We start from the raw sequence: 57,671 nt of genomic DNA on the forward strand, positions 1-57,671 counted from the left end.
CCTGGGCCATCTCCGGCTTACCGCCGCCGCGTCCGGCGATACTCGGGCCGAAGCTGCCGACCAGATCACCCGCCTTGATGCCGAGTTCCTGCGCGGGCTTGTTCACGGCGACCACGAACGGCACCTTGCCGTCGGCGTTGCCGAGCAGCACCACCACGGCGGGCTCGCTGCCGAACCGGCCGCGGATGTCGGTGGCGAGGGTGCGCAGATCTCCCGCGGGCACGCCCTCCGGCGCAGCCACGGCGACCAGCAGCAGGCGGCCGATCCGCTCGGCTTCCTCGACGAATGTGGCCGCCGACGACAGCACGGCCGCCATCTTCGTGCGCTCGAGTTCTTTCTCGGCCACCTTGAGCCGCTCCACGAGCTGCTCGACGCGACCCGGCACCTCTTCGGAGGGCACCTTCAGCGCGGAGGCGACACCGGCCAGCAGCGCGCGCTCCTTGGCCAGGTACTTGTAGGAGTCCAGGCCGACGAACGCTTCGACGCGCCGCACACCGGAGCCGACCGACGACTCGCCGAGCACGGTGATCGGGCCGATCTGCGAGGAATGCTGCACATGCGTACCGCCGCACAGCTCCATGGAGAACGGGCCGCCGATCTCCACGACGCGGACCTCGTTGCCGTAGTTCTCGCCGAACAGCGCCAGCGCGCCCATCTGCTTGGCCTTCGGCAGATCGGTGAGGAAAGTGTTCACCGGGAAGTCGGCGCCTACCGCGTCGTTGGACACGGCCTCGATGTCGGCCTTCTGCTGCTCGGACAGCTGGCCCTGCCAGTTGAAGTCGAAGCGCAGGTAGCCCGGCTTGTTCAGGGAACCGGCCTGCACGGCGTTCGGGCCGAGCACCTGCCGCAGGGCAGCGTGCACCATGTGCGTGCCGGAATGGCCCTGCGTGGCGCCGCGCCGCCACGCGGGATCGGCCTGGGCGAGCACGATATCGCCCTCGGTGACCTGGCCGTGCTCCACGGTGGTCTTGTGCACCCACAGCTTCTTGGCGATCTTCTGCACGTCGTTGACGCGCAGCTTCAGGCCCGAAGAGGCGGTGATGGAGCCGCGGTCGGCGATCTGGCCGCCGGACTCGGCGTAGAGCGGGCTGCGGTCCAGGATCACCTCGACGTCCTGCCCGACGGTCGCGGCGGGCACCCGGACGCCGTCGGCGATCAGGGCGAGCACGGTGGCCTCGGAGGTGAGCTCGTCGAAGCCGGTGAACTCGGTGGCGCCCCGGTCGACCAACTCCTTGTAGATCGTCAGGTCGGCGTGGGCGTGCTTACGGGACTGCGCGTCCTCCTTGGCGCGCTTGCGCTGCTCGGCCATGAGCGAGCGGAAGCCCTCCTCGTCGACCGACAGCCCGGCCTCGGCGGCCATCTCCAGCGTCAGATCGATCGGGAAACCGTAGGTGTCGTGCAGGGTGAACGCGTCCGACCCGGCGATCGTGCTGCCGCCCCCGGCCTTCACCGCGGCGGCGGTGTTGTCGAACAAGGTGGAGCCGGTGTTCAGCGTCTTCAGGAACGCCGTCTCCTCGCCGACGGCGACGGTTTCGATCCGGCGGAAGTCGGTGGCCAGCTCCGGGTAGGACGGGGCCATCAGGTCGCTGACGACCTTCATGAACTCGCTCATCACCGGCTTCTCGGCGCCGAGCAGGCGCGCCGAGCGCACGATGCGGCGCAGCAGGCGGCGCAGCACGTAGCCACGGCCGTCGTTGCCCGGGTTCACGCCGTCGGCGATGAGCATGGCGGCGGTGCGGGCGTGGTCGGCGATCACGCGGAAGCGGACGTCGTCCTCATGCTGCACGCCGTAGGAACGCCCGGTCAGCTCCTCGGCCTTGTCGATGATGGGGCGCAGCAGGTCGGTCTCGTAGACGTTGTCCACGCCCTGCAGCAGCAGCGCGATCCGCTCGACGCCCATACCGGTGTCGATGTTCTTCTTCGGCAGCGACCCGACCGGCGGATGCCCCAGCTTCGGACTCAGCTCACCGCGGACGTCCTGCATGAACACGAGATTCCAGATCTCGAGGTAGCGGTCCTCGTCGGCGACCGGTCCCCCGTCGCGGCCGTGCTCGGGCCCGCGGTCGTAGTAGATCTCCGAGCAGGGTCCACCGGGGCCGGGCACGCCCATGTCCCAGTAGTTGTCCTTGCCGTCGCGGAACTGGATGCGCTCCTCGGGCATGCCCGCGACCCGCTTCCAGATCTCGGCGGCCTCCGGGTCGTCCTGGTAGACGGTCACCCAGATCCGCTCGGGGTCGAAGCCGTAACCGCCTTCGTCCTGCGGCTTGGAGATCAGTTCCCAGGCGAGCGTGATCGCCCCCTCCTTGAAATAGTCACCGAAGGAGAAGTTCCCCGCCATCTGGAAGAACGTGTTGTGCCGCGTGGTGACGCCGACCTCTTCGATATCGCCGGTCCGCACGCATTTCTGCACGCTGGTCGCCCGCGGGTACGGCGGCGCCTCCTGACCCAGGAAGTACGGCTTGAACTGGACCATGCCTGCGTTGACGAACAGCAGGTTCGGGTCGGCCAGGATCAGCGAGGCACTCGGCACCTCGGTATGGCCGGCACGGAGAAAGTGGTCCAGGAAACGCCGTCGAATCTCGTGGGTCTGCACGAATACCCAGCCTACCGGTGCCACGCACGCGAATTTTCATCGACCGTGCACCCGTCGCGTCCCCGCGACCGCTCAGCGAACCCAGCCCCGCGGCGGCTCGCTGTCCGGCATCGAGTACACCGGAGCGGGCGGCTCGACGGGCTTCCCGGACACCCGTCGGTCGGTCCCGCTGTAGACGCCGTCTTCCGGGTCGCTGAACACGACACTGTGGCCTGGCCGGTGGCGCCGGATGCACCGATACCGGCGCCGTACGCCCGGCACGAGCGGTCAACCTCGGACGATGCGGCGCAGCTTGTCGACCCGGGGACCGATTTCGCGTTCGTGCCCGTGGTCGGTGGGACGGTAGTAGTCGACGCCGACCAGTTCGTCGGGCGGATACTGCTGGGCGAGCACGCCGTCTTTGTCATCGTGGGGGTACCGGTAGCCCTGCGCGTTGCCGAGTGCCGCCGCACCCGCGTAGTGACCATCACGCAGGTGCGGCGGGACCGGGCCCGCCTTACCCGCCGCGACATCGGCCATGGCCGCTCCGATCGCGGCCACCACGGCGCCGGATTTCGGGGCGGTCGCCAGATGAATCGTCGCCTGCGCGAGCGCGAGGCGCCCCTCGGGCAGGCCGACCAGCTGCACCACCTGCGCGGCGGCGGTCGCCGTCTGCAACGCCATCGGATCGGCCATGCCGATGTCCTCGCTGGCGTGGATCATCAGCCTGCGGGCGATGAAGCGAGGGTCCTCGCCCGCGCTGAGCATGCGTGCCAGGTAGTGCAAGGCGGCATCGACGTCCGAGCCGCGGATGGACTTGATGAACGCGCTGATCACGTCGTAGTGCTGGTCGCCGGCGCGGTCGTAGCGGACGGCGGCCTTGTCCACGCTGGCCTCGACCAGGTCCACGTCGACGGTGCCGTCGAGCGAGGATTCGGCCGACGCTTCCAGCGCGGTCAGCGCGCGGCGGGCGTCGCCGCCCGCGATCCGGACGATGTGCTCGAGCGCGGCGTCGGTGACGGTGTACTCGCCCGCGAGCCCACGCGGGTCGGCGATCGCGCGGCCGAGCACCTGACGGATGTCGGCTTCGGTCAGCGACCGCAGTTGCAGCACCAGCGAGCGCGACAGCAGCGGCGACACCACCGAGAACGACGGGTTCTCGGTGGTCGCGCCGACCAGCAGGACGATGCGGTTCTCCACCGCGGCCAGCAGCGCGTCCTGCTGGGTCTTGGAGAAACGGTGCACCTCATCGATGAACAGCACGGTCTGCTCGCCCGCCGACAGCCTGCGCCGCGCCATGTCGATGACCGCGCGCACCTCCTTGACGCCGGCCGAGAGAGCCGACAGCGCCTCGAACCGCCGTCCGGTGGCCTGTGAGATGAGCGAGGCGAGGGTGGTCTTGCCCGTTCCGGGCGGCCCGTACAGCAGCACCGAGGCGGCGCCCGATCCCTCGATCAGCCTGCGCAGCGGCGAGCCGGGGCCGAGCAGATGCTGCTGGCCGACCACTTCCTCCAGCGTGGCCGGACGCATGCGCACGGCCAGCGGCGCGCCCGCGTCCCTGCGCACCACGGTGTCGATCGAATGCTCCGGGGGCACCGCGGCACCGGGCACGTCGAACAAACCATCGCTCACCAGACGAACGTTACCCAGCCGCACCGACAGCGCGACATGCCGTTCCCCCGTCCTCATTGCGCCGCGGACCGGCGCGGCCGCGAACCGAGTTGCGCGCCGCCGGTACTTCGGATGGGATCGGTACCCGTGCCTGAAAACGCATCCGTTTCAGATCCATCGTCCGCCACCCGCTTCGCTCGGCGCGCCCTTCTGAAGGGCAGCGCGGCCGCCGCCACCGCCACCGCCACCGCGGTGGCGGGCGCCGGACGCGCGCAAGCCGCGACACCGGCATTCCGGCACGGCGTCGCCTCGGGCGACCCGCTTCCCGACGGCGTCATCCTCTGGACCCGCGTCACCGTCTCCGACGACGCGACGCCCGGTTCGGGCGTGGGCGACCCGGCGACCGTGCGGTGGGAGATCGCCGCGGACGAGCAATTCCTCTCGATCGCCGCCTCCGGAACCGCGACGGCCGCGGCGGAGTCCGACCACACCGTCAAGGTCGACGTCTCCGGCCTCGCGCCGAACGTCGAGTACTTCTATCGCTTCAGTGCCCTCGGCCAGACCTCCGCCGTCGGCCGCACCAAAACCGCGCCCGCCACGGCGGACACACCGGACCGCCTTCGATTCGGCGTGGTCTCGTGCTCGAACTGGGAGGCGGGCTGGTTCGGCGCCTACCGTCACCTGGCCGGCCGCACCGACCTGGACGCGATCGTGCACCTGGGCGATTACATCTACGAATACGGTCGCGGCAAGTACGGCGGCCGCAACGGCACCGTGCGTGCGCACGAACCGGCGAACGAGATCGTCAGCCTGACCGATTACCGCATCCGCCACGCCCAGTACAAGACCGACCCGGATCTGCTCGGTCTGCACGCCACGCTGCCGTTCATCTGCACCTGGGACGACCACGAATCCGCGGACAACTCCTGGTCCGGCGGCGCGCACAACCACGATCCCGCGACCGAGGGCAGCTGGATCGACCGGCGCGCCGCCTCCGCGCAGGCCTACGTGGAATGGATGCCGGTCCGCGCGTCCGGGTCCGGCACCGACGTGCGGATCTACCGCAGGCTGCGCTTCGGCACCTTGGCCGAACTCAGCATGCTCGATCTGCGCAGCTACCGCGACGAGGAGGCGAAACCGGGAGCGAACTGGCGGGAGGCCGACAACCCGGCGCGCACCATCACCGGTAAGGCGCAGATGGAGTGGCTGACCGCGGGCTTGGCGTCCGCGCCGGTGCGTTGGAAGCTGGTCGGCAACTCGGTGATGATCGCTCCGCTGGTCTTCCCGCCACTGGAGCCTGCCACCACGGCCGCGATCACCAGTACCTTGGGCGTCCCGGAGTCCGGCCCGTCACTGAACGGTGACCAGTGGGACGGTTACACCGCCGACCGCACCCGCCTCTTCCGCGCCATCCTCGACCAGCAGATCTCCGACGTGCTGTTCCTGACCGGGGACATCCACTCCTCGTGGGCCGCGGATCTCCCGGTGGACGCGGCGAGCTACCCGGGCGGGGCGACGGCGGGCGCCGAGTTCGTGGTGCCGTCGGTGACCTCGTCCAGCATCGGCGACCTGCTGCGGACGAATTCCGCGCCGATCGCGGAATCGCTCGGGGCGATCAACCGTCATCTGCGGTACGTGGAGTTGGATTCGCACGGCTACGGCGTGCTGGAGGTCACCGCGGAACAGGCACAGATGGACTGGTACTACCTGTTGAACGTCACCGACCCGAATTCCGGTGTGCGCCATGGCGCTTCGTTCGCCGTTCGTTCCGGGGGCCGGGTCGAGCCGCGGCAGGGGCCGCTCGGCTGATCGCCGGGCGGTAGCTCACTCTCCGCCCCCGCATCCACCACCGCATCCACCACCACCGCTGATGTTGTCCTCCGACTTGCCATGCGGCCGGTTCCGCCATTGATAGGCGCGAATCTCTTTGCTGAGCTGCGCTCCGGCCGCGCGGGCACGGATCGCCGGGTCGCCTTCGACCCGGCTCCGGCTTCTGTTTCTTCGCAGGATCACGACGCCGAGCGGCGCGGCGACGAGCATGATCGCAAGCGATACCAGCAGTAGCTGACCCATTCGGCACTCCCGCTTCCCCGCGCCCGTGCCCCTGAACCGAGCGCTCCCGACCTCTCATCATGCCGGTCCCGCAGACCGATTCGCATCCATACGTTTCGGTTCTGCGATGGCCGCAAGACGGGCAGCGCTATGGGCTTTTCCAGGCCGATCCATCACGGTGGCGATCGACCACCGGTACCGGATCGCGTCGACGCGGTCGCGGGCATCGACGGCGCGGTCGTGGTGGCGGTCAGAACCGCTCGTCGCCCTGGCCGATCGCCTCGCGGCTGCGGGGCGGCACAGTGAGGCGCGCACCGCGTCCAGCAGGTCACATCACAGGGGTGCCACGCAAGCGCAGCCAGTGCTGGAATGCGGCAAAGGCACCGGCGAAGGCGGCAGCCTCTTTCTGCTCATGCCCGCGATGCGGTCAGGGGTAGGCCCGGGATGCGTTAGAAGCTTCACAGCCCGGTAGAAGATCGCCGGACGACAACAGAGCTGGCGGCCGAATTCGCACCGCTGAGGTCCAGCACAGCCCACGCCCGATTGCTCGAACGCGAAGCCCTACTCCGACCAGCGCTCTTCCAGCATCGCCGACACGTCCTCGGCGAAATCACCCACGATGTCGTCCCCTGTGCACCGCGCGTCTTCGGCGAGCGCGGCCCAGCGGTTGATCAGGGCCGCCGAGCGCGGCACCGACAGCCCGTGCTCCCGGGCAGCCGCGATACGCGTGTGGTCGGCGGGCAGGAACCAGTAGGTGGACAGCCACACCCAGATCAGCCGGGCTTCCAAGATGCGTTCGGCCAGCTGGTCGTCGTCGGCCAGCGCGGGCCACACGCCCACGACTTCCGCGCGCCACGCCTCGACCATCTGGTTGGCGCGTTCGCGCGAGAGCTCGAGGTCGCACAGGCAGCCCGGGAAGGACACCAGCGCGTAGGCGATGTCCAGGGTGGCGTCGCGGAATCCGCCCCACTCGTAGTCGAGGAAGCGGGCGCCCTCCTCGTTCAAGATCACATTGTCCGGGCAGAGGTCCGACGGGCTGAACGCCCGGAAGCGCCCCGCGGAGTACAGGCGGTTGCCGCGCACGATCCGCTCGGCGATCTCGCCGGGCACCTCGATCCCCAGTTCGCGCTGGAGCATGCCGGGCACCTCGGCGATCGCCGACTCGGCCTGCTGGGCGATGCCGTCCACCCGGTGCACCACGTCCACCCGGCGCAGCAACGCGACGAAGTCCGCCTCGCGCCCGACGGTGGCGGCGTGCATCCGGCCCAGCGCCTGGGCGAAGGCCATGAGGGCGTTGCGGGTGGCCGGCTCGGCGCCGGAGCGCAGCACGGCGGTGAGCAGTGAATTCTCACCGAGGTCGCTGAGGATCAACAGCCGGTCGGGGAGGCTGTGCGCGATCAGGTACGCACCCGGGCGGTGTTCCCGGCTCAGTGCGGTGGTGAACTGGTAGGACACCGTCTCGCGGAGGAACGCGGAATCGATGCTGGCCACCCCGGGCGCCAGACCGCCGGTCCGGCGATCCTGGGCGGCGCCACGGACCTGCTTGATTATCAGGGTTCGCGGCAACGAGAAAGCGTTCTCCGCTACTCGCACACGTAGGACGGTCGTCCTACCACTACCGCTGAGTTCGATCGGATCGCTCAGCTTTACCGGAGCACCCATTCGCTTTGTGAGCAACTGTTGCGCTGCGGACACGACTTCGGCGGCGCGTTCGGCCAATAGTGCGGTCATCGCCTCTCAAAGTACTCGCATGGGGTCACTTCTAGCGAGCGGTTACACAACCTTTCCGCGTCGCCCGGCGTGTCTCCGGCCAGGCCGGAGGGTGGCCGCCGGTCGCTTGACACCTGTGCACCCGTCGGGTTTTCTCATCGTGAACTGCCGTGCGCCACACCGCAAACCAGTTGAGTGGAAAGGTCTACGCATGACCGAAACACCGCCCCCCGCACCCAAACAATCACCTGGTGGCGCTTCCTCCCCGAACGACGAGGAACGCTTCGCGGCACGGCCGGGGCAGCATGAGAACCCCGATCCGCGAGGCGGCACCCCCGCAACCGGCCAACCCCGTCGGGAGATGGCCGGTTCGTCAGCATACCCGCAGTTCGAAGGTCCCGGCGCGGCGCGCTACGGCAGCGAACCGGTGCAGCCGCCTCCGCCAGTGGGCGCGCCGCACCCCAGCTACGGCCCACAGGGCACCGGCCCAGGGTGGGCGCCACCGCCCGGCCCGGCGCCTGCCCAGGAGCCGGTCTACGGCTACCAGCAGGTCACCACAGGACCGGGCACACTGGACGTGGGCCAGGCGCTCAGCTACGGCTGGGCCCGCTTCCGGGCCAATCCGGGCCCGTGGGTCGGAGTGACCGCGGTGGGCATGGTCATATATCTGGCGTTCGTGCTCGTCGTCCAGCTCACCGACCCGACGACGATGCTGCCGCTGCTGCTCGTCTTCCTGGCGGTCATGGCCGGGATATGGCTGCTGCAGGCGGCGATGGTGCGCGGTGCCCTGTACGAAACCGACGGCACCCCGCCACCTTTCGGCGCCTACTTCCGATTCGTGAACGCGGGCAATGTGCTGCTCACCGCGCTGCTGGCGTTCACGCTGACCTTCCTCGGCTCGGCGATCTGCCTGATCCCCGGGCTGATCGCCGGCTGGCTGTGCATGTTCTCGCTGCATTTCGTCGTCGATCAGGACCAGGGTCCGTTCGAGGCGCTGAAGTCCAGCTTCACCCTGGTTGTCGCCAACGCCGGGCAGGTGCTGCTGCTCGCGCTGGCGGTGCTGGTGGTCACCTTCCTGGGGCTACTGCTGTGTGGTTTCGGCCTGCTGATCGCGGGCCCGGTCGCCGTCATCGCCGTGACCTACGCCTATCGCGCCCTCACCGGCGGTACCGTCGCCGCTGTGTGAAACCCGCCTCACTTCTCGATCGGTGAGCGCATGCCGATCAAGCGTTTGAATCGTTCCACCGGACCGGCCTCGCCGCCCGCGCGAGGCCGGAGCGCGAGCACGATGATCCCGGCCACGACGATGCCCCCCATATTCACCGCGAGCTGGCCCGCGGACAGGAACGCTACCCGCCACTCCCCCAAAGTCGCCGCCACCACGGCGAATCCGGCCGCGGGCACGGTGGTCACCGAGATGAACACGCCCACCAGCGCGGCCGATTTCGCGGTCACCAGCGACAACATGCCCGCCGCGCCCGCGAGCAGCGCGACGACCAGGGAGAACGGGCCGACCTGGTAGATGAAGTCGACCTGTTCGATACTGCCCACCCCGTCGATGGTGATCCAGCCGACCTGCTCCCACACCAGCGTCGCCAGCAGCGTGACCACCATCGCCACCGGAAAACCGACCGCGAGCGCGACGGCCGAGCGGCGGGCGAGCCGGAAATCCCTGCGCACCAACGCCACCGCGAACGCGGCCAACGGACCGAACTCCGGACCGACGACCATCGCGCCGACGATCGTCACCGGCGAATCGGTCGTGACGCCCACGGCGGCGAGCAGGCAGGCGATCGTCAGGAACGCGAGGAACGTCGCGTTGAGGCTCGACTCCTCGTGCGTCTGCGCTACCAGTTCCTCCCACACCACGGCGTCGCTCGGATCGCCGGGCGCCTCGTGCACCGCGCGTTCGCCCGCGTCCGACAAGACCGTCTCGACCGGTGTGAGCGTCAAGCCGCCGGAACGGCAGATCCCCAGCGCCGTGAGGTCCTCGAGCACGGCGTTGGCGGCCTCGCGAGCCACGTCCGCCTGGACGAGGTCGCCCTTCGGCTCCAGCGCCGCACCGCGTGCCAGGGTCACGTGCGTGACCCCGGGATCGGCGGCGAGTACCGCGAGCACCTCGTCGGTGCTCTCCGGCGGGCTGATCATGCGCAAGTGCAGCAACGGGTTTCCTCGTGGTCGGCGTCAGCTGGCACGGACGCGGCTGACCAGAAAATACCGTTCGCGGCAGCGGCCGCTACGAGGCGGGCGCGTCCTTCTTCTGCTCCGGCTTGACGTCCAGTCCCGCCTCTTTGCGCTGCTGCGCGGTGATCGGCGCGGGCGCGTCGGTCAGCGGGTCGACGCCGCCACCGGTCTTCGGGAAGGCGATGACCTCGCGGATCGAGTCCTCCCCCGCCAGCAGCGCGGTGACCCGGTCCCAGCCGAAGGCGATGCCGCCGTGCGGCGGAGCGCCGAAGGCGAAGGCGTCGAGCAGGAAGCCGAACTTCTCCTGGGCCTCCTCGTGTGTGATGCCCATCACCTCGAAGACCCGTTCCTGGACGTCGCGGCGGTGGATACGAATCGACCCGCCACCGATCTCGTTGCCGTTGCAGACGATGTCGTAGGCGTAGGCCAGCGCCGAGCCCGGGTCGGTGTCGAACGTGTCCAGCGACTCCGGCTTCGGCGAGGTGAACGCGTGGTGCACCGCGGTCCAGGCGGAATGGCCCACCGCCACGTCACCGCTCGCGGTCGCCTCGACGGTCGGCTCGAACAGCGGCGCGTCCACGATCCACACGAACGACCAGGCGTCCTCGTCGATGAGGCCGACCTTGCGGGCGATCTCGACGCGCGCCGCACCGAGCAGAGCGCGCTGCGCCTTCGGTGCGCCCGCGGCGAAGAACACACAGTCCCCCGGCACCGCGCCGACGTGCTTGGCCAAGCCCTCGCGCTCGGCTTCGCTGAGGTTCTTGGCGACCGGGCCACCCAGCGTGCCGTCCTCGTTCACCAGGATGTACGCCAGTCCCTTGGCGCCGCGCTGCTTGGCCCACTCCTGCCAGGCGTCCAGCTGGCGCCGCGGCTGGCTCGCCCCGCCCGGCATGACCACCGCACCGACGTAGGGCGCCTGGAACACCCGGAACGGGGTGTCCTTGAAATAGTCGGTGCACTCGGTGATCTCCACGCCGAAGCGCAGATCGGGCTTGTCGCTGCCGAAACGGCGCATGGCCTCGGCGTAGGTCATGTGCGGGATGGGGGTCTGGATCTCGTAGCCCACCAGCTTCCACAGCGCGACCAGGATCTCCTCGGCCAGCAGGATCACGTCCTCCTGGCGCACGAAGCTCATCTCGATGTCGAGCTGGGTGAACTCCGGCTGCCGGTCGGCGCGGAAGTCCTCGTCCCGGTAGCAGCGCGCGATCTGGTAATAGCGTTCGATGCCGCCGACCATGAGCAACTGCTTGAACAGCTGCGGGCTCTGCGGCAGAGCGTAGAAGCTGCCCGGCTGCAAGCGGGCGGGCACCAGGAAGTCGCGAGCGCCCTCTGGCGTGGACCGGGTCAGCGTCGGAGTCTCGACCTCGACGAACTCGTGGTGGGCGAGCACCTCGCGGGCGGCCGCGTTGACCTTGGAGCGCAGCCGGATGGCGTGCGCCGGGCCTTCCCGGCGCAGATCCAGGTAGCGGTGCTTCAGGCGCGCTTCCTCACCGGGCTGCTCGTCCAGCTGGAAGGGCAGCGGCGCGCTCTCGTTCAGCACCTCGAGCTCGGTGACGTTCACCTCGATCGCGCCGGTCGGCAGTTCCGGGTTCTCGTTGCCGCTCGGGCGCGGTTCCACGGTGCCGGTGACGCGCACGCAGTACTCCGCGCGCAGCCGGTGCGCCTGTTCGGCGGGCATGCCCTCGCGGAATACCGCTTGGGCCACGCCGGACGCGTCGCGCAGATCGATGAAGATCACCCCACCGTGGTCACGCCGCCGGGCCACCCAACCGGTGAGAGTGACGGTCTGACCGGCATGCTCGCTTCGCAGCGAACCAGCCAAGTGGGTGCGCAGCACGGGGTTCCTTTCGACGACGCTGACACCGGGCGCGGGGTGACCAGGTGCGAGTCCATCGTAGTGAGACACATTCCCCGAGAGGAAACCGATATCGACGCGCCCATGCCAAGCTGTATCCGAGGGAGAGCGAACCGGGGCCGTACGACCGAGGGCTGTGTGTTCCCCGGGGACGAGCGAGAAAGCGACGACGATGACCTTCAACGAGGGCATGCAGATCGACCCGGACCGGGTTTCCTCCGGCGGTCCCGGCATGGGCGGCAAGCTCGCGCTGGGCGGTGGAGCGGGCGGACTCATCGTGCTGGTGCTGGCGCTGCTGCTGGGCGGCGACCCCGGCTCCATACTCGGCAATTTCACCGGTACGCCGGAGGAGAGCCAGACGCAGCCGGGCACGGAGGGCACGCCGAGCCACTGCAAGACCGGCGCGGACGCCAACAAATACGTCGACTGCCGGGTGGCGCTCACCGCGCAGAGCCTGGACGCCGTGTGGTCGGCCGAACTGCCGAAGCAGGCGGGCAAGCGCTACGCGCAGCCGAAGGTCGTGCTCTTCTCCGGGGCCACCTCCACCGGATGCGGCAACGCCACCAGCGACGTCGGGCCGTTCTACTGCCCGGCCGACCGGACCGCCTACTTCGACACCAGCTTCTTCCAGGAGCTGGTGGATCGCTTCGGTTCCAGCGGCGGCCCGCTCGCGCAGGAATACGTGGTGGCGCACGAGATCGGCCATCACATCCAGAACATGCTCGGTGATCTCGGCCGTGCGCAGCGCGATCCGCGCGGGCCCGAGTCCGGCGCGGTACGCACCGAACTGCAGGCCGACTGCTACGCGGGCATCTGGGCCCACTTCGCGGACAAGCAGCCTGCGCCCGGCAGCGACCAGCCGTTCCTGAAACCGCTGTCGGACAAGGACGTCGACGACGCGCTGTCGGCGGCCGCGGCGGTCGGCGACGACCGTATCCAGCGCGCCGCGCAAGGCCGGGTCAATCCCGAAGCATGGACGCACGGTTCGTCCGAGCAGCGACAGAAGTGGTTCCTCACCGGCTACAAGACCGGTCAGGTCCGGGCTTGCGACACGTATTCGGCGCAAGACCTGAACACTCCGTCCGGCCTGCGATAGACCCGGATCCGACCGATCCAGCGCGCCGGTTCCTCCCGGAAGCCGGCGCGCTGTCATGATCTACGGCAGTTCACCTGTGTTGCGGGTGGACACGGACAGCACCGGAAGATGGGATCGATGCGAGTAACGAAAGCTGTTGTGCTGGTTGTGCTGTTGATCGTCGCGGCGGGCTCGGGCGCCGCCACGGCCGACCCGGCCCTGGATCGCCCCAGCGCCCTACCGCCGATCGCCGCGCCGCTGGCGTTGTTCACGCTGACTACCATTCCGGACGGGTGGCAGGCCCGCACGGACCTGCGTCCGCAGCTGGAGATCTTCGCCGACGGCCGTGCGGTCAGCAGCCCCGACGCCGTGGCCGCCGAGCGCCGGCCGGAGACCCCGCCCAAGCGGATCGACGGCCACATCCCGCCCGACGTGCTGAGCGCGGCGCTGGCGGAGACCAAGGCGCTCGCCACGGTGGACCTCGGCGTGCCGGCCGCCACGGATCAGAGCAGCCGGATCATCGACTTCATGCCGCAGTCGCCGTCGGAGGACGTACATCTCGTGGTGTATTCGCCCGACACCACCGAGGGGCTCGGCGCCGAGCAGCAGGCCGCACGCAAACGCTTCGCCGACCTGTACCGGAAACTGCTCGACGCGTTCGCGCAGGACAACTGACCGTCGCTTGTCATACGGCCCGAACGGCGATGATCTCCGTTCGGGCCGGGTTCCACCGTGCGCGTGGCCTCCCCCGCGACGCGTCAGAACTGGTCTTGCTCGTAGTCCGAACTGATGATCTCGTCCGAGTGCGTGGCACCGATGACGTCCGGCGTGGACTCGCCCAGCGGGCCGGTGAGGTCGTCGTTGCCGGTGGGACTCAGATACGGCTGCACCGAGCGCGAGTGTTCGTCGTCATTGCCGCGCTGCCCCGCCGCACCCGCCGGGCCACCCATGAAACCGTTCGACCCGGCAGGTGTGGTGCTCGCGGGCGAGCCGGTGCCGAAGGACGTGCCCGGGACGCCGGCGACCGAGCGGATCGGGGGAACCGTGGTGCCGGGCAGGCCGGTGGCTTTCGGGACCGATGGCGTGCTCGGACCTCCGGGCCTGCCGGAACTGCTGCCGAGCAGTCCGCTCGGCGTGCCGTGGCTGGTACTCGGGTTGTGCGTGGTGTGCACCGACGACGGTGTTGTCGAGGGGGTCGAGGTCCCGGGCGTGGCGGAGTCCAGGCCTGCCGCCTTGGTCGCGGTATCCGAGGCGGTCGACTGCGCCTGCTCCAGGATCGGCTGGCCGACGTTCTCCGCAAGGGCCTGCGCGACCTCCTGCGGCGCCGGACCGCCGCCCGGCGCGACCAGTTGCTGCACCATGCCGCTGAGTTCGGCGGTCTTGCCCGCCAGATCACCGCGGGTGGCGTTGACCACGCCGACGGCGTTGCCCAGGTGTTCGGTGGCCGAGGCGATCAGCGTCGCCTGGGCCGGCGGGGTGAGGATCACCGGCGCGAGCGCGGTCGCCTGGGTGGCGAACGACGACGCGATGCCGAGCAGTTGCGCGTTGCCCTGCTGTACCACCGTGGCGGCACGCTGGGTGAGTTCGGAGATGTCGATGCCCCGCTGGCCGGTCTGCTGCCCCTCCACGTTCGCCTGCTGACTCGCGGCCTGGGCGTTGCGCGCGGCCTGGCTCTGCCACAACTGCTCGACCGTGCTCATGCTGCCCTTGCCCACCTGCATGGCCATCTCGATGACCTTGGAGGACTGGCTCAGGATCGCGGTCGGATCGAACGCGCCGATGACGCCGGTTCCGAAGCTGCTCAGCAGATCCAGGATCGGCTTCATCAGCAGATCGACGCCGGGGAGCGCGGGCACCGCGACACCCTGCATCAGCGCGGCCACCGGGTCGGCGGGCAACGGGGGCAACGCCGCGGCGGTGGCCGCCGCCTGGTTCACCGTGCCCGCGACCGCGCTCGACGCGTCGGCGAGTGCCCCGTTCAGCACGCCGGGGGCCTGATCGAGCGCGGCTTGGATCGCGGGCGCCGCGACGTGGTCGACCGCCGCGTTCATGTCACCGAGCAGCGCCGACGCCTCGTGCGGCGCGCCGAGTACGTTCTCGGCGCCCGGTGCGCCGTTCAGACCCGGCAGACCGGAGGGCATGGCGCCGACCGACTGCTGATCCTCCGCGATCTTGCGCGACAGCACGAAAGCGGGCGGCTCGATGGGCGGCAGATCGTCGGGCAGCTGCGGCAACGGCAGGTCCAGCACCGCCTGCTCCGGCGCGTTCTGCAGTGCGTCCAGCACGGACTGCTGGCCGATCGCGACGTTCTGCTCGGCCGCGTGCGCGACGGCGTGGTCCTCCGGCGCGATGACGCCACTGTCGAGCGGCCTCATACCGCGCCCCCGATCTGGCCCGCGATCGATCCGAGCGCGCCCGCGTTGGACCAGTCGACCGCGTCGTAGGCCGCGGCGGCGCTGAACGCCGAGTCCGAGAGCTTGGCGTACTTGGCCGACAGATCGTTGATGTCCTTGGCCTGCAACACCTGTGCCGCCGCGAACATCGCCAGGTAGTCGGCCCCGATCAAGCCGAACACAGGAACGAGCGCGGAGACGTTCTTCACCGCGTCGAAATTGCCCGCCCCCGCGAGATCACCGGCGATACCGGCGTTCGTGGCGGCGAACGCCCGGACCGCTTCGGTCTCTACCGAGAGATCACTCATCGAGTTGCCCCCCAAATCGTCGTGCAGATCTGCGTCATGAAGTTGTCGTGATCCGCCGGCTCCCTGCCGAATCGGCAAGGGCCGCTACGGTTGCGCTCAATATAGCCGACCCGACCGGCAAGTTTCGAGCCCGAACGCGCCGCACGGCAGGGCGAACGGGGCAGAATTGGAACGTGTTGCAAATTAGAACAAGTTCTATATTCTCTGTCCCATGAAGGTCGCAGTGACCGGCGCAGCCGGCTACCTTGGCACGAATCTGCTCCGCCTCCTCACCGAGCGCGGCCACCAGATCACGGCCATCGATCGGGCGATTCCCGCCGAGCAGGCCGCGCCCGGTATCACCTGGGTGCGGGGCGATGTGCTCGACCCGGCGTCCATGCGTGCCGCACTGGACGGCGCGGAGGTGGTCTACCACCTGGTCGCGGTGATCACCCTGGCCGAGAAGAACGACCTGGCCTGGCGGGTGAACACCGAGGGCGTGCGCGTGGTCGCCGAGGCGGCGCTGGCCGTCGGCGCGCGCCGGATGGTGCACGCCAGCTCGATCCACGCGTTCGACCAGTACAGCTGCGGTGGCCGGATCGACGAGAACGCGCCGCGGTCGACCGACGCAGGGCTGCCGGTCTACGACCGCTCGAAGTGGGCGGGCGAGGTGGCGCTGCGCAAGGTGATCGACCAGGGCCTGGACGCGGTGCTGTGCAACCCGACCGGCGTCTTCGGCCCGCTGGACTTCGGCAAGCCGCTCTCGCGCATCAACCGGACACTCAGGGACGCGGCGCTCGGGCGCGTGCCCGCCATGATCGGTGGGGGCTTCGACCTCGTGGACGTGCGCGATGTGGCCGAGGGCCTGGTACTGGCCGGAGAGCACGGCCGCACGGGTGAGAACTACCTGCTCGGTGGATCGATGATCTCGATGCTCGAATTGTGCCGCGTCGCCGCGACCCACGGCGGCAAGCGGGGGCCGAGGTTCGCCATCCCCGCCAAGTTCGTGTCCGGGGTCATCCCGGTGCTCGCGCCGATCGGCAAGCTGTTCAACTCCGACATCGTCTCCAAGGCGGCGCTCGGAGCGCTCATCTCCGCGCCCGTCGTCGACCACGGGAAGGCGGAACGCGAGCTCGGCTACCAGCCACGTCCGCTCGACGACACGGTGCGCGATCTGGTCTCCTTCTTCGCCGACCCGGCCCGGCTCGCCCCGCCGGACACCCGGCAGATCGCTTGACAGCTTCTAGAACACATGTTCGACTGAGAGGGTGCGGTGGCAAAGCCAGACCCTGGACGCCGAGGACGGCGCCTTGCCCGGGCTGTCCCGGGCGGGTCTGGTGCGCACCGTGCGGACGCCGGAGTTCGAGGGCATCACCTTCCACGAAGTGCTGTGCAAGAGCGCGCTGAACAGGGTGCCCGAGGGCGCGAACGTGCCGTTCCAGTGGACCGTCAATCCGATGCGCGGTTGTTCGCACGCGTGCCGCTACTGTTTCGCGCGCGGCACGCACGAGTACCTGGATCTGGACGCGGGCCGCGACTTCGACTCGCAGATCGTGGTGAAGACCAATGTCGCCGCGGTGCTGCGCAAGGAACTGGGCAGGCGGTCCTGGCACCGCGAACCGGTCGCGCTCGGCACCAACACCGATCCCTACCAGCGCGCCGAGGGTCGATATCGCCTGATGCCGGGCATCATCCGCGCGCTGGCCGAGTCCGGCACCCCCTTCTCCATCCTCACCAAAGGCACCTTGCTGCGCCGGGATCTACCGCTGCTCACCTCGGCGGCGCGCGAGGTGCGGGTCAGCCTCGCGGTGTCCATCGCGATCCTCGATCAGGAGCTGCACCAGAGCCTGGAGCCCGGCACGCCGTCGCCACGGGCCCGGCTGGACCTGGTTCGCGCGCTCACCGACGCGGGCTTCGCGGTGAACGTGCTGGTCGCCCCGGTCATTCCCTGTCTCACGGACGAACAGGCACATCTGGACGCGATCTTCGGCGCCATCGCCGAGGCCGGGGCGGCATCGGCCGTCGCGTTCCCGATGCATCTGCGCGGCAGCACCAGGGGCTGGTTCCTGTCCTGGCTGGCCGAGCACCATCCGGCGTTGCTGCGCCGGTACCGTCAGCTCTACCGCCACGGCGCCTACGTGACCCCGGAGTACTCCGCCTGGCTGCGCGCGCGGGTCGCTCCCCTGCTGGCCGAGCACGGTTTGACGGCGCGCAGACATGCCGAACCGGAGACACGACCCCAAACCGCGCACACGACCGCCGCGCAACTGGCATTGTTCGCCTGACGCCACCGTCGCCGGATCTCACCGGTCCGCGCGCTTCGGGGGCGCGCACCGCACTCGACGGAGTAGTTTGGCGATGGCACCTCTCAGCGACGAGGAAGTGAAGCAGGCATATGGTTTCACACCAAAAGGATGTCGGCACAGCTAAGTTGGAAAAGGTCGTCATTCGGTTCGCCGGGGACTCCGGCGACGGAATGCAGCTGACCGGCGATCGCTTCACCCACGAGGCCGCCGCGTTCGGCAACGACCTGGCCACCCAGCCCAGTTTCCCCGCCGAGATCCGGGCGCCGCAGGGCACCCTGCCGGGCGTCTCGTCCTTCCAGATCCAGATCGCCGACTACGACATCCTCACCGCGGGTGACCAGCCCGACGTGCTGGTCGCTATGAACCCGGCCGCGCTCGAGGCGAACCTGGAGGATCTCCCGCGCGGCGCCACCGTCATCGTGAACACCGACGAGTTCACCAAACGGGCCCTCGCCAAGGTCGGCTACGCCGCCGATCCACTGGCCGACGAGACGCTGTCGGACTTCGTGGTCCACCGCGTTCCGATGACCTCGCTCACGCTGGGCGCGACCGAATCGACCGGGGTCGGCAAAAAAGACGCGCAGCGCGCGAAGAACATGTTCGCCCTCGGCCTGCTGTCCTGGATGTACGGACGCCCCATCGGCGGCACCGAGCAATTCATGCGGGAGAAGTTCGCCACCAAGCCCGACATCGCCGAGGCCAATATCCTGGCGTTTCGGGCGGGCTGGAACTACGGCGAGACCACCGAGAGCTTCGCCACCACCTACGAGATCGCGCCCGCGAAACTGCCGCCGGGCACCTACCGCCAGATCACCGGCAACACCGCACTCGCCTACGGCCTGATCACCGCGGGCCGGCTCGCGAAGCTGCCGGTCTTCCTGGGCACCTACCCCATCACGCCCGCCTCGGACATCCTGCACGAGCTGAGCAAGCACAAGAACTTCGACGTCACCACCTTCCAGGCCGAGGACGAGATCGCCGGAATCGGTGCCGCGCTGGGCGCTTCGCTCGGCGGCGCACTTGGGGTCACCAGCACTTCCGGCCCCGGACTCGCGCTCAAGAGCGAGACCATCGGCCTGGCGGTGATGACGGAGCTGCCGCTGATCGTGATCGACGTGCAGCGCGGCGGACCGTCGACCGGACTGCCGACCAAGACCGAACAGGCCGACCTGTTGCAGGCGCTCTACGGTCGCAACGGCGAATCACCGGTGGCGGTGCTCGCACCGCGCTCCCCGGCGGACTGCTTCGCCACCGCGGTGGAGGCCGCGCGGATCGCCCTGACCTACCGCACCCCGGTGCTGCTGCTGTCCGACGGCGCGATCGCCAACGGCTCCGAACCGTGGTCCATTCCGCAGGTGACGGACCTGGAGCCGATCGACCCGGGATTCGAACCGGACGGCGACGACGCCGACCCGTTCCAGCCGTACGCGCGCGATCCCGACACGCTGGCCCGACCGCTGGCCGTCCCCGGCACGAAGGGCCGCGCCCACCGCATCGGCGGTCTCGAGAAGGCCGACGGCAGCGGCAACATCTCCTACGATCCGGCCAACCACGAACTCATGGTCCGCCTGCGCCAAGCGAAGATCGACGGCATCGCCGTCCCCGAACTCACGGTCGACGATCCGGACGGCACCGCCGAGCTGCTGCTGATCGGCTGGGGCAGTTCCTACGGCCCGATCGGCGAGGCGTGCCGGCGCGCGCGGCGGCGCGGAGTCCCGGTGGCCCAAGCGCATCTACGCCATCTGAATCCGTTGCCCGCCAATCTCGGTGACGTGCTGCGCCGCTATCGCCTCGTGGTCGCGCCGGAGATGAACGGCGGCCAGCTGGCCACCCTGCTGCGGGCGAAGTACCTGGTCGACGTGCGGCCGTGGACGAAGATCGCCGGCACCGCGTTCTCCGCCCAGGAACTGGTCGGGGTGATCGACGCGGCACTGGACGGGTCGATCGAGGAGATGGAACAGAACAAGGTCTTCGCCGCACGGGCGCGGGCCACTTATCGAGCGCTGCCGGACGAAGTCCGACCACAATCCTGCGCCGGGCCGAGCGCAGGCGAGGCAGCCGCGAATCGCATCGCTGGGGGTAACGTATGACCATCGTGGAGACCTCGCTGGTCGGTAGCGATCTGGGACTGACCGGTGTGTCCGGGGTGCCGACCGCGGACGGGCCGCAGAAGGTGAAGGAGTTCACCTCCGATCAAGAGGTGCGCTGGTGCCCGGGCTGTGGCGACTACGTGATCCTGGCGACGGTTCGCGGCTTCCTCGCCGAACTCGGATTGCGCAGGGAGAATCTGATGTTCGTGTCCGGGATCGGCTGCTCGAGCCGCTTCCCGTACTACTTGGAGGCCTACGGTATCCACTCCATCCACGGTCGTGCGCCCGCCATCGCGACCGGATTGGCGGTCAGCAGGCCCGACCTGTCGGTCTGGGTGGTGACCGGTGACGGCGACGCGCTGTCCATCGGCGGCAATCACCTCATCCACGCGTTGCGCCGCAACGTGAACATGACGATCCTGCTGTTCAACAACCGGATCTACGGCTTGACCAAGGGGCAGTACTCACCGACCTCGGAGCAGGGCAAGGTCACCAAGTCGACCCCCATGGGCTCGGTGGACCACCCGTTCAACACCCTGTCGGTGGCGCTGGGAGCGGAAGCGACCTTCGCCGCTCGTGCGCTCGACTCCGACCGCGCGGGGCTCACCGAGGTACTGCGCGCCGCCGCCGAGCACCGCGGCACGTCGTTCGTGGAGATCCTGCAGGACTGCCCGATCTTCAACGACGGCTCGTTCGACGTGCTGCGCCGGGAGAACGCCGCGGACCATCTCATCCCCTTGCGGCACGCCGAACCGATCCGGTTCGGGGCCGAGGGCGAATTCGTGGTCGTTCGCCGGGGTTTCGGGCTCACGGTGGCTCGCACCGACAGCGTCGCGGAGTCCGACATCGTGGTGCACGACGCCTACGCCGACGACCCGGAGTACGCCTACGCGCTGTCGCGGTTGTCCGATCAGGGACTCGAGCATGTGGTCACCGGCATCTTCCGCAGCGTCTCGCGGCCGACCTACGACGACGGGGTGCGCTACCAGACCGAGACCGCGCGCGAGAAGAAACCCGTCGGCCCCGAATCGCTCCAGTCCCTGCTCACCGGGACCGAGACCTGGACAGTCGGATAGGGCGACCGGGCGGAGGTCCGCGAGCCGGTCAGGCGCGCTTGGCGAAACCGAGGTCGATGACGGCGTCGCGCTCCTGCTCGAGCTCGGCGACCGAGGAGTCGATCCGGGGACGGGCCAGTTCGTCGATCGCCAGGTCGGGCACGATCGTGTATTCACCGTTCGCGCAGGTGACCGGGAACGAGCTGATCAGCCCTTCGGGCACGCCGTAGGAGCCGTCCGAGGGTACGGCCATCGAGACCCAGTCACCGTCCCGGGTGCCGTGTACCCAGTCGTGGATGTGGTCGATCGCGGCGCTGGCCGCGCTCGCCGCCGAGGACGCGCCGCGGGCCTGGATGATGGCGGTGCCGCGCTGCTGCACGGTGGGCACGAACTGCTCGGTCAACCACGCGGGATCGCCGATCAGATCGAGGGCGGGACGTCCCGCGATGGTGGCGTGCGCGATATCCGGGTACTGCGTCGCCGAGTGATTGCCCCAGATGGCGACCCGCGCGATGGCCGCGGCGGGCGCACCGGTCTTCTTGGCCAGTTGCGCGATGGCGCGGTTGTGGTCCAGGCGGGTCATGGCGGTGAAACGCTCGGCGGGCACGTCCGGCGCGTTGCTCATGGCGATGAAGGCGTTGGTGTTGGCCGGGTTGCCGATCACGAGCACCTTCACGTCGTCCGCGGCGCTGGCGTTGATCGCGGCGCCCTGCTCGGTGAAGATCGCGCCGTTGGCGGCGAGCAGATCCGAGCGTTCCATCCCGGCCGTGCGCGGTCGCGCGCCGACGAGCAGGGCGATGCCCGCGCCGGCGAAGCCGATCCACGGGTCGTCGCTGATGTCGATGGAATCCAGCAGCGGGAACGCGCCGTCCTCCAGTTCCATCGCGAGGCCCTCCAGCGACGCCACCGCGGCGGGAACCTCCAGCAACCGCAGGCGCACGCGCGTATCCGGGCCGAGCATCGCACCGGAGGCGATCCGGAACAGCATGCCGTAGGCGATCTGGCCCGCGGCTCCGGTCACGGTGACGGTCACGGTCCCAGCGGGGGTGCTCACGGCGAACTCCTTGCGATCGGCGAATTCCTGTAGCCCACCCTAGCCACTCTCACCGCCGCCGAAGGCGCACGGTGAGCTACGCGACAGTGACCCGCGCCGGTTCTCCGGCAACCCGGTCAGGCGAGCGCGGCGACCTCGGTGTCGGTCAGCACGATCGGCGATACCACGTCTTTGGCCCGCGCCAGCCGCACGGCGCGATACAGCGGCCGTTCCTCCAGCCCCGCATCGCGCGCCTCGGCTCGCAACTGGTGCACCAGCATCTCGGAAACCGCTACGGCCGCGGCCAATTCACTGGCGGCGAGCGCGTCCGCGAGTTTGCGCAAACCCAGCAGATGCAATTCGCGGCCGCTGCCCGCGTCGGTGTACATGGCCAGCGGAACGACCTGCGAGATCTCCCCGGCGGTGACCCGCAGGGCGATCCGGCTCAACCGGGCCGGGAACACCAAGACCTCGACCCCGGTGGCCGCCGACATCTCCACCTGTCGTTCACCGAAAAGCCTGCGGGCGTGAATCATCGTGCCCGTCACCCACATTCGCCGCCGGCGCAGCGCGACGGCGTACACCACGGTGGGGGCGCCGACGACGACGCCGATTGCCGCCGCGATCGGCCAGCTCACCACGGTCGCGGCCAGCAGCGCCGCGCCGATCCCGATGCCCGACGCGGCCAGCGCGAGACGGCGCAACATCGGCGCGTACAGCTCGGGCGCGACCAGATCGAGCCCCACCGGCGCGTGCGCCTGCTGGTCATCAGAATTCGTGGACACTACTCCGCCTTCTCGCGACTCCGGCGCCGCTGATGTGCGCGCCGGTCACGCTACCGCCCCCGCACCCCGCCCGCGACGGGTTCGACGCACAGTATCGACGCGCCGGGAGGCCGCGCGGCGGAACCGGCAGCCCCGGCCACCGCGCTACCCGGCCAGCGACTCCCGGATCACGCCGACCACCTCGGGCAGCGGAATCTGCCGCTGATCACCCGTCGCCATGTCCTTGAGCCCGACGGTGTTCTCCGCGAGGTCACGATCACCGAGCACGAGGGTGAACCTGGCCCCGGAGCGATCGGCCGCCTTCATCGCGCCCTTCACACCGCGCCCGCCGTAGGCCAGATCGACCCGGATGCCCGCCGCCCGCAACTGCGCGGCCACCACCACCAGCCGCTGTTTGGCGGCGTCGCCCAGCGGCACGCCGAAGACCTCGCAGCGCGCCGGGCTGCCCGCCGACTTGCCCTCGGCGGCCAGCGCCAGCATGGTGCGGTCGACACCGAGGCCGAACCCGATACCCGACAGCGGCTGGCCGCCGAGCTCGGCCATGAGACCGTCGTAGCGACCGCCGCCGCCGATACCGGATTGCGCGCCGAGACCGTCGTGCACGAACTCGAACGTGGTCTTCGTGTAGTAGTCCAGGCCGCGCACCATGCGCGGGTTCACCACATACGGCACACCGAGCGCCTCCAGGTGGCCGAGCACCTGCTCGAAGTGTGCCTTGGCCGACTCCGACAGGTGATCGATCATCAGCGGCGCGTCCGCGGTCATCGCCCGCACTTCGGGCCGCTTGTCGTCCAGCACGCGCAGCGGGTTGAGCTGGGCGCGCCGCTTCGTCTCCTCGTCCAGCGGGAGCCCGAAGAGGAATTCCTGCAGCAGTTCGCGGTACTGCGGGCGGCAGGTCTCGTCACCCAGCGAGGTGACCTCGAGCCGGAATCCGTCCAGCCCCAGGCCACGGAATCCGGCATCGGCGATGGCGATGACCTCGGCGTCCAGCGCCGGATCGTCGACGCCGATCGCCTCGATGCCCACCTGCTGCAACTGCCGGTACCGGCCGGCTTGCGGGCGCTCGTAGCGGAAGAAGGGACCCGCGTAGCACAGCTTCACCGGCAGCTGGCCCCGGTCGAGACCGTGTTCGATGACCGCGCGCATCACGCCCGCGGTCCCCTCGGGGCGCAGCGTGACGCTGCGATCGCCGCGGTCGGGGAAGGTGTACATCTCCTTGGTGACCACGTCGGTGGACTCGCCGACACCGCGGGCGAACAGGCCCGTGTCCTCGAACACCGGCAGCTCGATATGCCCGTACCCGGCCAGTCGGGCGGCGCGGAGCAGGCCGTCGCGCACCGCGACGAACTCGGCCGAGCCGGGTGGCACGTAGTCCGGTACCCCCTTCGGGGCGGAAAAGCTGCTGGTCTTGGTCACGATGCTCCAGTTTCCACCACTACGGCCCCGCAAGTCCAACCGATTCGCCGAACCGCCTCTCAGGAAGGTTGCGGAGCAGTCTCAGAAAGAAATGGCACACTCTTATCCCGATGTAACCGGATACGGGAGGAACGTGGTAGTGCCGACCAACGAACAGCGACGAGCAGCGGCGAAACGCAAGCTGGAACGTCAGCTCGCCAATCGGGCCGAGCGGGCGCGCAAGCGCAAGCAACTCACGATCGCCGGATCGGTACTCGGTGTCGTCCTCGTGGTCGCCGCCGTGACCGGGGTGTACTTCTTGACCCGCGGCGACGACAGCGGCAGCAACTCCGACGCCGCGGACGCCTCGCTGTCGAGTACCCCCGCCGCGGCCGCGCCACCCTCCGCGAAGGCCAAGCCCGCGACGGTCGACTGCTCCTACCGCGACAGCGCCAAGCCCGCGGACAAGCCGGTCGGCAAGCCGAAGGCCGACGGCATCCCCACCACCGGCGTCGACGCGAAGGTCAGCGTCAGCGTGGAGACCACCCAGGGCTCGATCGGGCTGACCCTGAACAACGCCGAGTCGCCGTGCACGGTGAACAGCTTCGTCAGCCTGGCCGCACAGAACTACTTCGACGGCACCAGCTGCCACCGCATGACCGCGGGCGAGGGCCTGAAGGTCCTGCAGTGCGGTGATCCCACCGGCACCGGAATGGGCGGGCCCGGTTACGAGTTCGACAACGAGTACCCCACCGATCAGTACGCCCCGAACGACCCCGCGGCGACCTCCGAACCGATCGCGTACAAGCGCGGCGTGCTGGCCATGGCCAACGCGGGCCCGGGAACCAACGGCAGTCAGTTCTTCATCGTGTACTCGGATTCGATGCTCCCGCCGCAGTACACGATCTTCGGCACCGTGGACGACAACAGCCTCGGCACGCTCGACAAGATCGCCGAGCTGGGCCAGGACGACTCCAACGGCCCCGGCGATGGGAAGCCCAAGCAGCCGGTCACGATCCAGTCGGTGCGTATCGACCGCTGAGCATGCACTCCGGGCCCGCCGCCGCTCCCCGGCCGCGGGCCCGAGTCATGTCCGCCCCCATCCGGCGGACGCGAGGATAGTCGAACCTTTCTTCGGTTAGGGTGCCCTCAGTTCGAAGATCATCCGGCGCGCCCGGAGACACGCCGGAAATGTGCGATATATGCTGATAAACCGGCACGCTCGTTCGATTGTGCCGACCTTTGTCGGGTAATCTCGATACAAGGAGTTCTTGCGGCGTAGTACGGCCTCGGCCGGGCGATCGCCCGGACAGGAAGTGCCGCACCACAAGTTCTCCGGGTGTCCACGTTTGCAGGCGGGACCCGCTGCACGGGACTACAGTTCGCGTGGCGGCGTCCGTAACGAAGCACCACATCATCCATAGTGATCACTGCAGCATCGGGGAGCAGCCATGTCCGAGGAACTGGACGACATCGGCCGGGAAACCGCGGCCATGATGAGGACAATGTTGCAGCTTGCGACGCTCGTCGCCTTGCGGACCCGCGAGCGTGGTCAGAAGGAAGCCGAAGCGCGCGTCAAGCTCACCGAGGCCCGGCTCAAAGAGGCCAAGGAATTGCAGCTGCGTGAGGCGCGCGACGCGAAGGCGAAGGATCCGCGCAACACCGAGCTGGCCCGGCTGATCGAGAAGCCGATCGCGGACAAGGGCGTGTCGCTGGAGAAGGACCGCTTCTCCGCGCAAGCCGAGGCATCCCGGATGGCAGCCAACGCCGCCGCCAAGCCGGCTTTGCAATACGACTCCCAGGAACGCCGCATGGCGATCGCGGCCCACTTGGCCAAAATGGGTGTCGCACCGGAGCTTGCCGCGGTGCGGATGCTGATCGAAGTAGGGCAGGCACAACCGCCGGGTGAGGCCGTACGCTCCCGCCCGGGCGAGGCCCCGTCGGTCACCAGGGGCGGGCGGGAACAGGAATCCCGCGGCTTGGAGCGCACGCGATAGCAGAAGACGGACGAAACGCCCGCTGGATCATTCAGCGGGCATTCGTCTTTCTGCCTACACCGCGAAAGCACGCGGTGCGATCGACTAGGTAGAAAAGTCCCCCATTGTGGGATCGCCGAACATCCCATGCTGCGGCGATTTCGTCGGGAGCGGGCTGAGCATGTCCTTGTGGCCGTTGCGCACGCTGCAATATTTGAACGGGCCTTTGGGGTCGAACAATTTCGCCATGTGCGGATCGGCATGATCCAGGAACCAGACGCTCAACCCCGTCGACGGGTTTTGCCGGTAGTGCTCCCACGCGCGCCACAGCGCGTCCAGACGGGCGACCGCTTCGGCGTGCTGCCACCATTCGGGGCACCACACCGTGTCACTGAGATCGGTGACCTGCCGCCGATAGACCACGCTCAGGTATTCCTCGACGAATGCCACCACACTCGCGTAGATCATGTTCTGCTGCTGTTCGGTCACAGCGGCCGGACCTCCTCGACTTGGCCGTACTCCGGTGGTGGCGTCGACTTGCTCAGCGACGGCGAACCGATCACGTCCGCGATCTGCGTCTTGCGCTGTGGATCATGGTGCGAGATGGACTGTTTCACGTCCGCAGCGTACTCACCCTCCCACCAAGGCACCGTACGGATGAGCACCGGCGGCGCACCGGAGGGGAACAGGATGGCCCGGCCACGCGGCAGCGTCGCGAGGGCGTTGACCGAGAACGTCTTGGACGAGCCCAGCGAGCGCGAATAGCTCTTGCCGCCCTTGGATTCGGAGACCGACTGCGAGATCGCGTCGTATTCGCCGAGCACGTCCGAACGCTCCTGCAGGAACTTGGTGTCGTCCACGCCGCTGCCGAGCACTTTGATGTTCGCCGCCGACCACAAGGCGTTCATGCCGCTCTCGCCCCAGCAGCGGGCCCCCTGCGCCCAGGATTGCAGCACCGTCATCACGACGATGCCGCGTGAGCCGAAGTGGCTGTACTGCTTGGGCAGATCCTTCCAGCGCACCACGTTGGCGGCCTCGTCGAGCACCGCGAGCATCGGAATAGCCAAGCGCCCACCGGCCGACTGCGACGCCTTGCGCATCGCCACGTCGACCACCGCCTCGGTGAGCGCGCTCACCAAGGGCGCCGCCGAACCGCGGCCTTCCAGCGACAAGCTGTAGAGCGTGCCGTTGTTCTCCAGGAACTCCAGCTCGTCGAACTCCCTGCGATCGCCGCCCCGGGTGATCCACGGGTGCACATTCGACAATTTCAGGCACCGGATCATCTTCTTGGCGGTGCCGAAGATGCCGCTGCGGGTGCGTGGATCGGCGTTGTACTGCGAGGACAGGCCCGAGGCCGTGTAGTGATGGCGGGCGGCGCGCAGGAGTTCGATGGGCTCGGTGTCCTGCGGATTGGTCACCCACTCCCACACCTGTACGATCGGCCTGCTGCCGTTGCGATCGCCGACCGCGGCGGCGAGGAACAATCCGGCCAGCAGATCCTCGGCCTCGGGATCGAAGAACGCGTCGTGGTTGCTGTCGCTGCCGTCGTCGCCGTCGGCGAAGTGCCCCGCCAACCGCGCCGCGCGCATCTCGCACCCTTCGCGCTTGGCATCCACCCAGGACAGCGGATCCCAGAACCAGGTGGGCTCTTCGCCCGCGACACCCTGCGGATCGAAGACGAAGGTAGGACTTCCCTTCGACTCACGGACATCCCGGGTCGCGTCCACCACGTCACGCTTGTTCGAGGTGGCCAGCACGGGGCCGATCGCGGTGAGGATCGCGGGGATCACCCGGGACGTCGACTTGCCCTGACGCGGACCCCAGATGTCCAGATGCAGATCCTCATACGAGCCGTAGAGCATCACGCCGTCGGCCACACCGACACCGATCGGCACACCGGGAGCGTCGTCGTAGCCGAGTCTCACGCCCAGCTGCTGGGCCTTCTCCCGGACGCCTGCCTCGGTGAGCATCGAGATCGCGCCGCCATTGCCCATCACGTCGGCCTTGTCGTCCACCGGCAGCCTGCCCTTGGACCGGCGCTTCTGCAACTCCTTGCGGATCACCAGGTACGCGACCACGCTCAGGATCACCAGCAACACGATCGCCGTGGCCGCACCGGGCCATTGCAGCTTGCCCCGCGCCAGGTCGGCCGCGATGGCGATCGGATTGAACGGGACTTTCTGCGGGCTGCCTGCGAGCAGGTTGCCCAGATGCAGCGCGAGCCAGAGGGTTCCGAAGATCGCGAAGCCGGCGTAGGTCAGTAGCAGGCTGACGTCGGGTCCGGGTACGGCCGGATCCGTCACCTTTTTCTTCTTCGCCATGTGTGCCTCCTGGGTCGGCCGTCCGGTACGGAAAGCGGGTGGTCAGCGGAATGCGTCGAGCCGCCAGCCGTCGGGTGTGCGCACGACGGTGGCGATCACCGTCGCGGGCGGCAGCGGCTCCTTGCGTCCGTTCGGATAGACGACGGTCTGCTCGATCCCGATCTTGAACTGCTGGACATTCGGGTCGCTGAGGGCGGGCGCCTTTTCGCCGGACGCGAACGTGAACGCCTCCACGCGTGCCCCCTCCCTCGCCCAATCCGCCCACTGCAGCGTCGACTTCGGCGTCTCCACCGCGGTAGGCGCCGCATCCAGCATACGAATCAGGCTGGGGCCGAGAAACTTCCGCGCCCGGCCCAGGGACGCGCCCTCGGTCTCGGTAGCGGGTTGCCAACTGTAGATCTCCCGCAGCGCCGCGACCGCGACACCGTCGGGCGTCACCGGGTCGGGGGCGGGCACGCCCTCCAGCAACCGGGGTGTGGACGTAGCGGGGTGCGCCGCATCGGAACCCGTGTCCGCGCGGTCCGCACGGCCACAGGCCGCACCCAGCACCGCGACGCTCACCACCAGCATCACCACCAGTTTCGCGCGTGCATTCGCTCTATCCATCCAGGCTAGCCGCACTGCGGGGTGTCGCGGCAGTCCCGCCGCCGCGTGTTCGGACCCGGCACCGCTCACAGCACCCTCCTCGCCCGTCCGTCCCCCGGCACCGCGACTTCCGAAACACCGCCCGCCGCGCGGGCGTTCGCACCCGGCACAGATTGGATCATCCGACCGTTACCGACGTAGATGCCGACCTGCGCAGGCCCACGGGGACCGAACGAGCTGAACACCAGGTCGCCCGGCTGAGCTTTCCGCATCGGCACTTCCGCACCCGCCTCCCACTGCTGTTCGGCTGTGCGCGGCAGCGTCACCGCCCCAGAAGACGCCGCGAACACCGCCGCCGCGGTCAACCCCGGTCCGTCCAGTCCCCCGCCACTCGGCCCCTGGGGCCCGCCACCGCCCCAGACGTACGGGGTGCCGAGCCACTCGTTCGCGGCCTCGACGATCTGGTCACCGGCCGAACCCTGTCCGGGAGTGAACCGGCCGAGCGAGCCCGGCGCTCGGTATTGCGCTTCCATCGTGAGGATGTTGCGCACATACGGCTGGGTCTCGGCGTAATGCGCGGCAACCTGGTTCGGCATGCCGCCGGACGCCAGGACGGCGCCCTCGCCCGCGTTGTAGGCCGCCAGCGTCAGCGCGACGATGTCGCCCTGCACCCTGCCCTCGGCCTGCCACTGCTGGATCTTGTGCGCGATCGCGCACATATAGCGTCCTTGGCCGATGATCGCGTCGCCGTCGTCCCACACGCTGGCCACGCCGTTGCCATCGGCGTCGATCACATATGGCCTGCCGTCGTCGGGATCGATGCTCACCGCGGTGGTCGGCAGGAACTGCGCCAGGCCCTGTGCCCCGGCGGGCGAAGTCGCCCCGCGCCGGAAACCGGACTCCTGCCTGCCCTGCGCGGCCAGCAGCGAGGGCGTGATCTGCGGACAGAGGGAACCCGCACGGCGGTACCAGATCTCCAGTTCTTGCGGCACCTTGCCTGCGGCCAGCGCACCACCGACGGTGCCGAAGCCGAGGCTGCAGCGTGGATCGCTGGAATAGGCGCGCGCACCGCCGACGTCCGGGGTCGGCGCACCGTCCAGCCAGGGCAACGGGTCGATCTGACGACCGCCGGTGAACCGGCCGCCCGGAACGATCTCGAAATGCAGATGGGGGCCGCTGGATTCACCCGCCGAGCCGACCGCGCCGATGTGCTGCCCCGCGGTCACCGTGTCGCCCGGCCGGACCAGCACGCCGGAGTCCCACATGTGGCCGTAGACCGCCGAGTACGAGCGGCCGTTGGTGTCCACCGAATCGACGACGATCCAGTTGCCGAATCCCGACGCAGGACCGGCGGCGACGACGCGACCGTCGGAGACCGAGAAGATGGGCGTTCCGTCCGGCGCGGCCAAGTCGACGCCCTTGTGCGCGCCGCCCCGCGCGCCGAAGGTGTCCGAGACCGTGAAGGTTCCGGTGGCCATCGGCAACGTGCGGCGCAGCGGGCCCACGCCCGCGGCGAGCGAGGGCGTGGCGGTCGCGGCCGGGTTGGTCTGTGTCGCGCCGGGACCGGTGGTCGCGGCGGCGCGCCGATCGCCCGGCGCGTAACCGCCCAGCGGCGGAAGCGCCGACTGCGAACCGAGCACCGAGCCGCCCTCGCAGGCGTCGTCCACGGAGGGCATGACGATGACCAGCACGATGGTCATCAGTCCGAGCACCGCGCCCAGCGCCGTCCACAACGCCGTTTTGCCGCTCATCGCCGCACTCCGGCATCGTGCCGCGCGCAGCCCGGGTTCACGTCCGGCGCCGGGCTTCGTTGAGAGTGTCGGCCAACGTGCGGTTCATCTCGGCGGCGGCCGCCAACTGCTGTTGCAGCAGAGCCACTTTTCGCCGCAGCGCGGTCGCGTCCATCCGCTCCAGACCGGGGCCTTCGGCCGCGCGCACCCAGTTCCGCACCGAGTTGGTGTGCACACCGATCTGTTCGGCGACCACGCGGCAGGCCTCCGATTCACTGCGCAGCTTGCCGGTCAGGGCGATGACCTGTTCGACCGCCGCTTGGCGGACCTCCGGCGAAACGCGACGGTAGGACCGGTGCGGCATCATGCGGCACTCCCCGGTGAATCCGTTCCGCGCGAGGTCGACTCGGTGAACTCGCTGAAGCGCTGGTTCGTGTCGTGGATCCCGCTTTCCTTCTCCGACAGCGTGAATTCCATGTGGAACGGGATGCCGGGCCTGCGGTCCTCACCGATCTTCAGCAGGAATTTACCGGTGCCGGGCGGGGACGGCCGCTGCTGTCCCGGTTTGAGCGCCTCGCCGGTCAGCGCTTGCGGTGCGGACCATCCGGTCACCATCTCCTCCTCGGCCGATGTGAACGGAACCGTGCTGTCCAGCCGTTTGATCTCCTCGGCGGGAAGCGCGCCGAAGATCTTGGCGCGTGCCCGCTCGAGGAAACCGAGCGCCTTCGCGATGGCGGCTTCCGAGCCGAGCGCTTGCAGGTCCTTGATGGTGTGGCTGATCATGATCAGCGCGGTGGCGATGCCGCGCTGCAATCGGGTGAGTTCGTCGACGCGGTCGACCATGAAGTCGCCGAGGCCGAGCACCTGCCACAGCTCGTCCATCACCACCTGGAAATAGCGCTGCGGGCCGAGCTTCGCGTCGGCGAGCACGTGCGCGGCCTCGACCGAGGCGAAGCCGTCGGCCCAGCAGGCCAGCATGACGGCGGCCTTGAGCTTCTTGTCGCCGGTCGGGATGTGCGAGACGTCCATGCACACCGCGACCGCGCTGGTATCGATCGGCACCGTGGTCTGGCCGTTGAAGACGGCGCCGAACGGCCCCTGGGTGAGCGCGCGTAGCGAGCGGCGCAGCCCCTTGATCGCTTCCATGTACTCCGCGAGGTCGTCGGCGCCCGCGTCCAGCATCAATTCCTCGCCGCCGCCGACGATCACCTCGAGCAGGTTCTCCATGATCGGCGGCTTGTCCGGCGTGTATCCGCTGCCCGGCCGGTAGAGGATGCGCAGTGCGGTGGAGATCAGCGTTTCCTCGTAGTCGCGCACCCGGTCGCCGCGGACCAGTTCGACCAGGCCCGCGATCAACGTCACCTGCCGGGCCCGCAGGTCCTGCAGCACCTGCAGTTGCAGGGCCGGGAACTCTTCCAGCCGTGGAACGACCGCACCGAGAACGCCCGCGGCCAGCGGGTTGAGCTTGCCGTGCCCGTAACCCAGGTCGATCACCTGGCCGCCGACGAGCTCGACCATCTTGCGGTAGTCCGGTTTCACGTCGGCGAGGATCAACGGGGTGATCCCTTGCGCGATGCCGCCGAGCACGATCCGGCGAACCAGCGAGGACTTGCCGAAACCGTTGAGGCCCAGCACGAACAGGCTGGGCGCGGTGATGAAACTGCCGCGCATGAACCAGTTCATCGGGTCGAAGCACACCGGCGCCCCGGTGTGCAGATGCGAACCGAGGGGCGTGCCGATCAGCGGCGCGCCCGCGCCGACCGACCAGGGCCACAGGCCGGCGACCTGAGCGGTGGTGGCGCGGTACTCGACCGGGCGGCCGACCACGTTCATCCGGCCGCCGCCCGCGCCCGCGTAACCACGGTCGGTGAGTTGCGCCGTGCTGCGGTCGAAACCGTCCTCGATCGTCTGCTCCGCGCGCGCGGCGTAGTTGCGGCGGCGGATGTCGTCGGTGCGGACGCGGAACTGCGCGAACGCCGCCCGCAGGCCACTGCCCTCCCGGGCGATCATCTCCAGCTTGGCGCGGGTGGCGTCATCGAGCAGCGGCGGCCCGGACTGCTTGCGCCGATCCGCCTTCGCCTTCGCGCGGCGGGCCGCCTTGTCCGTGTTCGGTGCGCCCATGGCGCGGTCGGCGGTGTAGTCGACCTTCGCGGGCCGGGCCACGCGGCCGCTCCTGGCGCCGTTGCGATCCGGCCGGGCGGCGATGCGCTCGGTGACCGCGTCGCGGGACATGCGCGAGTTCCGCTCGCCGCGCGACCGGTCGGCATGCGCCCGGTCGGCGCGCGCGCCGTCGGGCCTGCCCGCGCCCGACCGCGCGCGCCGCTCGGCCGCCCGCCGGTCGGACGCGTCCACGCCCGACCGGTCCTCGCCGTTCACCCGCGCCGAATCCCGTGCGGGGCGCCGCCGCTCGGGCCGCTGTCCCCACTCGTCCCGGCCGGATTGCTCGAGCCGCCTGCGGCGTGCGTCCTCGTCCCGTTCCCGTACGGGTGGCTCGTAGTCCCGTGCCATGAATCGCTCACCCCGCCAGTGCCTTCGGAATAGTCGCGTGTTCCGGCAGGATCACTCCGCACCCGAGGGAGGCCGCGAAGGCCGCCGCCTGGTAGCGGTAGCACCGCCGAATCTTCAAGCGCGCCTGGGTCGACAGGTCGCGCGTGATGGCTTCGATGCGCGGCAGGTCACCGCGCAACGGCTCGGTGATGGTCACCAGCGCCCCGAAGCGGGTCACACCGTGACCCCTGGCCTGCTCTTCGCGGGCCTGCTGAGTCGCGCCCACCCGCAGCGTCGCCGCTGCGGACACGACCCCGCGTTCGCTCTGTTGGGCCACCAACGCGTTCTTGAAATCGTCGTCGACGATTTCGGCGGCGTCGGCGGCCGAGTGCGGACGGTACACGATCGCGATACGTTTGCGCGGGACTTCGGGATTCGGCGCGAGCAGCCGCTGCAGCACCCGCTCGTCGACCGCGCCCTCCGGCGCCGCGTCCATCTCCCAGGTGACCGAGCGGCCACCGTCGTGCACCAGGTGATCCCACTTCTCGTCATGGGACACCGGGCCCGCGTCCGCCCAGTCCAGGCCGTGCCCCTCGGGTTCGCCCGCGGCCACTTCCAGGTCGGCCTGCGAAGCGGGGTCGTAACTGCGGCGGATGAAGGAGATCACCTCGTCGGCCGACATCGGCTGGGCGCGCACACCGGCTTCCGCGAGCGCGGCGCAGATGCCGGGCAGGCGACGCCCGATCTCGACGGCCTCCTCCGCCGGATTCTTGCGGCGCTCGGCGGTGGTGGCCTTGAACGTGATCGCCACCCGCGGCAGCAACTGCACCCGTTCCTGCGGCAGCTCGGTGGCCAGCTCGTACATCACCTGCTGGGCCAGCTCCGGCGCCTCCGGCCTGGTGATCGTGGAAACCTCGGTGAGCAAACGGTTTCCGGTCTCCGGCACGGTGTCGATGACCGGCACCACGGCGACGATGTCGCTGGTCTGGCCCACCGAGGCGAGGAAGGTGCCCCACGCCGAGACCCAGCGGTCGATCACCGGCTGGTCCACCGCCTCGTGGCCTTGCGGCCACGCGCGCAGTACCACCGTGTACTGGGCGAACTGCGGGAGGTGGATCATGCCGAAGCTGTAACCGCCCGCGTCGATGCCCTCGTACAACTTCGACGGCGCCAGCAGGCCGGGCAGGCGGGTGACGCCGCCGGGGATCCGGGAGAAGCGGCCGCCGCGGTACACGTGCTCGCCACGACTGCGCGAGCGCATCCAGTTGAACATCATCAATCCCGTCTCGTAGCCCGAACGTCCTCCGGTCCGCCACACCAGCGGGACCATCACGACGACACCGATGCCGCCGACGATCACACCCCACTGGAAGCCGCCGACCATCGCGGTGATCAGCGCCGTGATCACGACCGCGAAGCCGAGCACGGTTTCCTCCCAGCGCAGGCCGAAAAGGCCCGCGCTGCGCGGCTTCTGCCAGAGCCCGTACGAGCGCCGCTCGTAGGTGTCGGTGAGTGTCATCGCGGAATGGTGCTCCTCCCGAGGTCGGGTGAACGGTTCGTCCAGCGGTCGCCCGCGACGTCACCCATGGCTTGGTCGGCCCGGTTCAGCCCGCCGCTCGCGGCCCGCGCCGCGCCGATCCGGCCCGCCGTCCTGGCCGCTCCGGACGCTACCCCGGCCGCGCCCGCGGGTCCGGAGGCGCGCGGAGCCGCGCCGCCCTGTGGGCCGCCGCCACGCGGCGGGGTGGTCGGCCGGGGTGCGCCACCGCCGCGCGGTCCGCCCGCGCCGCCCGGACGCGGGCCGGTGCCGCTGCCGCTCACGTAACCGGCCCTACCGGGAGCCGCGGCGCTCTTGACGCCGACCGCCTTGGTGCCCATGGCGCCCAAAGCCGCCACACCGACCAGGGTGCCGCCCGCCGCGGTGAAACCGGAACCGCCGCTGCCGACGATCGCCACGGCCGGAGTGGCCAGTCGCATGAGCGCGGGCAGCACGAACGCCACGCTGCACAGCAGCACGATCGCGACCAGCATGCGCTGGGCCTGCTCACCGTCGGGCAGGCCGCCCGTCGGAGTGAGCGAGTCGACATGGCCCGCCGTGGTGAACGCGATCATGTAGACGATCGCGGCCACCGGTTTCCACAGCATGAAGGCGATGATCCAGCCGGTCAGCTTCTGATAGGACTGCTTGCCGATGTTCATCCCGGAGGCCGCCGCCGCCAGCGGCAGCACTCCGGCCGCGATCACCAGCAGGCCCTGCCGCACGATGGCGAGCACGATCTGCGCCAGCGCGCCGAGCAGGCCGACAATCGCGATGATCAGCACGAGGCCCGGCGAAAATGCTTGCAGCTTACTGGTTTTCACCATCAGCTCGGCGAGATCCTTGGCATTGCCGTTGGTCGAGTCGTCGATGATCCACTCCGCGAAGCGGTCCGACGCCTGCGTGCCCGCGACAATCACCGCGCCGAGCATCCAGGAGCTGAATATGACGCGGGTGAACATCCGGAACGATTCGGCCGCCTCGTTCATCGCGGCCCCGCGTCTGGCTTCGGCCAATCGCGCCCCGGAGAGGATCACCGACGCTATCAACAGCAGGATCTGCGCTTGATAGGTGTAGTCGTTGATCTTGGTGAACAGCGAACCGGAATCGCTGGCCGCCTCGTTGGGCACCTTCATCCAGAAGGTCAACGCCAGGATGATGGCCTCACCGAGACCGTTCATCAGCGAATCGACCACCTTGCCGAAGGTGGAATCCCAGGCCTTGTCCTTCACCGCCGTCGCCGCCTGGCCGGGATGCGAGGCGGCATTACCCGCCTTGCACGCGGCGGACGCGGCGTCGCCGAGGGAAATGCCGGGCAGGCCGACGTTGTCGAGCGTGTCGTGAATCTCGTTGCACGTCTCGTCGAAACCGTAGGTCTGGCCGTAGGCCACGGTCGGCGTCGCGATCATCACCGTGAAGATGACCGCGAGTATCGTGACTAGGCGCCTCACCATTGTGTCCACCCCTCGATGCTCAGCAGGGACTCGATCTGCACTCGCTCGTCGCCTGTCACCGTGGTGAGCTTCCAATCTCCGTCTCGCCACCGGACCGCCAGGCGCATGCCCACCCATGTTGGTTGGCCATCAACTGTTTCTCGAGCCTTTCTCGCAAACTGCACTTTCGCGAAATCATCTGCATAGCTTTCGATTCGGAACGCGTCCGAAGCGAACAACAGGGGCCTCAGCTTGTCTGGCAGGCGGTCGGACACCTTGCCCTCGGCGACCAGCCGGTCGTACTCGGCCAAGTATTGCGGCGTCACGTCGACCAGCCGGGTGAGCAGGGCGCGATCCTTGGGATTGGCGTTGGTCCGCCAGTAGATCTGCTCGGCGGCGAGCGCGGCGCCCTGCGGCGTGTGCGCGAATCCCAGCGCGGCGGAGCCGTCGATCCGGGAGGGGCCGTCGGAGGCGGAGAACCGCACGACCGGTCCACCGAACAGGCGCTGCCACACGCCCTCGCCGTTCGCGGGCGTCGGCGCGGCCGCGGTCCATGCGGGCGTGCCCGGTTGCTGCCGCTGATCCGGATGCTGTGGCAGGACGACGCCGGTCGCGCGGACGGGAACGTCTACGCGACGGCCGAACAGGTCGGTCTCCGGGTTGCCGAATGCCGCGGTCGTGGTGCCGGATTCAGGATTGCTTTCCGAGGACGCGACGGGCCCCGCGTCGCGCTCGCCGGCGGAGGCGTTGTCCCGCAGGGCGGCGACCGTCAGGGCGGCTGCCAGCGCGACGCTGATCACCGCGCCCGCGCCCATCAGCGCCAGAGGCATCCGGCCGGAACCGCGCCGGCTCACCACTGCGTCCACCCCGTCAGCGACTCGAGATACTCCATCTGCGCGTTGTTGGTGGTCGACGGCTTCAGGCGCCAGTCGCCCGCGTCCCACACCATCACCAGGCGCGTGGCCACCCACAGCCGTTTGCCGTCCACCACCGGTCCCCTGGTGGCCAGCCGGACGATGGCGAGATCGTCGGCGTAGTCGTCCACTTTGAACGCGTCCGAGGCGACGAAGTAGCGGGTCACTTTCTCCGGCTGCTGCTCGGGCAGGCGGTCGTCGGCCAGCGCCTTGTCGTAGGCGGCGATCTGCTGGGCGGAGACGCGGACCTGGCGCACGTACAGGTCGCGGTCGGCGGGACGGGCATTGAGCCGGTAGGTGATCTGCGCCGCGGCCAGTACCGCGCCCTGCGGGGTGTGCGCGTACCCGACGGCGAGGTCGTCCTCGATCCGCGTCGGCCCGTCGGAGGTGGAGAACGGGACGGAGGCGCCGTATACCCGCTGCCAGCCGTGCGGTTCGGCGGTGCCCTGCGGCGCCGCGGTCAGCCAGTCCGGGTCGGTGGGCTTGCGCTGCCGGGAGGGATCCTGCGGAAGTGGTTGTCCGGCAGGGTTGTTCGGGATGTCCACGCGCCTGCCGAGGATGTCCACCTCGGGGCTCGCGAAACCGGTGCCGCCGGAACCCTCGGTGACGGCGGGGGCACCGCCCGCCTGCTCCTCGTCGCGGCTGACGAAGACGAAGATGCCGACCACCACGATGAGCGCCAACACTGCGGCGGAGGCGACGATGCCGAAGGAGACACGGTCGCGCGCGTACGACTCCCTGTCGCTCACGTCGGTGCCTCCACTTTCACGATGTCGGTAGGTACTGCGTCGATCGGATCGATGGGTCTGGCGGTCGAATCCGGATCGGGCAGCCGTAATCTCCAGTCCTCGCCGAACCACTCGACGGCCGTGTGGTGCACCGCCTTCGATCGGTCGGAGTACTCGGTGTACACGTCGACGGTGGAATGCCGGTCGGTGTAACCGGTGATCTTGTAGCCCAGCAAACGGGGCGCGAACTCCGGGGCCGCCGGGCCCGTGATCGACAGCTGCACCCGGTTGATCGCCCACTCGTCCTTGGCCGCACCCGGAACGACCTCTCCGGCAGCCACTTTCGCCCATTGTGTGTCGGCGGCTACCGCCAGCCGCACCGAATGGGTCAACGCGGCGATGGCCGCGCCGCGCGGCGAGTGCTCGAAGCCGGTCGCCGCGCCGTCGGCCGTCGATCGCGGCCCCTGGCCGGTGTGCGGCAGCGGCACGCCTTGGAACGGCTGCCATCGCACATCGGTGGGTGCGGCCGAGAGATCCGGCCCCGCCGGGTCCGCGTTGTTGCCGCAGCCGACCGCCGCGAACAGCAGCGCGGCACCTACGACGCCGACCGCGGGGCGGCGTATGTCGCGCCGCCACGCCGCGGAATCCGCCGGCCGCAGAATTGTCGAAGTCATTCCCGCGTCGTCCCCGTCCCGCTCCGGCGGCTCACGCGGGCAGGAACGCCAGGGCGATCCCCGACGCCGTGCTCGCCACCACAGCACCCAGCAGGCTCATCAGCACGCCGTGCGAGGCGTCGTTCATGGCCAGGTCGCTGCGGAAGGTCAGCCACAGCTTCCCCGCGGACACGATCATCCAGGCGAGGCAGACCAGAAGGACGAACCACAGCAGCCAGTTCAGCAGCTGCATCAGCGGTGCGAGGACATCGGCGGGCATCTGCTTATAGGCCAGCAACTCGGCCGCGGGTATGCGCACGGTACTCATCGCGACCTCAGGTCCCGATGACGGCGTTCATGATGGTGCCCGCGCTGGTGGCGACCACGCCGCCGATCATCGCGCCCGCCACCATCTTCGGCGACTCCAGACCACCGCCGGTCCACTTCTCCCAGGCGAACTTGCCACCCGCGTAGACGATGCCGCAGATTCCGGACAACAGCACGAACCAGGTGAGATACCGCACCAGCTGCAGGATCTTCTCCGAGCCCGGCGGCGCCTCCGGCGTCGGATTACCGACTTGCGCGAGGACGGTGCCGTACGTGTCCTGCACGGCGAGGAGGAGCGTGCTCATCGGATGCCTTTCTCGAATAGTGGGTGGTTGTCGCCGTTTCGATGCGGACGATCACTCATCGGGCGGCTTTCGGAGATCCGGTGACCGGCTTTCGTAGCTGGCCTCCTCCAGTGCCGTCCGAGCGGCCGCCACGATGTCGGCGCCGAGCTCCCGGACATCGAGCGGGACTTCCTCCAGCAGATCGAGCTTGCGTTTCCTGGATGGCATCGGATCACCGGGCGACCACACCGGCAGCTGCTCCGGTTCGACCAGCGTCCACTCCTCGTACCACGGCACCTGCCACACCTGTCCGGCCAGGGAGCCGACCACGTCGCGGTAGCGCCGGATCTCGGGAGCCATCCGGCCGGGCCGCGCGGCGACGGTGATCAGGCCGAGCACGTCGGAGGGACCGGCGAAACCCGAAAGATGTTGGCGCAGAAGGTCGTGCGCACGGGACAGACCGGCGATGGTCTCTCTGGCGACGAGGACGACGAACGGACTTTCGCGGTCGAAGACGCCGGGCCAGCGGCGGCCCGAATCCGCCGCGGGCGCAAGCACATGCGCGAGGGTACTGGCTCCGGCGCCCCCGTGCACACCCAGCAGCCAGACCAGCGGCGCACGGCCGACACCCGGTACGGGGCGGTCCCAGATGGCGGCACGGCGGGACTCCGGCGGGGCGATCACACCGGCGGGCGCGGGGTCGGGCTGACGCGGAAAAATCATGGCGGCGGTCATGATGCCACCCCGGCGAGCAAGCGCCCATATGCCCGGCGCGTCTCAGCGGCCAGCGAGGCGTGCCGCACCAGCTCGCCCCGGGCCAGGTGCGGATCGTAGGGAATCTCCTCGATATCGCGGACCCAACCGGACAAGTGTTCGCGCAAATGTTCAGCAACCCGAGAGTCGTCGCCGGGGTACTGGTGGGAGACGACGATCGTCGTGTCGCCGACGACGCCGCCGCCGTGTCCTTCCCCGGTATCGCCGAACTGGTCGTCGAGCCATTCCAGCGCGACCCGCAAGCGGTTGGCGGCATCCGTGCGCGCCGGAATGGCAAGCACCAGAGCCACATCCGCGTCATCGAGCAGGGGAAGCAGTTGCCGGGCGGCAATCGGATGTCCCCCGTCGTAGACAGCGGTGTATCCGGCGTCGCGCACCGCACGGGCAACCGTGAGATAGGTCGCACGCCTGCGCAGCGGCGCGGCGTCGCGCCAGAGCAGGCCGATGCCCGAAGTCGCGCGCGACAGGCATTCCTTCACCGGGGCGGGTTCGTCGTCACCGCGTCCGTACAACCAGGATTGCAGGCTGATCGGGTGCAGATGCTCGTCCGCGCCGCGCAGCGCGAGATCGCTGCCCGCCGTGGTGGCGTCCACCGCGACCGTCGGGGTACCGCCCGTGCCGAGTTCGCCCGCCAAACCCAACGCCGTCGTGGTGGTGCCCGCACCACCGCACCCCCCGACCACCAGGATCGGCCGCGGCGCCGGATGATCCGCCTCGGAGCCGTCATCCTTGCCGCGCCGCAACCGCACCACCGGAGCCTTGGAACGCACCGGCCGGCTCGGCGCAGCGCCCTCCCCGGGCGCTTCGTCGAGCCAGCGGCTCCAGTCCTCTCCCATCGCTTCTGCTCTCCTTTATCCGGCCGCGATACCCGTGATCAGGGTGCGGCCGTCGATCACCGCGGTGGTGACCGTTTGCCTGTTGTACGTGGCGGGCGCGCCGCCGGGCCGGTACTCGGTGACCTCCACCGAGTACCGGTTGTCACCGACCGTCACGATCCGCACGCAGTGTGTCGTTCCCGCCGGGACGGAGTCGATGCCCCGCTGGATGACCCAGGCGGGCTGGACGTTGGCATCCGGCGCGACGACCGCGCGGGCGCGCTCCCCGGAGCGTTCCACGTAGTACGCGTACTGGAACGACAGCACCACTTCAGGCCCGGAACTCGTGCCGCCCGCCTCCGCGCTGCGCACGATCGCGTCACTGCGCTCGGTCGGGCAGGCGCCGGAGCCCACCGCGCGCGGATTGCCGACCGCCTGGGCGCCGCCGACGGTCAGCTGCACCGACGCGGACACATGCGAGTCTCTCGGCAGCGCGGCGCGATCGGCGGCAGCGCGCAGCAGGAGCAGCACACCCACGGCCGCGACGGCGATGATCAGCACCGCCGCGATCACGATGAGCAACAGCCGGGCCCGGCGCACGGCGGGGTGGTCGCGGGCGGCCTTCCGCAGCGCACGCGACACCGCGGGACGCGGCTGCTCGACCGGCTCGTGCTCGTCGTCGTCGGCCCACGGGAACGGCACCGGATCGACCGGCCGGGGTGCGACGTAGTCGTCGTCCGGACCGGGCGCATGGCCGGTCACCACCCAGTCCGACCACCCGCCGGTGAACTCGCTGCGCTGGGCGGGCAGGTCCGCGGGGACCTCCTCGGGCTTGCGCTGCCACGGCTCGGCGTCGTCGCGGATGTAGTCCGGGAAGCGCGCGGGCCCCTCGTCGTCCGCGGGGATGATGACATTCGCCTCATCGGGCTTGTCTTTCTCCGGTGCACCGGTCTCCGGCTCCAATGCGCCGTACCAGCGGGAAAGCTGTTTGTACGACTTCAACATTCCCCCATTCCCGCAGAGCAGGGCACGCAGTATCGCATCGTCGGACCCTCTCGGCGATCAGTTCGTGGAGAACGGGTAGGCGTTGGGTATGCCGGTTCGGTCGGTGGGCGGAATCGATGTCACGCCGCTGGATGAGGCGCCATCGGCTCCTGTCCCGAACGGAAATTGTCCCGTACCGGACGAAGTCGGCGTGGGAGACGCGCCGGAGCCGTCCCCGAAGAATCCGGTCGGTTGCTTCTCCAGCACCGGCCGTGGCTGTGCCTTGCCGCCGAAGGCGTCGGCGATGTCGCGGGCCAGCGCCGCGAGCCAGTCGGCGACGAACTGCGTGGGCGCGGCCCCGCCTGCCGAGACGGTTGCGCCGGCGTAGGCGGTGTGGCGCTGCACGGTGTCCCAGTAGCGCACCCACGTCGTCGTGTTCAGCAGTTCGCTGTTGTCGGTGATGTTCTGCACCACCGCGTCGAATGCCTGGTTGATCAGCCAGACCCCGGTGGTCGGCGGAATCAGCTGGGGAACGGCGCCGACCAGCTCGGCGCCGAGCCTGACCAGGGCGGCGGGCGGATTCGCCAGTCCCGCGGTGGCCAGCTCGGAGATGTTCGCCGAGTCGATCACCGTCCGCACCACCGCGATCACCGAGTTCAAGCCGATCATGCCGATTTTCAGCAGTGCCTGCAGCGCGCCGGGCAGATTCAGGGGCGTACGCGGGTCCGAGGCGTCCGCGAGGCGCTGCGAGATCGACTTCTCCGGCGAGATCGACAGGGTGGCCAGCGAATTGCCCTGCACGTCCTCGTCGAGCACCCGGGTCGCGGTCTTGATCGAGGTGAACGCCAGCGCCTGTGCGATCGATACCAGCGAGCCGATCGGGTCGCCGCCGCTGAGCTTGGACTGACCGGCTACGTTGGCGACCGCCCGCAGGATCGGCGCGCCGTCCGGAGCGTCGCAGGCGAGATCGCCCGCCGCGCAGAAGCTCGCCACCCGGCCGGTGAGCGCCCCGAAGTTCGCGGCCTTGTCCCGTTCCGGGCCGATGCCGCCGCCGGTGGCGGGAGCCTGCGGCAGCGCGGCGATGGATTCCAGCCGGTCGCCCGAGGTTCCCGGTGCTGGGTCCGGTGTCGTCTTCCCCGGCGCGCCGGGGAACAGCGGTGCGCCGGGATTGCGGGTCGGATCGGCGAACAACGCGACCGCGGCGACCCGCTCGGCGGGCAACACGCCGCGGCCCTGGCCGATCTCCTGCGCGAACATCGACGCGACATGCGCGCCCTGCGAGTAGCCGACCACCGCGAAACGACTGTTCGGACAAGCGTCGGCGACGGTCTCGGCCATGCTCCGCAAACGAGTGAGGCCGCCGGACACCGAATCCCAATAAGGCACCACGCCACCGGCTGTCGCCCCGCCGAAGCCGGATTCGTATGGCACGTAAGCCCGGTCGACCAGACCTGTTTCCGGAGCTTTCGCCATCATCGGCCGGAAAACAGTGGAGAGCATGCCTGTGTCGGTGCTGGGCGCGGCGTCCGGAGAGGACTCACCGGTGCCCTGAATCCCCAAGGCGTACAACGCGGGACAGGTCGCGAGACGGATCTGCGTGGAGGGCCCGGCGGGATCCGACGGCTCCGCCGCGGCGACACCGGCGGTCGCCACAGCCACGGCGAGTGCTACCAGCATCCCCGAGAGTCTTGCCGTGTATCCAGTCATAGCGATCCGCAATCAAGTCGTCTGCCGCAGGTACCTCAACGCCATGAAACGCAATAGACGGTAACAGATTCCGGCTATTACTGCCGCATCGACGGAAAACTTCCACGACACACCGAAATGAACGCACCATACGCTGGCGCGTTCCCGGTTTCAGTCCGACAAGTTTCCGACAGTCCGCTCCGGATGGCAAGCCCGAATCCGGCGGCGCGGCAACCGAAACACCTTGAGCCGTCAGCTATTCGATAGCTACTCGCGGGTCGAGGCGCGGACGATCAAGCAGCGGAGGTGACGCGGTAGACGTCGTAGACGCCCTCCACGTTGCGCACCACATTCAGCAGGTGCCCCAAGTGTTTCGGATCGCCCATCTCGAAGGTGAACTTGCTGATCGCCACGCGGTCGCCGTGCGTGGCCACCGACGCGGACAGGATGTTGACCTTCTCGTCGGCCAGTACCTTGGTCACGTCCGACAGCAGCCGCGTGCGATCGAGCGCCTCGATCTGGATAGCGACCAGGAACACCGAGGACGGCGACGGCGCCCAGGACACCTCGATGATCCGCTCGGCCTGCTCCCGCAGGGAACCGGCGTTCGTGCAGTCGGTGCGGTGCACGCTCACCGCGCCACCGCGGGTCACGAAGCCCATGATCTCGTCGCCGGGCACCGGCGTGCAGCATTTCGCCAGCTTGGCGACGGTGCCCGCAGCGCCGGGGATCAGCACGCCCGCGTCACCGGTGACCCGCTGCCTGCTCGGGGTCGTCGACGGGGTGGAGCGCTCGGCCAGCTCGTTCTCCACGTCGCCGATGCCACCGAGCTGCGCCATCAACCGCTGCACCACGTGGTGCGCGGAGACCTGGTGCTCGCCGACGGCGGTGTAGAGCGTGGAGATGTCGGTGTAGTGCAGCTCGTGGGCCACCGCGGTCATCGCGTCGACGCTCATCAACCGCTGCAGCGGCAGCCCGACGCGGCGGACCTCCTTGGAGATCTGGTCTTTGCCGCTCTCCAGCGCCTCCTCGCGGCGCTCTTTGGCGAACCATTGGCGAATCTTCGCCTTGGCGCGCGGGGACACCACGAAGTTCTGCCAGTCGCGGCTGGGTCCCGCGTTCTGCGCCTTGGAGGTGAACACCTCGACGACCTCGCCGTTCTCCAGCTGACGCTCCAGCGCGACCAGCCGCCCGTTCACCCGGGCGCCGATGCAGCGGTGCCCCACCTCGGTGTGCACGGCATAGGCGAAGTCCACCGGCGTCGACTTCTGCGGCAGCGTGATCACGTCGCCCTTCGGCGTGAACACGAAGATCTCCGGCGATTTCAGGTCGAAGCGCAGCGACTCCAGGAACTCGGCCGGGTCCGCGGCCTCCCGCTGCCAGTCCAGCAGCTGGCGCATCCACGCCATGTCGTCGACCTCGGCGGTGTCGTTGGAGTGTTTGCCCCTGGTCTCCTTGTAGCGCCAGTGCGCGGCGATGCCGAACTCCGCGGTGCGGTGCATGTCCTGGGTGCGTATCTGCACCTCCAGGGGCTTGCCGTCCGGTCCGACCACGGTGGTGTGCAGCGACTGGTAGACGCCGTAGCGCGGCTGGGCGATGTAGTCCTTGAACCGGCCCGCCATGGGCTGCCACAGCGAGTGCACGACGCCGACGGCGGCGTAGCAGTCGCGCACCTCGTCGCAGAGGATGCGGATGCCGACCAGGTCGTGGATGTCGTCGAAGTCCTTACCCTTGACGATCATCTTCTGGTAGATCGACCAGTAGTGCTTCGGGCGGCCCTCGACGATCGCGTTGATCCGGGAGGCGGCCAGCGTGTTGACGATCTCGGCGCGCACCTTCGCCAGGTAGGTGTCGCGCGAAGGCGCGCGGTCGGCGACCAGCCGGACGATCTCGTCGTATTTCTTCGGGTGCAGGATCGCGAAGGCGAGGTCCTCCAGCTCCCATTTCACCGTCGCCATACCGAGGCGATGGGCGAGCGGAGCGATGACCTCCAGCGTCTCCTTGGCCTTCTTCGCCTGCTTCTCCGGCGGCAGGAAACGCATGGTGCGCATGTTGTGCAGCCGGTCGGCCACCTTGATCACCAGCACGCGCGGGTCGCGGGCCATCGCGATGATCATCTTACGGATGGTCTCCGCCTCGGCGGCGGCGCCCAGATTGACCTTGTCCAGCTTGGTGACGCCGTCGACGAGGTGGGCGACCTCGGAGCCGAAGTCCTGGGTGAGCTGTTCGAGGCTGTATCCGGTGTCCTCCACCGTGTCGTGCAGCAGAGCGGCCACCAGCGTGGTGGTGTCCATGCCCAGTTCGGCGAGGATGTTGGCCACGGCGAGCGGATGGGTGATGTAGGGATCACCCGATTTGCGGAACTGATGCTTGTGCCGCTCGTCGGCCACGTCGAACGCGCGCTGCAGCAGCGTCAGGTTGGCCTTCGGGTACAGCTCGCGGTGCACGGTGGCCAGCGGCTCGAGCACCGGCTTGACCGCGGCGATACCGCGCTGTCCGGTCATGCGGCGGGCCAAGCGCGCCCGCACCCGGCGCGAGGCCGAGGTCGGGACCGCGGAAGAGGTGCCGGGCTGACGCGGAGGCGTCGCGTTCGCCGGCGCCTGCGGCTTCGCGGCGTCGGTGGCGCCCGCACCGTTCGGCTGCGGGCCCGACGTCGATTGCTCGACTTTCGCCTCGCCCAGATGCTGAGTCATGCCACCACCTCTCCGCGCCTCGATCGGACCACCCTATCCGACCGGTGCAACCTCCCGGACCACCAACTTTAGTCCGGGCGCAGCTGCGACGTCCGCTCCGCGAACCAAGGATGCGCACGAGGGTGTCGCGTAGAAGAACGCACGCGGGCACGCCGAGGTCCGGACTACTCCTGACAACCGTCCCATACCGGATGCTCGTGATGCGCCGGACGTGGTAGCCGTCCTGCGATCCACCACCACTGATATACCGTCCCACCTGCGACAATCAACACTTCGACCGCATCTGGGCGAGTTTGCTCGGCTCATCGATCCGGACGTATCGACCCGCGGATCGGAGCGCGAGCCCCCGCAGACGAGGCCGGGGCGGGCAGGTCAGCGGATCGCGGCGGGCAGGGGTTCGGTCAACGGCGTCCGCGCGGGTCCCGGCTCGGGGCGCAGCGAGCGGCCGTCGAGGTCGGCGCCGGGGGCGACGTCGAGGAGGTCGAGCACCGTGGGGGTGATGTCGACCAGGGTCGCTCGGGTACTGGTGGCGCCGGGCCGGAACTCCGGGCCGCGAGCGATGACGAAGTTGGTCGTCTCGTCCGGGGATTGGCCGCCGTGCCCGCCCCTGGGCCGGTGGCCGTGGTCGGCGGTGACGAGTACGGTCCACCGTTCGGCGGGATGGGCGGCGGCGCGGGCGTCGACGGCGGCGACGATGCGGCCGACCAGAGCGTCGATGCGCGTGACGGCGTCCAGGTAGGCCCGCGAAGCGCCGCCCGCGTCGTGACCGGCGCGGTCGACTTGGTCCAGATGGGTGAACAGCAGGTCGGGCGCGAATCGGCCGATCGCGGCGACCACGGCGTCGGTGGTGGCGGCGTCGGTGCGGGACTCGTCCGGGTCGTCCGGCACGGGCGCGGTGGAGACGACGACGTCGGCGCGCGGGTCGCCGCTGCCGGTCATGGTGGCGATCTGGTCCCAGGTGGCGATGGACTGGGTCTTCAGCGCCGGTCGAGCCCGCTCGAGCCGGGTGAACACCGTCGGGTACCGCGCGAACGGGGCGGCGGTGAACCGGTTGTCGGTAATGCCGTGTTTGCGATCCCACACGCCGGTCAGCACGGTGGCCCAGGACGGACCCGAGATGCTGATGTGCGGAGCGATCGAGGAACGGCTCAGCAAGCCTTCTCCGCTCAGCCGCAGCAGATTCGGCGCCCGCACCTGCTCGACCTTGCCGTACATCAGGCCGTCCAGGCCGATCACGACCACCTTGGCCGTCGGAACCTCCCCCTCGGCGACTCCGGTCGCGGACAGCGGAAGCAAGACCGCCGCCGCGGCGGCAACGACTTTGGACAGCAGTCGCGCTCGGCTCATACCGCGACCATGCGGGACCGGCGGGCAGGCGCGATAGCCCGATACGGCAGTGTTCATGGACGTTTCATCGAGGGCCACACTGTCGGTAGCCTCACTGAACACGCCCTGAACAAGGAATAGCGGCAAGCTATATCCGAACTTCACGGCCGGTCGCGGGCAGGTGAACGCCGAGTTCCGGAGCCGGGTGCCGATCGATCGGCGCGCACGGCTTTCGCACCATCGCTTGACACGCCTTCGCCGCTGTGGCCGACTGGCCGTCGTGACCGCAGCGCGCAGCACCGAATGCCTCCGCGTCGCCGCCGTCGGCGATCTGCATATGCGCGCGGCGGTCGCCGGACGTTTCCGTCCCGACTTCCTGCGGCTTTCCGCGAACGCCGACATCCTCTTGCTGGCAGGCGATCTCACCGATGGCGGCACCCGCGCGGAGTCGGAATTGCTCTGTGCCGAACTCGGCGGTCTTCCCGTACCGGTGGTCGCCGTGCTCGGCAATCACGACCACGATCAACGATCGGGTCACCTGATCGCGGCACAGCTCACCGCGTTGGGCGTCCACGTGCTGGACGGCACCGCGATCAGCCTCGACATCGGGGGAATCCGGGTGGGCATCGCCGGAGTCATGGGCGGCAGCGGCGGCTTCCCTGGCCATCCCGGCACACCGGAGGAGGGTTCCGCCGAACACCGCGCCCGCATGCGCCGCGGCCCACTCGACGCCCTTCGCCTCCGCCAGGCACTCGACCGGCTCGACTGCGAAACCCGCATCGCGCTCACGCATTTCGCGCCGGTCATCGACACGTTGGCCGGCGAACCGCCCAAGATCTACGCCGGACTCGGCTGCCATGATCTGGCCGTGGCCATCGACGCGGGCAGAGCGGTGCTGGCCGTCCACGGACATGCCCACGGTGGAACGGAATTCGGGCGCACCCAGGGCGGCGTGCCGGTGCGCAACGTCTCCTACCCCGTGCTCGGGCGCACCTACGCCGTCTATGAGGTCGCTCCCGGCCCGCGTCCGGCGGATCGCGAGCAAGTACCGTCCCCGCCATGACGGTCGCCCGCTCGTTGCTGTTGTTCGCCCTCGCCGCGCTCGCCGAGATCGGCGGCGCCTGGCTGGTGTGGCAGGGCTGGCGGGAACAGCGTGGCGTCGTCTGGATCGCCGCGGGCGTTCTCGCTCTCGGCGCCTACGGCTTCGTGGCGACCTTCCAGCCGGACCCGAACTTCGGCCGGATCCTCGCCGCCTACGGTGGTGTCTTCGTCGCGGGATCGCTGGCCTGGGGCATGCTGGTGGACAAGTTCCGCCCCGATCGCTGGGACTATCTGGGCGCGGCGATCTGCCTGGTGGGGGTCGCGATCATCATGTACGCACCGCGCCGCTGACCGCGGGCATTTCGACCTCGACATCGCGCACTGTCGTTCACTCTTGCGCGCCGAAGGCCCACACTGCCGCGGGCCGGCCGGTCGCTTTGACGCGACGCCGTTCGGTGGTGCGCGCCAGGCCCGGGATCGCCGCCAGCGTCCGGTTCAGGTTCGCGGCGTCGGGACGGGCTCCGGACAGCGCTGTGACGGCCTCCACCGCCTTGGTCGCCGGAAATTCCTCGCCGAGCAGGGCCCTGGTGAATGTCAGGTCCTTCCACAGCAACCGCGTCAGGACACCGCGGGCCACCGCGACGATGCGATTGTGGTCGAAGGCCAGTTCGGGCACCTCGTCGAATGCGGTCCACCGCGCCGGTCCCTCGTGCGGTCCCACCACCGCCCACATCGCGATCGAGAGCGTCGGCCCGCGCGGGTCGCGGTTCGGTTCGTCGAAGGTCACCAATTGCCCCACCGAGCCGATGGCGGCCTCCGGGACGTCCAATTTGGTGTGCACCGCGCGCCGTGCCGCGACGGCCAGCCGCTCCCCCCGTCCGAGCAGCACACCGGGCAAGGCGAGCTGCCCCGCGAACGGTTCCATCGCGCGGGGTGCGATCCCGAATCGGACGCCGCCGTCCTCGTCCCAGAACCGCAACGCCACGACATCCACCGACACAACGGACTGCTCCACGGCCACCCATCCTGCCCGACCCGCCACGCGGCAGGCGGACCCGTCTCGCGGAATGTCTTCGCCGACGGTCACGCCGCGACGGGATACGCCGTGCGGGTGCGGTGGCGGCGGCCGGGGCCGTCGGCGGTGAGCGCGACCGGCACACCGAGCGTCCTGGCCAGCCATGGCACCGGGTCGTCCGGCATTTCGGCGAGGACGGGCTCGGCGCGCGCGAGCAACCGGGTCAACTCCCGCTGGTGGTCGAGGTCCCGCCCGCGTCCGGCGGGCACCCGGTCCCAGGCGGCGCCGTCCACGGTGTAACCGGTTGCGGCGTAACGCCTTCCGGGCGCGTCGAGGTGGTTGACGGCGAGACCGTCGACACCGCCCGAGACCTCGATGGCGTAGCGCAGCAGCACCGTGTCCAAGTGCCCGAGACGGAATTCGCCTTGGTAGCGGCCTGCCGCATTGTGCGGCTCGGGCAGGGTGAGGCCCGGGTCCTCGGTGGGGAACGGGCCTGCGCCGTGGCGGGTCTGATAGGTGCGGGTGACGCCGAGCACATAACCGCGCGCGCCGATCTCGGCGAGCATCGCGTGCGCGTTGCACGGCTCCACCGTCGACCAGGTGGTGTGCGGATGGAACCCGCGCCATTCGTCGAGCAGGACGCCTTGGGCGCCTTCGAACACCACCGTGCCGCGCCGCGCGAACCGAGCCAGCTGGTCGTCGCCGACGATCGGGACCGCTGCGGCGAACTCCCGGTACATGTCGACCAGGTCATCGATCGGCTCGTAACGATGTTCGCTCGACGCGATCAGCGGCTCGTAGTACGCCGCCAGCGCCCGCAGCTTGCGGCGCAGCACCCGGGGTCGCAGGCAATCCGACACGGTCGGTGCCGTGTGCGCCAGCGCGTACCCTGCGGTCTCGCCTATCCCACGGCCGCACGAACCGTGCCGCGCGCGGCCCCGCGCATCCTCGCGGGCACGGTTGGCGGCGATGTGGATCGGTGTGGTGAGCAACGCCCGCCCGTCGATCCGTAACAACGACAGCGGATCCCGGACGCCCAGCGCGGCCAACCCGCGCGCCTCGGCGGCCAGCGCGATCGGTTCGACCAGCATGTGCCGCGACAGCAGTGTCGGGACGCCCGCGAACGTCCCCGATCCGAACTGCGCGAACGTGTGATGCCGTCCGTCGGCGATCACGTTGTGCGCCGCCTGCGCCCCGCCGTTGAACCGGACCACGGCGGCGACCTCGAATCCCGACTCGGGGGCGCACAGCCAGTCGACCGTCGCGCCCTTGCCCGCGTCCCCGAAACCGAGATCCACGACGATGATGTGCGACCCGGACATCGCCCGCCCCGGCTTCAACCGCGGCCGCGCGGCAATGCCCGCGCCCGCCCGCCGTCGGCCCCGAGCGCCTTACCCACCGACGCGGCCTCGGCCCCGGATCCGACATCCCGCAAATCCGCCAGCCCGGCGGCCAGGTCGACGCGACCTTCCGCCATTCCGATCGTCAGCGCGATGAGTTCGCACACCGCGGCCGGGTCGTCCAGGCGCAGGAAGTTCTGGCCGAGCAGATCACGCCAGTGCTCGGCGATCTCCGGGTCGTGGAAGTAGCTCGACTGGTTGGGCAGGATGTAGTGCACGTGCCAGCGCTCGGCGAGCTCGCGGTAGACGGATTCCACCGAGATGTCCTGGCGCACACTGTCGCCGATGATCGCGCGGATGTGGCGGGAGGCCAGCCGCGGCTTGTTCAGCTCGTCGCCGATCAGGAACAGGTAGCCCTTCTTGCGCCGCTTGTCCCACGCGTCGGTCGCGATGTGCGTGGCCAGGAAGTAGGCGGCCAGTTCGTAGCTTTCGGACTTCTGCCCACCGCCGCCGCCCTCCAGGAAGATGGCGCGCAACTGCTCGTCCATCCGGTTGTCGGATTCGAACTGGCCGATCTGCAACGGCACGCGGTCGGTGTCCGCGTCGCCGATCGCGCCGAACAGGATCTGCGGGTCGTCCGCATAGCCCTTGCGCCGCAACAGACCGTGCAGGGTACCCAGCTTGTCCTGCATGATCCGCGGCACCCGCCCCATCGATCCGGTGACGTCGAACAGCACCGCGATGGGCAGCGAGCAGCCGTGCTCGGCCGAATCCCGGCATTCGCGCGCCGTGACGCCGAGTGGATCCAGCGTCGGGTGCACCCGCCACTCGGCGTGCGGCTCGGCCCGCATGTCGGCGGTGTAGCCGAAGTCGTCGATGCCGCGAGCGGCACGGAAGGTCTTCGCCGCGCGGTAGGCGGAGTCGTCCCAGTTTCCGTATCCCATGTGATCACGCCCTCTCTTTGTTTTAGTGTAAGTGACTAAAACTAGACCGGTCAAGGAGCGCCCATCGGCCGTCCGCCCGAGCTACGGGTAGTACCTCGACGACGCGCACCGGAGCCGGGCACCCCAACCGATGCCTGGCTCCCGTGCGCGTGCAGGTCTGCATGCTCGCAGCCCGCGCGGTTCGTCGCCCCCCCTGCTATCGGGCACCGCTGCCGGCTCGTCCTCCGCCCGGACGCAGCGTGGGAACGGTTACCGCGCCCCGAAGCGGCGCCCGAGACCGGCCGTCAGGCCACGAGCGTCTCCGCCAATCCCTCCGCGGTGAGCTCGAGACGACGAGTCACCCCGATGTCGTCGAGAAAACGCGGATCGTGGCTGACCACGATCAGCGCGCCCTCGAAGCTCGCCAGCGCCTGGGTCAGGTGCTCCAGGCTGGGCAGGTCGAGATTGTTGGTCGGCTCGTCCAGCAGCAGCAGCCGCGGCGCCGGATCGGCCAGCAGCAGCATGGCCAGCGCCGCGCGCAACCGTTCACCGCCCGACAGTGCCGCGGCCGCGACGTCGGCGTCCGCGCCACGGAACAGGAATCGGGCCAGCTGCGCCCGGATCCGCTCCGCGGACGCGTGCGGCGCCGTCGAGGCGACGTTCTCGAAGACCGATCGCCGCTCGTCGAACACGTCCAGCCGCTGCGGCAGCATCCGCCACGGCACCTTCGGCCCCTCCTGCGCGATGCGCCGCAGCAACGTCGTCTTGCCGACGCCGTTGCGGCCGGTCAGCGCGATCCGCTCCGGACCGGACACCCGCAACGTCACCGTTGGCCCGCACGCCAGCTCGACCCGGTCCAGTTCGATCACGTCCTGGCCGGGATACAACCGCGTGCCGGGTAGCTCCACCCGGATCTCCCGATCGTCGCGCAACAGCTCCTTCGCCTGCTCGAGCTGTTCCTTGGCGGTGTCCAGCTTCTCGATGTGGTTGTTGCGCAGCTTGCCGGCCGACACCTGCGCCTGCCGTTTGCGTTCGTTCATGATGATCTTCGGCTCGCGCTTCTGATCCCACATCTTCTGCCCGTATCGCTGCCTGCGGTCCAGCTTGACGCGCGCCTCGACAAGTTCGCGGGCCTGCTTGCGGACATCGCTGCGCGCGTCGCGGATCGCGGCGCGAGCCGCTTCCTGCTCGGCCGCGACGATCCGCTCGTACTCGCTGAAATTCCCGCCGAACAGCCGCAATTCGCCGTGGCGCAGCTCCGCGATGGTGGTCATCCGCTCGAGCAGCTCACGATCATGGCTGACCGTCAGCACCGTGCCGGAGAACTGCCCGACCACCTCGTAGAGGCGTGCGCGCGCCACCCGGTCCAGGTTGTTCGTCGGTTCGTCCAGCAGCAGCACGTCCGGCTCGGCGAGCAGCTCGGCGATCAGTCCGAGCAGCACCGTCTCGCCGCCGGAGAGGGTGTCGAGCGTGCGATCGAGCTGCTCCACCGAGTCGGCGACGTAGTGCAGGCCGAGGCGGGCCAGCAACGCCAACGCCCGCTCCTCGACATCCCAGTGATTACCGACCAGATCGAAGTCGGCCTCACCGCCCGACCCGGACTCGATGCGGTGCAATGCCTTTCGCACCCGCGCGATGCCCAGCACCGCATCGACGCGCTGCCCCGCACCCAGGCCGAGATCTTGGCGCAGATACCCGAGATGCCCGGTGACGGTGACGGACCCGCGAACGGGCTTCAGCTCCCCTGCGATCAACCGCAGCAAAGTGGATTTGCCCGCACCGTTACCGCCCACCAAGCCGATGTGACCGGGACCGAGGACGGCGTCGAGGCCGTCGAAAACGGGGGTGCCGTCCGGCCAGCCGAAAGTGAGATCGGAAAAAGACAGATTAGCCATGCCTGCTCCTGGAGGTTGCGACGAATGACGGCGCGCGAATGCGGGCCGCACGAGTGGCTACCTCAAATGAGCAACGGCAGAACTCCGATCAACGGGGATAAGACCTGTCCAGATTAAACACAACTCCGGCGAATGCGCCAGTGCAATTCGGATCACACGTCCGCTTCAGGACGACGCGCCGATGACGGCGGCCACGGCCGCGGGGAGCGGATAGGGACGTTCCTCGGGGAGAGCCCGCGCCGCCGCCGCCAACTCCCCCGCGGCTGTCATCCGGCGCAGCTGCCGCGCCTCCTCGGTGACATCGCGGATTCCGGTGATCCATCGGTCGAGGTAGTGCTCCACCGCGATACCCGCCAAGCCCACCTGCACAGAGCGGTACGACAGCGGCCGGTGTGCGAGATCTCGTTCGGGGTCCCACTGGATGCGCGCCGGACTCGTTCTGAGCCGCTCCGCCCACGCCCGCCGATCCGGGAACAGTTTCGGCTCGTAGTGGCTGAGGCAGGCATGCGCCAGCGCCCACTCGAACCCGGAACGGGTGATCGTGATCGCCAGAACTCGTTCCTGGCCGGGTTTGCTCGCCCAGCCGCAGCGATACATCATCCACAGGAACGAGGGCTTGATCCACGTCATCCGCTCGCGGCGGAACGGGGCGACGAAAGTCCCTGCGGCCAGGGCGGATTCCGCGATCTCCGGGGCGTATGCCTGATAGACGACGATCGTGTTCTCGTCGTAGACCGCCCGGATCCGGCGCGTCGGCTCGTCAGCTCGCATGCCGCGATCCTGACAGCCACCGGGGTCAGGGGCAACGGATTTCCGTTACCCGCGACCCGCCGCGAGTGGCGAGCGGATCCGTGGCATGGCTCAGAGTTTGACGATGGAGGTCAGCGGGTAGTCGCCCTGCCGTGCGCGCCCGCCGAGGAAGCCGAGTTCCAGCACCACCGCGGCGGCGGCCACCTCGGCGCCCGCCTGCTTGAAGATCTCGGCCGCGGCGGCGAGCGTGCCGCCGGTGGCGAGCACGTCGTCCAGCAACAGGATGCGACGGCCCGCCAATTCGATGCCGTCCGCGGGAATCTCCAACGCGGCGGTGCCGTACTCGAGGCTGTACTCGCGGCTGATCACCGGCGGTGGCAGCTTGCCCGCCTTGCGGATGGCGAGCACGCCGGTGCCGAGGGACGCGGCGACACCGGCGCCGAGCAGGAAGCCGCGAGCGTCGACGCCCGCCACCAGATCGGCGTCGGGCGCGCACGCGGCCAGGCAGTCGACCACAGAGCGGAAGCCCTCGGCGTCGGCGAACACCGGGGTGAGATCCGCGAAACGCACACCGGCCGTGGGAAAGTCGTCGTGCCAACGGGTCAAACGGTCGACCACCTCGGCGGCTTTGGTGGTCCGTTCGGCGGCTACGTCCGCGGATTCGATCGCCGCGTGCTTACTCATCGACACCTCTCCATGATCCCATCACCCACACCGTCGGTCACCGCTCGAGCACCCACCGGTCCATGTTCCAGCCGGATCCGGCCTGGGTGGGGGCGGCGATCCCGTTGCGCAGCCCCTTGCCGAAGGCGATCGTGCGCGGGGTGGCGAACAACGGGATGCTCGGCAGCTCCGCCCACAGCAGGTTCTCCGCCTCGGTGAGCAGATTCAGCTGTGCGGCCGCGTTGTCGTCGGCCCCGAGCTGATCGGTGATCGCATCGTAACGGCCGTTGCCGAACCGTCCGAAATTGAGCCCGCTACCGGTGCGCAACGCGCTGGTCGCGGCCTCGCCGCCGAGCGAGCCCGCCGGACCGGGCACCGCGGCGGTGCTGCCGAGGACGGCGTCGACCTTGCCCTCGGTGAGCCGGGTGGGAGTGAAGTCGGGCGCACCGGCGTCCACCACGGTGATGCCCGCCGGTTTGCACGCCTCGGCGATCATGGCGACGGTCTGCGCACGGCGATCGTCCGGACCTTGATAGCCGATCCGGACGGTGGGGTTCGGCGCACCGGATGCCGCGACCGCCCTGGTCGCGTTCGCCACGTCGCCGCCGGAGTACTTGTTGGCCGCGCCGATGACCGCCGGATAGAACAGGGAGTCCTGCTGCACGACGTGCGCGTCGAGCGGGCCGGAGCCGAGCCCGGTCTTCGGTGCGTCCGGTGCCTTGCCGAGCTTGTCGAACAGCGTCTGACGTGGCAGGCACAACGCGAACGCGCGGCGCGCCTCGACCGAGGCGAACACACCGCCGGTCGCCAACACCAGTTGCTCGGCGCCCCGGCCCGGCATGGTCTGCACCGAGAAGCCGTTCAGATTCAGGTCTTTCACCGAATGCGCGCCGATGTCGAGCACGCCGACGGCGTTGTCGCCGACCTTCTGCTTCAGGTCGAAGGTCTTGGGCCAGACGACGATTCGCCCAGTCGCCGGTTTATTGCCCCACCACCGCTCGTTGGCGACCAGCACCAAGCCGTCCTCACTGCCGAAAGACTCGATGCGGTACGGCCCCGACGAAGGGAAGCGCGACAGGTCCAGCCGGCCGTCGGCCGGGACGACCCATCCGGTGTTCCAGAATTCCGCGATCCTGCCGAGCGCGTTCGGGTCGCCGGTCTGCAACGCCGACACGACATTGGGCACGTTCGCGACTCGGGCCGCGACGTGCGCGGGCACCAGCTCGCCCGCCGTGAACAGAGTGCGCCACGGCAGGTAACGCCTGCCGGGCCGGAACACCACCGTGGCATCCCGCGAACCGGGCTGGCAGTCGACGCGCTCGATGTCGTCGTAGCCGCTGGTGCTCGCGGCGTCGAAGAGCGGAACCGCACCGCGGTCACCGGGTTTGGTGTATCGCCCGCTACGGGCGGCCCAGGCCAGCACCAAGTCGTCGCACGAGGTCGGCACACCGTCGGAGTACACGCCGTCGGGGTTGAGGCGGTACTGGATGGTCTGCGACTCCCCCGGCACCTCCTTGGCGGTGCCGAAGTCGGTGTCGGCGACCTGCTGGCCGTCCGGACCGGTGTAGAAGAAGCCGGTGAGCACCCGGGAGAACACCGCCGACGACCCGGAACTCGCTCCGAGCGTGCTGCCGCCGTTATAGGTGGCGATGGTGGCATCGGTCGCGTAGCCGATGGAGGGAACCTGGTTCTTACTGGAGCAGCCGACCATCAACCCGGCGGCCAGCGTGCCCGCAGCGAGCGCTCCGATCAGTCGTACCGCACCGCGTGGCTGTCGCATGAAACCCCTGTCTGGTGTCAGTTCCGCCTTTTGTGCCGTTTACCGCTCGGGCGCGCACCGGGTCGCGGTGTCTGCCCCGCCGCGCGCTGTCCGCGCGGCTTCTCCTCGAAATCCCGGCCCGCTGCCATGCTCGCCCGGCGCTCGGCCGCGACGCCTGCCCGTGCCCCTGCCGCACCGGCCCGCTTGGCCAGGACCTTCTTGGTGTGCGCCGCCACCGGCCCCCAGCGCTCTTTGATCGAGACCAGCAGCGGAGTCGCGAAGAAGATCGAGGAGTAGGTGCCGACCAGCAGACCGACCAGCTGCACCAGCGCCAAGTCCTTGAGGGTGCCCACGCCCAGCATCCAGACCGCGATCACCATCAAGCCGACGATCGGCAGGATACCTATCAAGGCGGTGTTGATCGAGCGCATCAGCGTCTGGTTCACCGCGAGGTTGGCCTGCTCACCGTAGGTGCGCCTGGTCAGGTGCAGGATGCCATGGGTGTTCTCCTCGACCTTGTCGAACACCACGACCGAGTCGTAGAGCGAGAAGCCGAGGATCGTCAGGATGCCGATCACCGTGGCCGGGGTGACCTCGAAGCCGACGAGCGAGTACACGCCCGCGGTGACCGT

General features: G+C 69.3%; 50 protein-coding genes (2 of these 50 running past the window's edge). 12 read left to right on the forward strand and 38 right to left on the reverse strand.

Translation table 11 applies throughout. The features are described from left to right. Together alaS and ABZ803_RS03945 are read right to left on the reverse strand one after the other, a co-directional pair. A protein-coding gene (gene alaS / locus ABZ803_RS03940; protein ID WP_357032383.1) for an alanine--tRNA ligase crosses the window boundary here: on the reverse strand, positions 1-2,593 show its 5' portion. The gene continues 77 nt to the left of window position 1, outside the view; the window shows 2,593 of its 2,670 coding nt (coding positions 1-2,593); the start codon lies at positions 2,591-2,593; its stop codon lies off the left edge, out of view. Positions 2,594-2,860: 267 nt separating this feature from the next. Beyond that, complete coding sequence (locus tag ABZ803_RS03945) at positions 2,861-4,204, reverse strand: replication-associated recombination protein A (protein ID WP_157114168.1); 1,344 nt, start codon at positions 4,202-4,204, stop codon at positions 2,861-2,863. A gap of 126 nt (positions 4,205-4,330) precedes the next feature. Here ABZ803_RS03945 and ABZ803_RS03950 point away from each other — a divergent pair, with 126 nt between their 5' ends. Beyond that, complete coding sequence (locus ABZ803_RS03950) at positions 4,331-5,992, forward strand: alkaline phosphatase D family protein (protein ID WP_357032387.1); 1,662 nt, start codon at positions 4,331-4,333, stop codon at positions 5,990-5,992. A 15-nt stretch (positions 5,993-6,007) separates the two neighbouring features. Here ABZ803_RS03950 and ABZ803_RS03955 read toward each other — a convergent pair whose 3' ends face one another. Together ABZ803_RS03955 and ABZ803_RS03960 are read right to left on the reverse strand one after the other, a co-directional pair. Next, on the reverse strand, positions 6,008-6,256 hold the full coding sequence (locus tag ABZ803_RS03955) for a hypothetical protein (protein ID WP_357032390.1): 249 nt from the start codon (positions 6,254-6,256) through the stop codon (positions 6,008-6,010). A gap of 540 nt (positions 6,257-6,796) precedes the next feature. Next, the gene (locus ABZ803_RS03960) at positions 6,797-7,966 is read right to left on the reverse strand and encodes a kinase (protein ID WP_040867617.1); all 1,170 of its coding nucleotides are present in this window, start codon (positions 7,964-7,966) and stop codon (positions 6,797-6,799) included. Positions 7,967-8,306: 340 nt separating this feature from the next. On the opposite strand from ABZ803_RS03960, the gene ABZ803_RS03965 reads away from it, so the two are divergent. Continuing rightward, a complete protein-coding gene (locus tag ABZ803_RS03965) occupies positions 8,307-9,131 on the forward strand; it encodes a hypothetical protein (RefSeq protein WP_357032393.1) in 825 nt (274 codons plus the stop codon). Between the two features lie 8 nt (positions 9,132-9,139). On the opposite strand, the gene ABZ803_RS03970 is transcribed toward ABZ803_RS03965, so the two are convergent. Both ABZ803_RS03970 and aspS read right to left on the reverse strand, forming a co-directional pair. Continuing rightward, positions 9,140-10,108, reverse strand: a complete 969-nt coding sequence (locus tag ABZ803_RS03970) for a DUF389 domain-containing protein (protein WP_357032396.1) — start codon at positions 10,106-10,108, stop codon at positions 9,140-9,142. Positions 10,109-10,181: 73 nt separating this feature from the next. Then, a complete protein-coding gene (gene aspS / locus ABZ803_RS03975; protein WP_357032399.1) occupies positions 10,182-11,966 on the reverse strand; it encodes an aspartate--tRNA ligase in 1,785 nt (594 codons plus the stop codon). Between the two features lie 190 nt (positions 11,967-12,156). On the opposite strand from aspS, the gene ABZ803_RS03980 reads away from it, so the two are divergent. Continuing rightward, entirely contained in the window at positions 12,157-13,080 is a 924-nt protein-coding gene (locus tag ABZ803_RS03980; protein ID WP_357032402.1) for a neutral zinc metallopeptidase, read from the forward strand. A gap of 117 nt (positions 13,081-13,197) precedes the next feature. Further along, positions 13,198-13,734 (forward strand): hypothetical protein, encoded by a 537-nt coding sequence (locus ABZ803_RS03985; protein WP_040867652.1) that lies wholly within the window; start codon positions 13,198-13,200, stop codon positions 13,732-13,734. Positions 13,735-13,817: 83 nt separating this feature from the next. Here ABZ803_RS03985 and ABZ803_RS03990 read toward each other — a convergent pair whose 3' ends face one another. Continuing rightward, the gene (locus tag ABZ803_RS03990) at positions 13,818-15,434 is read right to left on the reverse strand and encodes a hypothetical protein (RefSeq protein ID WP_357032405.1); all 1,617 of its coding nucleotides are present in this window, start codon (positions 15,432-15,434) and stop codon (positions 13,818-13,820) included. Further along, complete coding sequence (locus tag ABZ803_RS03995; protein ID WP_040867626.1) at positions 15,431-15,760, reverse strand: type VII secretion target; 330 nt, start codon at positions 15,758-15,760, stop codon at positions 15,431-15,433. Before ABZ803_RS03995 ends, ABZ803_RS03990 begins: the two co-directional genes overlap by 4 nt. Before the next feature lie 211 nt (positions 15,761-15,971). Between ABZ803_RS03995 and ABZ803_RS04000 the strand changes: the two genes are divergently transcribed. The 4 genes from ABZ803_RS04000 to ABZ803_RS04015 all read left to right on the forward strand — a co-directional run bounded on the left by ABZ803_RS04000 (position 15,972) and on the right by ABZ803_RS04015 (position 21,211). Then, a complete protein-coding gene (locus ABZ803_RS04000; protein WP_357032408.1) occupies positions 15,972-16,976 on the forward strand; it encodes an NAD-dependent epimerase/dehydratase family protein in 1,005 nt (334 codons plus the stop codon). A 31-nt stretch (positions 16,977-17,007) separates the two neighbouring features. Then, a complete protein-coding gene (locus tag ABZ803_RS04005) occupies positions 17,008-18,024 on the forward strand; it encodes an Rv2578c family radical SAM protein (protein ID WP_357032410.1) in 1,017 nt (338 codons plus the stop codon). A gap of 110 nt (positions 18,025-18,134) precedes the next feature. Then, complete coding sequence (locus ABZ803_RS04010) at positions 18,135-20,135, forward strand: 2-oxoacid:acceptor oxidoreductase subunit alpha (RefSeq protein ID WP_357032413.1); 2,001 nt, start codon at positions 18,135-18,137, stop codon at positions 20,133-20,135. Continuing rightward, a complete protein-coding gene (locus ABZ803_RS04015) occupies positions 20,132-21,211 on the forward strand; it encodes a 2-oxoacid:ferredoxin oxidoreductase subunit beta (RefSeq protein WP_357032416.1) in 1,080 nt (359 codons plus the stop codon). The genes ABZ803_RS04010 and ABZ803_RS04015 overlap by 4 nt, the downstream gene beginning before the upstream one ends. A gap of 28 nt (positions 21,212-21,239) precedes the next feature. Here ABZ803_RS04015 and ABZ803_RS04020 read toward each other — a convergent pair whose 3' ends face one another. From ABZ803_RS04020 to hisS, 3 genes are all read right to left on the reverse strand, one after another. Beyond that, positions 21,240-22,244 (reverse strand): malate dehydrogenase, encoded by a 1,005-nt coding sequence (locus ABZ803_RS04020; RefSeq protein ID WP_357032419.1) that lies wholly within the window; start codon positions 22,242-22,244, stop codon positions 21,240-21,242. A gap of 116 nt (positions 22,245-22,360) precedes the next feature. Next, positions 22,361-23,008, reverse strand: coding sequence for a hypothetical protein (locus tag ABZ803_RS04025; protein WP_357032422.1), 648 nt, complete (start codon positions 23,006-23,008; stop codon positions 22,361-22,363). A 144-nt stretch (positions 23,009-23,152) separates the two neighbouring features. Then, a complete protein-coding gene (gene hisS, locus ABZ803_RS04030; RefSeq protein WP_357032425.1) occupies positions 23,153-24,424 on the reverse strand; it encodes a histidine--tRNA ligase in 1,272 nt (423 codons plus the stop codon). A 139-nt stretch (positions 24,425-24,563) separates the two neighbouring features. Here hisS and ABZ803_RS04035 point away from each other — a divergent pair, with 139 nt between their 5' ends. After that, complete coding sequence (locus ABZ803_RS04035) at positions 24,564-25,445, forward strand: peptidylprolyl isomerase (protein WP_357032428.1); 882 nt, start codon at positions 24,564-24,566, stop codon at positions 25,443-25,445. 409 nt (positions 25,446-25,854) lie between these two features. Further along, on the forward strand, positions 25,855-26,400 hold the full coding sequence (locus tag ABZ803_RS04040; RefSeq protein ID WP_062973532.1) for a hypothetical protein: 546 nt from the start codon (positions 25,855-25,857) through the stop codon (positions 26,398-26,400). Between the two features lie 84 nt (positions 26,401-26,484). Here the strand turns inward: ABZ803_RS04040 and ABZ803_RS04045 are convergent, their stop codons facing one another. The 19 genes from ABZ803_RS04045 to ABZ803_RS04135 all read right to left on the reverse strand — a co-directional run bounded on the left by ABZ803_RS04045 (position 26,485) and on the right by ABZ803_RS04135 (position 47,674). Further along, positions 26,485-26,868, reverse strand: a complete 384-nt coding sequence (locus tag ABZ803_RS04045) for a DUF4913 domain-containing protein (RefSeq protein WP_245659987.1) — start codon at positions 26,866-26,868, stop codon at positions 26,485-26,487. Continuing rightward, positions 26,865-28,700, reverse strand: a complete 1,836-nt coding sequence (locus ABZ803_RS04050) for a TraM recognition domain-containing protein (RefSeq protein WP_357032432.1) — start codon at positions 28,698-28,700, stop codon at positions 26,865-26,867. The genes ABZ803_RS04045 and ABZ803_RS04050 overlap by 4 nt, the downstream gene beginning before the upstream one ends. A 42-nt stretch (positions 28,701-28,742) precedes the next feature. Beyond that, complete coding sequence (locus ABZ803_RS04055; RefSeq protein WP_357032435.1) at positions 28,743-29,306, reverse strand: hypothetical protein; 564 nt, start codon at positions 29,304-29,306, stop codon at positions 28,743-28,745. Positions 29,307-29,371: 65 nt separating this feature from the next. Beyond that, positions 29,372-31,036 (reverse strand): peptidoglycan DD-metalloendopeptidase family protein, encoded by a 1,665-nt coding sequence (locus ABZ803_RS04060; protein ID WP_357032438.1) that lies wholly within the window; start codon positions 31,034-31,036, stop codon positions 29,372-29,374. Positions 31,037-31,073: 37 nt separating this feature from the next. Next, positions 31,074-31,382: a transposase gene (locus ABZ803_RS04065; protein WP_040867646.1), complete on the reverse strand. Its 309-nt coding sequence runs from the start codon at positions 31,380-31,382 to the stop codon at positions 31,074-31,076. Next, positions 31,379-33,523, reverse strand: coding sequence for a hypothetical protein (locus ABZ803_RS04070; protein WP_357032441.1), 2,145 nt, complete (start codon positions 33,521-33,523; stop codon positions 31,379-31,381). Before ABZ803_RS04070 ends, ABZ803_RS04065 begins: the two co-directional genes overlap by 4 nt. Positions 33,524-33,530: 7 nt before the next feature. Next, positions 33,531-35,021 (reverse strand): SCO6880 family protein, encoded by a 1,491-nt coding sequence (locus ABZ803_RS04075; protein WP_062973526.1) that lies wholly within the window; start codon positions 35,019-35,021, stop codon positions 33,531-33,533. Beyond that, positions 35,018-36,490, reverse strand: coding sequence for a hypothetical protein (locus tag ABZ803_RS04080; protein ID WP_357032444.1), 1,473 nt, complete (start codon positions 36,488-36,490; stop codon positions 35,018-35,020). Before ABZ803_RS04080 ends, ABZ803_RS04075 begins: the two co-directional genes overlap by 4 nt. After that, on the reverse strand, positions 36,484-37,299 hold the full coding sequence (locus ABZ803_RS04085) for a hypothetical protein (protein WP_357032447.1): 816 nt from the start codon (positions 37,297-37,299) through the stop codon (positions 36,484-36,486). Before ABZ803_RS04085 ends, ABZ803_RS04080 begins: the two co-directional genes overlap by 7 nt. Before the next feature lie 20 nt (positions 37,300-37,319). Then, complete coding sequence (locus ABZ803_RS04090) at positions 37,320-38,132, reverse strand: hypothetical protein (protein ID WP_357032450.1); 813 nt, start codon at positions 38,130-38,132, stop codon at positions 37,320-37,322. Beyond that, entirely contained in the window at positions 38,129-38,785 is a 657-nt protein-coding gene (locus tag ABZ803_RS04095) for a hypothetical protein (protein ID WP_357032453.1), read from the reverse strand. The genes ABZ803_RS04090 and ABZ803_RS04095 overlap by 4 nt, the downstream gene beginning before the upstream one ends. A 31-nt stretch (positions 38,786-38,816) precedes the next feature. Beyond that, complete coding sequence (locus ABZ803_RS04100) at positions 38,817-39,092, reverse strand: hypothetical protein (protein ID WP_357032456.1); 276 nt, start codon at positions 39,090-39,092, stop codon at positions 38,817-38,819. Between the two features lie 7 nt (positions 39,093-39,099). After that, complete coding sequence (locus ABZ803_RS04105) at positions 39,100-39,396, reverse strand: hypothetical protein (RefSeq protein ID WP_039799032.1); 297 nt, start codon at positions 39,394-39,396, stop codon at positions 39,100-39,102. A 51-nt stretch (positions 39,397-39,447) separates the two neighbouring features. Beyond that, complete coding sequence (locus ABZ803_RS04110) at positions 39,448-40,110, reverse strand: DUF6668 family protein (protein WP_357032459.1); 663 nt, start codon at positions 40,108-40,110, stop codon at positions 39,448-39,450. Beyond that, positions 40,107-40,985: a hypothetical protein gene (locus ABZ803_RS04115; protein ID WP_357032462.1), complete on the reverse strand. Its 879-nt coding sequence runs from the start codon at positions 40,983-40,985 to the stop codon at positions 40,107-40,109. Before ABZ803_RS04115 ends, ABZ803_RS04110 begins: the two co-directional genes overlap by 4 nt. Before the next feature lie 15 nt (positions 40,986-41,000). After that, positions 41,001-41,969, reverse strand: coding sequence for a hypothetical protein (locus ABZ803_RS04120; RefSeq protein ID WP_357032464.1), 969 nt, complete (start codon positions 41,967-41,969; stop codon positions 41,001-41,003). Between the two features lie 57 nt (positions 41,970-42,026). Continuing rightward, complete coding sequence (locus ABZ803_RS04125) at positions 42,027-43,625, reverse strand: cutinase family protein (RefSeq protein ID WP_357032467.1); 1,599 nt, start codon at positions 43,623-43,625, stop codon at positions 42,027-42,029. Between the two features lie 302 nt (positions 43,626-43,927). Further along, complete coding sequence (locus ABZ803_RS04130; RefSeq protein ID WP_357032470.1) at positions 43,928-46,327, reverse strand: RelA/SpoT family protein; 2,400 nt, start codon at positions 46,325-46,327, stop codon at positions 43,928-43,930. Positions 46,328-46,699: 372 nt separating this feature from the next. After that, the gene (locus tag ABZ803_RS04135; RefSeq protein WP_357032473.1) at positions 46,700-47,674 is read right to left on the reverse strand and encodes an alkaline phosphatase family protein; all 975 of its coding nucleotides are present in this window, start codon (positions 47,672-47,674) and stop codon (positions 46,700-46,702) included. 259 nt (positions 47,675-47,933) lie between these two features. On the opposite strand from ABZ803_RS04135, the gene ABZ803_RS04140 reads away from it, so the two are divergent. Both ABZ803_RS04140 and ABZ803_RS04145 read left to right on the forward strand, forming a co-directional pair. Continuing rightward, positions 47,934-48,716 carry a metallophosphoesterase gene (locus tag ABZ803_RS04140; RefSeq protein WP_357032475.1) on the forward strand — a complete coding sequence of 261 codons (783 nt, stop codon included), beginning with the start codon at positions 47,934-47,936 and terminating at the stop codon, positions 48,714-48,716. Further along, positions 48,713-49,045 carry a YnfA family protein gene (locus ABZ803_RS04145; protein WP_040867681.1) on the forward strand — a complete coding sequence of 111 codons (333 nt, stop codon included), beginning with the start codon at positions 48,713-48,715 and terminating at the stop codon, positions 49,043-49,045. Before ABZ803_RS04140 ends, ABZ803_RS04145 begins: the two co-directional genes overlap by 4 nt. Positions 49,046-49,082: 37 nt before the next feature. Here ABZ803_RS04145 and ABZ803_RS04150 read toward each other — a convergent pair whose 3' ends face one another. From ABZ803_RS04150 to secF, 8 genes are all read right to left on the reverse strand, one after another. After that, positions 49,083-49,709 carry an NUDIX hydrolase gene (locus ABZ803_RS04150; protein ID WP_357032478.1) on the reverse strand — a complete coding sequence of 209 codons (627 nt, stop codon included), beginning with the start codon at positions 49,707-49,709 and terminating at the stop codon, positions 49,083-49,085. A 68-nt stretch (positions 49,710-49,777) separates the two neighbouring features. Continuing rightward, entirely contained in the window at positions 49,778-51,031 is a 1,254-nt protein-coding gene (locus ABZ803_RS04155) for an adenylosuccinate synthetase (RefSeq protein ID WP_357032481.1), read from the reverse strand. Positions 51,032-51,045: 14 nt separating this feature from the next. Continuing rightward, positions 51,046-51,993 (reverse strand): hypothetical protein, encoded by a 948-nt coding sequence (locus ABZ803_RS04160; RefSeq protein WP_357032483.1) that lies wholly within the window; start codon positions 51,991-51,993, stop codon positions 51,046-51,048. Between the two features lie 284 nt (positions 51,994-52,277). Beyond that, positions 52,278-53,867, reverse strand: a complete 1,590-nt coding sequence (locus ABZ803_RS04165) for an ATP-binding cassette domain-containing protein (RefSeq protein ID WP_357032486.1) — start codon at positions 53,865-53,867, stop codon at positions 52,278-52,280. A gap of 165 nt (positions 53,868-54,032) precedes the next feature. Then, the gene (locus ABZ803_RS04170; protein ID WP_357032489.1) at positions 54,033-54,638 is read right to left on the reverse strand and encodes a DUF4291 domain-containing protein; all 606 of its coding nucleotides are present in this window, start codon (positions 54,636-54,638) and stop codon (positions 54,033-54,035) included. A 90-nt stretch (positions 54,639-54,728) separates the two neighbouring features. Further along, entirely contained in the window at positions 54,729-55,301 is a 573-nt protein-coding gene (locus tag ABZ803_RS04175; protein ID WP_357032492.1) for an adenine phosphoribosyltransferase, read from the reverse strand. 37 nt (positions 55,302-55,338) lie between these two features. Further along, complete coding sequence (locus tag ABZ803_RS04180) at positions 55,339-57,060, reverse strand: ABC transporter substrate-binding protein (protein ID WP_357032495.1); 1,722 nt, start codon at positions 57,058-57,060, stop codon at positions 55,339-55,341. A 17-nt stretch (positions 57,061-57,077) separates the two neighbouring features. After that, positions 57,078-57,671 carry the final stretch of a protein translocase subunit SecF gene (gene secF / locus ABZ803_RS04185; protein ID WP_357032498.1) on the reverse strand. 642 nt of this gene lie beyond the right edge of the window, so only the last 594 of its 1,236 coding nucleotides appear in the window; the start codon falls outside the window, past its right edge — the gene reads right to left on this strand; the stop codon is at positions 57,078-57,080.

Origin of the sequence: Nocardia sp. NPDC047648, from assembly GCF_040642815.1 — a bacterium.
In the GTDB taxonomy this organism is placed as follows: domain Bacteria; phylum Actinomycetota; class Actinomycetes; order Mycobacteriales; family Mycobacteriaceae; genus Nocardia; species Nocardia gamkensis.

Bases quoted from the DNA above. Each gene is read 5' to 3' on its own strand.
- ABZ803_RS03955 (WP_357032390.1), bottom strand. From the start codon at position 6,256: ATGGGTCAGCTACTGCTGGTATCGCTTGCGATCATGCTCGTCGCCGCG.
- ABZ803_RS03960 (WP_040867617.1), bottom strand. From the start codon at position 7,966: ATGACCGCACTATTGGCCGAACGCGCCGCCGAAGTCGTGTCCGCAGCG.
- ABZ803_RS03965 (WP_357032393.1), top strand. From the start codon at position 8,307: ATGGCCGGTTCGTCAGCATACCCGCAGTTCGAAGGTCCCGGCGCGGCG.
- ABZ803_RS03980 (WP_357032402.1), top strand. From the start codon at position 12,157: ATGACCTTCAACGAGGGCATGCAGATCGACCCGGACCGGGTTTCCTCC.
- ABZ803_RS03985 (WP_040867652.1), top strand. From the start codon at position 13,198: ATGCGAGTAACGAAAGCTGTTGTGCTGGTTGTGCTGTTGATCGTCGCG.
- ABZ803_RS03990 (WP_357032405.1), bottom strand. From the start codon at position 15,434: ATGAGGCCGCTCGACAGTGGCGTCATCGCGCCGGAGGACCACGCCGTC.
- ABZ803_RS03995 (WP_040867626.1), bottom strand. From the start codon at position 15,760: ATGAGTGATCTCTCGGTAGAGACCGAAGCGGTCCGGGCGTTCGCCGCC.
- ABZ803_RS04000 (WP_357032408.1), top strand. From the start codon at position 15,972: ATGAAGGTCGCAGTGACCGGCGCAGCCGGCTACCTTGGCACGAATCTG.
- ABZ803_RS04010 (WP_357032413.1), top strand. From the start codon at position 18,135: ATGGTTTCACACCAAAAGGATGTCGGCACAGCTAAGTTGGAAAAGGTC.
- ABZ803_RS04015 (WP_357032416.1), top strand. From the start codon at position 20,132: ATGACCATCGTGGAGACCTCGCTGGTCGGTAGCGATCTGGGACTGACC.
- ABZ803_RS04040 (WP_062973532.1), top strand. From the start codon at position 25,855: ATGTCCGAGGAACTGGACGACATCGGCCGGGAAACCGCGGCCATGATG.
- ABZ803_RS04050 (WP_357032432.1), bottom strand. From the start codon at position 28,700: ATGGCGAAGAAGAAAAAGGTGACGGATCCGGCCGTACCCGGACCCGAC.
- ABZ803_RS04055 (WP_357032435.1), bottom strand. From the start codon at position 29,306: ATGGATAGAGCGAATGCACGCGCGAAACTGGTGGTGATGCTGGTGGTG.
- ABZ803_RS04060 (WP_357032438.1), bottom strand. From the start codon at position 31,036: ATGAGCGGCAAAACGGCGTTGTGGACGGCGCTGGGCGCGGTGCTCGGA.
- ABZ803_RS04065 (WP_040867646.1), bottom strand. From the start codon at position 31,382: ATGATGCCGCACCGGTCCTACCGTCGCGTTTCGCCGGAGGTCCGCCAA.
- ABZ803_RS04070 (WP_357032441.1), bottom strand. From the start codon at position 33,523: ATGGCACGGGACTACGAGCCACCCGTACGGGAACGGGACGAGGACGCA.
- ABZ803_RS04075 (WP_062973526.1), bottom strand. From the start codon at position 35,021: ATGACACTCACCGACACCTACGAGCGGCGCTCGTACGGGCTCTGGCAG.
- ABZ803_RS04080 (WP_357032444.1), bottom strand. From the start codon at position 36,490: ATGGTGAGGCGCCTAGTCACGATACTCGCGGTCATCTTCACGGTGATG.
- ABZ803_RS04085 (WP_357032447.1), bottom strand. From the start codon at position 37,299: ATGCCTCTGGCGCTGATGGGCGCGGGCGCGGTGATCAGCGTCGCGCTG.
- ABZ803_RS04095 (WP_357032453.1), bottom strand. From the start codon at position 38,785: ATGACTTCGACAATTCTGCGGCCGGCGGATTCCGCGGCGTGGCGGCGC.
- ABZ803_RS04100 (WP_357032456.1), bottom strand. From the start codon at position 39,092: ATGAGTACCGTGCGCATACCCGCGGCCGAGTTGCTGGCCTATAAGCAG.
- ABZ803_RS04105 (WP_039799032.1), bottom strand. From the start codon at position 39,396: ATGAGCACGCTCCTCCTCGCCGTGCAGGACACGTACGGCACCGTCCTC.
- ABZ803_RS04110 (WP_357032459.1), bottom strand. From the start codon at position 40,110: ATGACCGCCGCCATGATTTTTCCGCGTCAGCCCGACCCCGCGCCCGCC.
- ABZ803_RS04115 (WP_357032462.1), bottom strand. From the start codon at position 40,985: ATGGGAGAGGACTGGAGCCGCTGGCTCGACGAAGCGCCCGGGGAGGGC.
- ABZ803_RS04120 (WP_357032464.1), bottom strand. From the start codon at position 41,969: ATGTTGAAGTCGTACAAACAGCTTTCCCGCTGGTACGGCGCATTGGAG.
- ABZ803_RS04125 (WP_357032467.1), bottom strand. From the start codon at position 43,625: ATGCTGGTAGCACTCGCCGTGGCTGTGGCGACCGCCGGTGTCGCCGCG.
- ABZ803_RS04130 (WP_357032470.1), bottom strand. From the start codon at position 46,327: ATGACTCAGCATCTGGGCGAGGCGAAAGTCGAGCAATCGACGTCGGGC.
- ABZ803_RS04135 (WP_357032473.1), bottom strand. From the start codon at position 47,674: ATGAGCCGAGCGCGACTGCTGTCCAAAGTCGTTGCCGCCGCGGCGGCG.
- ABZ803_RS04145 (WP_040867681.1), top strand. From the start codon at position 48,713: ATGACGGTCGCCCGCTCGTTGCTGTTGTTCGCCCTCGCCGCGCTCGCC.
- ABZ803_RS04155 (WP_357032481.1), bottom strand. From the start codon at position 51,031: ATGTCCGGGTCGCACATCATCGTCGTGGATCTCGGTTTCGGGGACGCG.
- ABZ803_RS04160 (WP_357032483.1), bottom strand. From the start codon at position 51,993: ATGGGATACGGAAACTGGGACGACTCCGCCTACCGCGCGGCGAAGACC.
- ABZ803_RS04165 (WP_357032486.1), bottom strand. From the start codon at position 53,867: ATGGCTAATCTGTCTTTTTCCGATCTCACTTTCGGCTGGCCGGACGGC.
- ABZ803_RS04170 (WP_357032489.1), bottom strand. From the start codon at position 54,638: ATGCGAGCTGACGAGCCGACGCGCCGGATCCGGGCGGTCTACGACGAG.
- ABZ803_RS04175 (WP_357032492.1), bottom strand. From the start codon at position 55,301: ATGAGTAAGCACGCGGCGATCGAATCCGCGGACGTAGCCGCCGAACGG.
- ABZ803_RS04180 (WP_357032495.1), bottom strand. From the start codon at position 57,060: ATGCGACAGCCACGCGGTGCGGTACGACTGATCGGAGCGCTCGCTGCG.